The 54,620-nt window shown below is 69.7% G+C and carries 55 protein-coding genes and 1 tRNA gene (2 of these 56 only partly in view); 34 read left to right on the top strand and 22 right to left on the bottom strand.

Features of this window, described 5'->3' with window-relative positions; translation table 11 throughout:
• Together ACO057_RS03065 and ACO057_RS03060 are read right to left on the bottom strand one after the other, a co-directional pair.
• Nucleotides 1-589, bottom strand: the 5' portion of a protein-coding gene (locus ACO057_RS03065) for a cellulose synthase operon protein YhjQ/BcsQ (protein WP_421988878.1). It extends 221 nt beyond the left edge of the window; only the first 589 of its 810 coding nucleotides appear in the window; the start codon lies at nucleotides 587-589; the stop codon falls past the left edge of the window.
• A gap of 7 nt (nucleotides 590-596) precedes the next feature.
• Nucleotides 597-1,118: a hypothetical protein gene (locus tag ACO057_RS03060; RefSeq protein WP_421988877.1), complete on the bottom strand. Its 522-nt coding sequence runs from the start codon at nucleotides 1,116-1,118 to the stop codon at nucleotides 597-599.
• A gap of 191 nt (nucleotides 1,119-1,309) precedes the next feature.
• Between ACO057_RS03060 and ACO057_RS03055 the strand changes: the two genes are divergently transcribed.
• Both ACO057_RS03055 and ACO057_RS03050 read left to right on the top strand, forming a co-directional pair.
• Nucleotides 1,310-2,716, top strand: coding sequence for an alkaline phosphatase family protein (locus ACO057_RS03055; protein WP_421988876.1), 1,407 nt, complete (start codon nucleotides 1,310-1,312; stop codon nucleotides 2,714-2,716).
• A gap of 56 nt (nucleotides 2,717-2,772) precedes the next feature.
• A complete protein-coding gene (locus ACO057_RS03050) occupies nucleotides 2,773-3,657 on the top strand; it encodes a sulfurtransferase (RefSeq protein WP_421988875.1) in 885 nt (294 codons plus the stop codon).
• Between the two features lie 13 nt (nucleotides 3,658-3,670).
• On the opposite strand, the gene ACO057_RS03045 is transcribed toward ACO057_RS03050, so the two are convergent.
• A complete protein-coding gene (locus ACO057_RS03045) occupies nucleotides 3,671-4,849 on the bottom strand; it encodes an alpha/beta fold hydrolase (protein WP_421988874.1) in 1,179 nt (392 codons plus the stop codon).
• Between the two features lie 38 nt (nucleotides 4,850-4,887).
• Entirely contained in the window at nucleotides 4,888-5,832 is a 945-nt protein-coding gene (locus ACO057_RS03040) for a transglutaminase family protein (protein ID WP_421988873.1), read from the bottom strand.
• 99 nt (nucleotides 5,833-5,931) lie between these two features.
• Between ACO057_RS03040 and ACO057_RS03035 the strand changes: the two genes are divergently transcribed.
• The 4 genes from ACO057_RS03035 (at nucleotide 5,932) to ACO057_RS03020 (ending at nucleotide 10,335) form a co-directional block, all read left to right on the top strand.
• Nucleotides 5,932-6,621, top strand: a complete 690-nt coding sequence (locus ACO057_RS03035; RefSeq protein ID WP_421988872.1) for a winged helix-turn-helix domain-containing protein — start codon at nucleotides 5,932-5,934, stop codon at nucleotides 6,619-6,621.
• A 142-nt stretch (nucleotides 6,622-6,763) separates the two neighbouring features.
• Nucleotides 6,764-8,083, top strand: coding sequence for a sensor histidine kinase (locus ACO057_RS03030; RefSeq protein WP_421988871.1), 1,320 nt, complete (start codon nucleotides 6,764-6,766; stop codon nucleotides 8,081-8,083).
• 130 nt (nucleotides 8,084-8,213) lie between these two features.
• On the top strand, nucleotides 8,214-9,761 hold the full coding sequence (locus ACO057_RS03025; RefSeq protein ID WP_421988870.1) for a Do family serine endopeptidase: 1,548 nt from the start codon (nucleotides 8,214-8,216) through the stop codon (nucleotides 9,759-9,761).
• A gap of 157 nt (nucleotides 9,762-9,918) precedes the next feature.
• On the top strand, nucleotides 9,919-10,335 hold the full coding sequence (locus ACO057_RS03020; protein ID WP_421988869.1) for a MucR family transcriptional regulator: 417 nt from the start codon (nucleotides 9,919-9,921) through the stop codon (nucleotides 10,333-10,335).
• Between the two features lie 9 nt (nucleotides 10,336-10,344).
• On the opposite strand, the gene ACO057_RS03015 is transcribed toward ACO057_RS03020, so the two are convergent.
• Nucleotides 10,345-11,400 carry a hypothetical protein gene (locus ACO057_RS03015; RefSeq protein WP_421988868.1) on the bottom strand — a complete coding sequence of 352 codons (1,056 nt, stop codon included), beginning with the start codon at nucleotides 11,398-11,400 and terminating at the stop codon, nucleotides 10,345-10,347.
• 74 nt (nucleotides 11,401-11,474) lie between these two features.
• Nucleotides 11,475-13,256 (bottom strand): DEAD/DEAH box helicase, encoded by a 1,782-nt coding sequence (locus ACO057_RS03010; RefSeq protein ID WP_421988867.1) that lies wholly within the window; start codon nucleotides 13,254-13,256, stop codon nucleotides 11,475-11,477.
• Nucleotides 13,257-13,487: 231 nt separating this feature from the next.
• Between ACO057_RS03010 and ACO057_RS03005 the strand changes: the two genes are divergently transcribed.
• On the top strand, nucleotides 13,488-14,057 hold the full coding sequence (locus tag ACO057_RS03005; protein ID WP_421988866.1) for a manganese efflux pump MntP family protein: 570 nt from the start codon (nucleotides 13,488-13,490) through the stop codon (nucleotides 14,055-14,057).
• Between the two features lie 66 nt (nucleotides 14,058-14,123).
• Here ACO057_RS03005 and ACO057_RS03000 read toward each other — a convergent pair whose 3' ends face one another.
• The 3 genes from ACO057_RS03000 to ACO057_RS02990 are packed head-to-tail and all read right to left on the bottom strand — an operon-like array spanning nucleotide 14,124 to nucleotide 18,659.
• A complete protein-coding gene (locus ACO057_RS03000) occupies nucleotides 14,124-15,677 on the bottom strand; it encodes a hydantoinase B/oxoprolinase family protein (RefSeq protein ID WP_421988865.1) in 1,554 nt (517 codons plus the stop codon).
• Nucleotides 15,674-17,707: a hydantoinase/oxoprolinase family protein gene (locus ACO057_RS02995; protein ID WP_421988864.1), complete on the bottom strand. Its 2,034-nt coding sequence runs from the start codon at nucleotides 17,705-17,707 to the stop codon at nucleotides 15,674-15,676. Before ACO057_RS02995 ends, ACO057_RS03000 begins: the two co-directional genes overlap by 4 nt.
• Before the next feature lies 1 nt (nucleotide 17,708).
• Nucleotides 17,709-18,659, bottom strand: a complete 951-nt coding sequence (locus ACO057_RS02990; protein WP_421988863.1) for a Bug family tripartite tricarboxylate transporter substrate binding protein — start codon at nucleotides 18,657-18,659, stop codon at nucleotides 17,709-17,711.
• A gap of 39 nt (nucleotides 18,660-18,698) precedes the next feature.
• Between ACO057_RS02990 and ACO057_RS02985 the strand changes: the two genes are divergently transcribed.
• The 5 genes from ACO057_RS02985 to ACO057_RS02965 all read left to right on the top strand — a co-directional run bounded on the left by ACO057_RS02985 (nucleotide 18,699) and on the right by ACO057_RS02965 (nucleotide 21,583).
• Nucleotides 18,699-19,301: a helix-turn-helix domain-containing protein gene (locus tag ACO057_RS02985; protein WP_421988862.1), complete on the top strand. Its 603-nt coding sequence runs from the start codon at nucleotides 18,699-18,701 to the stop codon at nucleotides 19,299-19,301.
• Nucleotides 19,252-19,482: an IclR family transcriptional regulator domain-containing protein gene (locus tag ACO057_RS02980; protein ID WP_421988861.1), complete on the top strand. Its 231-nt coding sequence runs from the start codon at nucleotides 19,252-19,254 to the stop codon at nucleotides 19,480-19,482. The genes ACO057_RS02985 and ACO057_RS02980 overlap by 50 nt, the downstream gene beginning before the upstream one ends.
• Before the next feature lie 70 nt (nucleotides 19,483-19,552).
• Nucleotides 19,553-20,248: a glutathione S-transferase family protein gene (locus ACO057_RS02975; RefSeq protein ID WP_421988860.1), complete on the top strand. Its 696-nt coding sequence runs from the start codon at nucleotides 19,553-19,555 to the stop codon at nucleotides 20,246-20,248.
• Between the two features lie 65 nt (nucleotides 20,249-20,313).
• A complete protein-coding gene (locus ACO057_RS02970) occupies nucleotides 20,314-21,009 on the top strand; it encodes a DUF1223 domain-containing protein (RefSeq protein WP_421988859.1) in 696 nt (231 codons plus the stop codon).
• An 88-nt stretch (nucleotides 21,010-21,097) separates the two neighbouring features.
• Nucleotides 21,098-21,583, top strand: a complete 486-nt coding sequence (locus tag ACO057_RS02965) for a hypothetical protein (protein ID WP_421988858.1) — start codon at nucleotides 21,098-21,100, stop codon at nucleotides 21,581-21,583.
• Nucleotides 21,584-21,586: 3 nt separating this feature from the next.
• Here the strand turns inward: ACO057_RS02965 and ACO057_RS02960 are convergent, their stop codons facing one another.
• Nucleotides 21,587-21,982, bottom strand: coding sequence for an acyl-CoA thioesterase (locus ACO057_RS02960; RefSeq protein WP_421988857.1), 396 nt, complete (start codon nucleotides 21,980-21,982; stop codon nucleotides 21,587-21,589).
• 108 nt (nucleotides 21,983-22,090) lie between these two features.
• On the opposite strand from ACO057_RS02960, the gene ACO057_RS02955 reads away from it, so the two are divergent.
• From ACO057_RS02955 to ACO057_RS02935, 5 genes are read left to right on the top strand one after another with little or no spacing between them, the layout of a single operon-like run.
• Nucleotides 22,091-23,278 (top strand): M24 family metallopeptidase, encoded by a 1,188-nt coding sequence (locus ACO057_RS02955; RefSeq protein ID WP_421988856.1) that lies wholly within the window; start codon nucleotides 22,091-22,093, stop codon nucleotides 23,276-23,278.
• Nucleotides 23,275-23,763: a GAF domain-containing protein gene (locus ACO057_RS02950; protein ID WP_421988855.1), complete on the top strand. Its 489-nt coding sequence runs from the start codon at nucleotides 23,275-23,277 to the stop codon at nucleotides 23,761-23,763. Before ACO057_RS02955 ends, ACO057_RS02950 begins: the two co-directional genes overlap by 4 nt.
• Complete coding sequence (locus ACO057_RS02945; RefSeq protein ID WP_421988854.1) at nucleotides 23,760-24,722, top strand: Bug family tripartite tricarboxylate transporter substrate binding protein; 963 nt, start codon at nucleotides 23,760-23,762, stop codon at nucleotides 24,720-24,722. The genes ACO057_RS02950 and ACO057_RS02945 overlap by 4 nt, the downstream gene beginning before the upstream one ends.
• A gap of 8 nt (nucleotides 24,723-24,730) precedes the next feature.
• Entirely contained in the window at nucleotides 24,731-26,365 is a 1,635-nt protein-coding gene (gene ggt / locus ACO057_RS02940) for a gamma-glutamyltransferase (RefSeq protein ID WP_421988853.1), read from the top strand.
• Complete coding sequence (locus tag ACO057_RS02935) at nucleotides 26,365-27,336, top strand: Bug family tripartite tricarboxylate transporter substrate binding protein (RefSeq protein WP_421988852.1); 972 nt, start codon at nucleotides 26,365-26,367, stop codon at nucleotides 27,334-27,336. The genes ggt and ACO057_RS02935 overlap by 1 nt, the downstream gene beginning before the upstream one ends.
• A 27-nt stretch (nucleotides 27,337-27,363) precedes the next feature.
• On the opposite strand, the gene ACO057_RS02930 is transcribed toward ACO057_RS02935, so the two are convergent.
• The 6 genes from ACO057_RS02930 to ACO057_RS02905 form a co-directional block, all read right to left on the bottom strand.
• Nucleotides 27,364-29,457, bottom strand: coding sequence for an acetate--CoA ligase family protein (locus ACO057_RS02930; RefSeq protein ID WP_421988851.1), 2,094 nt, complete (start codon nucleotides 29,455-29,457; stop codon nucleotides 27,364-27,366).
• Between the two features lie 3 nt (nucleotides 29,458-29,460).
• Nucleotides 29,461-30,561 carry an acyl-CoA dehydrogenase family protein gene (locus tag ACO057_RS02925; protein WP_421988850.1) on the bottom strand — a complete coding sequence of 367 codons (1,101 nt, stop codon included), beginning with the start codon at nucleotides 30,559-30,561 and terminating at the stop codon, nucleotides 29,461-29,463.
• A 2-nt stretch (nucleotides 30,562-30,563) separates the two neighbouring features.
• The gene (locus ACO057_RS02920; protein ID WP_421988849.1) at nucleotides 30,564-31,745 is read right to left on the bottom strand and encodes an acyl-CoA dehydrogenase family protein; all 1,182 of its coding nucleotides are present in this window, start codon (nucleotides 31,743-31,745) and stop codon (nucleotides 30,564-30,566) included.
• A 3-nt stretch (nucleotides 31,746-31,748) separates the two neighbouring features.
• Entirely contained in the window at nucleotides 31,749-32,519 is a 771-nt protein-coding gene (locus tag ACO057_RS02915) for an enoyl-CoA hydratase/isomerase family protein (protein ID WP_421988848.1), read from the bottom strand.
• Between the two features lie 114 nt (nucleotides 32,520-32,633).
• Entirely contained in the window at nucleotides 32,634-33,281 is a 648-nt protein-coding gene (locus ACO057_RS02910; protein ID WP_421988847.1) for a TetR/AcrR family transcriptional regulator, read from the bottom strand.
• Nucleotides 33,282-33,334: 53 nt separating this feature from the next.
• On the bottom strand, nucleotides 33,335-34,369 hold the full coding sequence (locus ACO057_RS02905) for a Bug family tripartite tricarboxylate transporter substrate binding protein (protein ID WP_421988846.1): 1,035 nt from the start codon (nucleotides 34,367-34,369) through the stop codon (nucleotides 33,335-33,337).
• 244 nt (nucleotides 34,370-34,613) lie between these two features.
• On the opposite strand from ACO057_RS02905, the gene ACO057_RS02900 reads away from it, so the two are divergent.
• The 4 genes from ACO057_RS02900 (at nucleotide 34,614) to ACO057_RS02885 (ending at nucleotide 39,221) form a co-directional block, all read left to right on the top strand.
• The gene (locus ACO057_RS02900) at nucleotides 34,614-36,206 is read left to right on the top strand and encodes an ABC transporter substrate-binding protein (RefSeq protein WP_421988845.1); all 1,593 of its coding nucleotides are present in this window, start codon (nucleotides 34,614-34,616) and stop codon (nucleotides 36,204-36,206) included.
• A 119-nt stretch (nucleotides 36,207-36,325) separates the two neighbouring features.
• Nucleotides 36,326-37,126 (top strand): DUF72 domain-containing protein, encoded by an 801-nt coding sequence (locus ACO057_RS02895; protein WP_421988844.1) that lies wholly within the window; start codon nucleotides 36,326-36,328, stop codon nucleotides 37,124-37,126.
• Nucleotides 37,127-37,286: 160 nt separating this feature from the next.
• Nucleotides 37,287-38,282 (top strand): tripartite tricarboxylate transporter substrate binding protein, encoded by a 996-nt coding sequence (locus ACO057_RS02890; RefSeq protein ID WP_421988843.1) that lies wholly within the window; start codon nucleotides 37,287-37,289, stop codon nucleotides 38,280-38,282.
• Between the two features lie 75 nt (nucleotides 38,283-38,357).
• Nucleotides 38,358-39,221 carry an isocitrate lyase/PEP mutase family protein gene (locus ACO057_RS02885; RefSeq protein WP_421988842.1) on the top strand — a complete coding sequence of 288 codons (864 nt, stop codon included), beginning with the start codon at nucleotides 38,358-38,360 and terminating at the stop codon, nucleotides 39,219-39,221.
• A gap of 136 nt (nucleotides 39,222-39,357) precedes the next feature.
• Here the strand turns inward: ACO057_RS02885 and ACO057_RS02880 are convergent, their stop codons facing one another.
• On the bottom strand, nucleotides 39,358-39,804 hold the full coding sequence (locus ACO057_RS02880) for a hypothetical protein (protein WP_421988841.1): 447 nt from the start codon (nucleotides 39,802-39,804) through the stop codon (nucleotides 39,358-39,360).
• 79 nt (nucleotides 39,805-39,883) lie between these two features.
• Between ACO057_RS02880 and ACO057_RS02875 the strand changes: the two genes are divergently transcribed.
• From ACO057_RS02875 to ACO057_RS02865, 3 genes are all read left to right on the top strand, one after another.
• Nucleotides 39,884-40,537 carry a cytochrome b/b6 domain-containing protein gene (locus ACO057_RS02875; RefSeq protein WP_421988840.1) on the top strand — a complete coding sequence of 218 codons (654 nt, stop codon included), beginning with the start codon at nucleotides 39,884-39,886 and terminating at the stop codon, nucleotides 40,535-40,537.
• Nucleotides 40,534-41,322, top strand: coding sequence for a molybdopterin-dependent oxidoreductase (locus tag ACO057_RS02870; RefSeq protein WP_421988839.1), 789 nt, complete (start codon nucleotides 40,534-40,536; stop codon nucleotides 41,320-41,322). Before ACO057_RS02875 ends, ACO057_RS02870 begins: the two co-directional genes overlap by 4 nt.
• A gap of 312 nt (nucleotides 41,323-41,634) precedes the next feature.
• Entirely contained in the window at nucleotides 41,635-44,094 is a 2,460-nt protein-coding gene (locus tag ACO057_RS02865; protein WP_421988838.1) for a PepSY domain-containing protein, read from the top strand.
• Nucleotides 44,095-44,444: 350 nt separating this feature from the next.
• On the opposite strand, the gene ACO057_RS02860 is transcribed toward ACO057_RS02865, so the two are convergent.
• From ACO057_RS02860 to ACO057_RS02850, 3 genes are all read right to left on the bottom strand, one after another.
• Nucleotides 44,445-45,065 carry a hypothetical protein gene (locus ACO057_RS02860; RefSeq protein WP_421988837.1) on the bottom strand — a complete coding sequence of 207 codons (621 nt, stop codon included), beginning with the start codon at nucleotides 45,063-45,065 and terminating at the stop codon, nucleotides 44,445-44,447.
• A 361-nt stretch (nucleotides 45,066-45,426) separates the two neighbouring features.
• On the bottom strand, nucleotides 45,427-45,777 hold the full coding sequence (locus ACO057_RS02855; RefSeq protein WP_421988836.1) for a DUF6968 family protein: 351 nt from the start codon (nucleotides 45,775-45,777) through the stop codon (nucleotides 45,427-45,429).
• A gap of 319 nt (nucleotides 45,778-46,096) precedes the next feature.
• Nucleotides 46,097-46,186, bottom strand: a tRNA-Ser gene (locus ACO057_RS02850).
• Between the two features lie 233 nt (nucleotides 46,187-46,419).
• Here ACO057_RS02850 and rplU point away from each other — a divergent pair.
• The 5 genes from rplU to ACO057_RS02825 all read left to right on the top strand — a co-directional run bounded on the left by rplU (nucleotide 46,420) and on the right by ACO057_RS02825 (nucleotide 49,840).
• Nucleotides 46,420-46,734 carry a 50S ribosomal protein L21 gene (gene rplU / locus ACO057_RS02845; RefSeq protein ID WP_421988835.1) on the top strand — a complete coding sequence of 105 codons (315 nt, stop codon included), beginning with the start codon at nucleotides 46,420-46,422 and terminating at the stop codon, nucleotides 46,732-46,734.
• Between the two features lie 12 nt (nucleotides 46,735-46,746).
• On the top strand, nucleotides 46,747-47,016 hold the full coding sequence (gene rpmA, locus ACO057_RS02840) for a 50S ribosomal protein L27 (protein WP_421988834.1): 270 nt from the start codon (nucleotides 46,747-46,749) through the stop codon (nucleotides 47,014-47,016).
• Between the two features lie 69 nt (nucleotides 47,017-47,085).
• Complete coding sequence (gene obgE, locus ACO057_RS02835) at nucleotides 47,086-48,078, top strand: GTPase ObgE (RefSeq protein ID WP_421988833.1); 993 nt, start codon at nucleotides 47,086-47,088, stop codon at nucleotides 48,076-48,078.
• Nucleotides 48,079-48,194: 116 nt separating this feature from the next.
• On the top strand, nucleotides 48,195-48,875 hold the full coding sequence (locus ACO057_RS02830) for a polysaccharide deacetylase family protein (protein WP_421988832.1): 681 nt from the start codon (nucleotides 48,195-48,197) through the stop codon (nucleotides 48,873-48,875).
• On the top strand, nucleotides 48,872-49,840 hold the full coding sequence (locus ACO057_RS02825) for a Bug family tripartite tricarboxylate transporter substrate binding protein (protein WP_421988831.1): 969 nt from the start codon (nucleotides 48,872-48,874) through the stop codon (nucleotides 49,838-49,840). The genes ACO057_RS02830 and ACO057_RS02825 overlap by 4 nt, the downstream gene beginning before the upstream one ends.
• A gap of 21 nt (nucleotides 49,841-49,861) precedes the next feature.
• Here ACO057_RS02825 and pip read toward each other — a convergent pair whose 3' ends face one another.
• Nucleotides 49,862-50,809 carry a prolyl aminopeptidase gene (gene pip / locus ACO057_RS02820; protein WP_421988830.1) on the bottom strand — a complete coding sequence of 316 codons (948 nt, stop codon included), beginning with the start codon at nucleotides 50,807-50,809 and terminating at the stop codon, nucleotides 49,862-49,864.
• A 72-nt stretch (nucleotides 50,810-50,881) separates the two neighbouring features.
• Nucleotides 50,882-51,523, bottom strand: coding sequence for a class I SAM-dependent methyltransferase (locus ACO057_RS02815; RefSeq protein ID WP_421988829.1), 642 nt, complete (start codon nucleotides 51,521-51,523; stop codon nucleotides 50,882-50,884).
• A 151-nt stretch (nucleotides 51,524-51,674) separates the two neighbouring features.
• On the opposite strand from ACO057_RS02815, the gene ACO057_RS02810 reads away from it, so the two are divergent.
• The 5 genes in view from ACO057_RS02810 to ACO057_RS02790 are tightly spaced (at most 53 nt apart) and all read left to right on the top strand, a layout consistent with a single transcriptional unit that may run on beyond the window.
• Complete coding sequence (locus ACO057_RS02810; protein WP_421988828.1) at nucleotides 51,675-52,424, top strand: hypothetical protein; 750 nt, start codon at nucleotides 51,675-51,677, stop codon at nucleotides 52,422-52,424.
• 53 nt (nucleotides 52,425-52,477) lie between these two features.
• Nucleotides 52,478-53,362 carry a metal ABC transporter solute-binding protein, Zn/Mn family gene (locus ACO057_RS02805; protein ID WP_421988827.1) on the top strand — a complete coding sequence of 295 codons (885 nt, stop codon included), beginning with the start codon at nucleotides 52,478-52,480 and terminating at the stop codon, nucleotides 53,360-53,362.
• Nucleotides 53,349-54,020, top strand: coding sequence for a deoxyribonuclease V (nfi, locus tag ACO057_RS02800; RefSeq protein WP_421988826.1), 672 nt, complete (start codon nucleotides 53,349-53,351; stop codon nucleotides 54,018-54,020). The genes ACO057_RS02805 and nfi overlap by 14 nt, the downstream gene beginning before the upstream one ends.
• A gap of 10 nt (nucleotides 54,021-54,030) precedes the next feature.
• On the top strand, nucleotides 54,031-54,369 hold the full coding sequence (locus tag ACO057_RS02795) for a DUF423 domain-containing protein (RefSeq protein WP_421988825.1): 339 nt from the start codon (nucleotides 54,031-54,033) through the stop codon (nucleotides 54,367-54,369).
• On the top strand, nucleotides 54,366-54,620 hold the 5' portion of the coding sequence (locus tag ACO057_RS02790) for an SAM-dependent methyltransferase (RefSeq protein WP_421988824.1). 642 nt of this gene lie beyond the right edge of the window; 255 of the gene's 897 nt are visible here — the first part of the coding sequence; the start codon lies at nucleotides 54,366-54,368; the stop codon falls past the right edge of the window. The genes ACO057_RS02795 and ACO057_RS02790 overlap by 4 nt, the downstream gene beginning before the upstream one ends.

The raw sequence follows: 54,620 nt of genomic DNA, 5'->3' as shown, positions 1-54,620 counted from the left end.
TCACGGCCTCCGAAAGGGGCTCGGCCTCGTCCACCTGGTTGAGCACGAGCACGGCGCGGTCGGCCGAGCGGCTGGCCAGGGTGCCGCGCCCGAGGAAGCGGTTGCTCGCGATCTGCGGGATGATGGCGGCGCTCCCGCCATCGGCGAGCAGCACCAGCACCAGCAGATCGAGCATGGGGGTGATGGCGGTCAGCGCCGCATTGGGGCCGGGCGGGCTGTCCACGATCACGATCTGGTCGGGCGCCGAGAGCATGTCGCGCACCGGATCGGCCAGCAAAGCGGGGTCCTGCGTGAGGGCGACGGCGAGCTCGAGCGTGCGCAGGGGGTCCTGCGGGCCGAAGGGGAGAAGACGCACCCCCAGATCGGTCTCCATCACGCAATCCTGCCAGGCCGGACGGGCGGGCAGGTCGCAGACGAAGCGCCCCTCCTCGCGGATGGAGACGCCCAGATGCAGGCGCAGCGCGTTCTGCGGGTCGAGGTCGATGGCGATGACCTTGTAGCCGCGCCGCGCCAGGATCGCCGCGACATGGGCGGAGATCGTCGTCTTGCCGACACCTCCCTTGGGCGAGGCGAAGGCAATCAGCGGCATGAAGTGCTCATAGAAGATCTCCCGGCCGGCCGCGGCCGGTGCGGGCGCGCCGGGGGCGCATCTCGGTCTGGATGTCGTCGAGCAGCGCGAAGCGGCGCGGGCCCTCGGCCGGCCTGGGCGGGGGCGGCGGCGCGACGGCGGCGGCGGCCTCGGCGAGCATGCGAAGGCCCCCGGCGGGACGCGGTTCGGCCGAGGGTTGCGGTCGGGACCAGCTCGGCGGATCGGGGATGGGCGCGGGAACCGGGGCGGGCGGCATCGCGGCCAGGGGCGCCGTCATGGGGGGCGCCGCCGGCGGTGGCGCCGTCATCGCCACATGCGGCATCGGCGGCGGCAAGGCGGGCTCGGCCTCGGGCGGTGCGATCGTCGGGGCGATGTCCGGAGGCGCCTCGTCGGACAGGGCTTGCGGCGGGACAACGGCTTCCTGCCCGACGACGCGCGCCGACGCCTCGAAAACGACCGGCGGGAAGGCGACGTAGCGGAAATCCCGCAGGCCGGACACCTTCATGACGTTGGCGATTTCCCGCTCCAAGCTCGCTGGTCTCCTTTTGCGCGCCACGGCCCGAAGCCCCGGCGCCCGGATACACCAGCGACCGGAGCAGGCAGCATACCGCAGGAGAGTTGCAGCATGCCGATTGGATTCGCGCCAATCTTCCCCGTTCCGTCTCATGACGAAAGCGCGGCAAGGGAGCATCCTCGCCGCATTGGAAAAGGGTGACCGGGATGCGCTTCGTCATGATCGTGCTGGATGGGCTCAGACCCGATCTGGTCACGCCGGCCCGGATGCCGGCTCTTTCGGCGCTGATGGCGCGCGGCACGCGCTTCACCGAAGCGCGCAGCGTATTCCCGAGCGAAACGCGGGTGGCCACACCCTCGCTGGTCACCGGCTGCCGGCCCGCCTCGCACGGCATGGTGGGCAACACCGTCTTCGACGCGGCGCTCGCGCCCGATCGCCTGTTGCGCACGAAGGACCCGGCGGATTTCCTGACGCTCTCAGCCGGCCGGGAATCGCCGCTCCAGCGCCTGACCATGGGCGAACGCCTGGCCGCGGCGGGGCGCAGCTTCGCCATCGTCTCCGCCGGCACGCCGGGTCAGACGCTGGTGGCCGCGCCCGCCGCGCAAAGGCTCGGCCAGTTCCGCTGGAACGCGGCCGATCTGGACACGGAGGACGCGAAGGCCGCCGCCGAGCGGGTCGGCCCCACGCCGCCGGCCGCCGTGCCCAATCTCGCGCGCTCGCGCCATGCCTGCCGGGTGCTGACCGAATTCGTCCTGCCGGAGCTGAAGCCGGATGTGGCGCTGTTCTGGTGCCCCGAGCCGGACGTGTCCTTCCATTATCGCGGGCTTGACGGGTCGGACACGCGCCTGGCCATGGCCGAGGCCGATGCCTGCGTGGCGACCATCGTCGCCTGGCGCGACGCGCAGCCCGATGCCGGCGAGATCGGGCTGGTGGTGCTGTCCGATCACGGCCACGTCACGGGGCCGCGCAAGGTCTCGCTCGCCAAGCGCATGGCGGAAGCGGGCCTGCCGGCGAGCGACGGCGGAACGGACATCACCGTCGCTCCCGCCGGGGCGCCGGGCATCTGGCTGCGCGACAAATCCCTCGCGCCGCAGGTTGCGGACTGGCTGGCCCAGCAGGACTGGTTCGGCGCGCTGCTGGCCAATGATCCGTCCATCCTGCCCGGGCGCGTCGCGCCGCTGGCCCTGCTGGACGCCGGGCACGCCCGCTCGGCCGATCTCGTGGTGCTCTTCGCCGGCTCGGAAGGGCCCGACCGCTTCGGCCTTCCCGGCGAGGCCCCCTTCGACGCGGGCGACGTGCCGGAGGGCGGGGGCATGCATGGCGGGCTGCACCGGCGCGAGCTGGCGACGGTGCTGGGCTTCGAGGGCGGCCCCTTCCGCATCGGCGCGAAGGTCCGCGCCATGGCCGACCTGACCGACGTGGCCCCGACGCTGCTGCACCTGCTGGGCGTGTCGATCGAGGGCATGGACGGGCGCCCGCTCCGCCCGGCCTGGGACGCGGAGGCCGATTCCGTCGCCGATCCGGTGCGGATCGAGCTGCCGGGGGCCTATGTCCTCGACGGCGGGCGCCAGGACGGGCGCTTCTATCCGACGGCGCTGGTGCGGCGAAGCTGACGCCGCGGGAGAATATGGGCCAAGCTCCCGGCAACACCCATCCGGAGGTTCCGCCCATGTCGACCACCGCCCGCTTCGCCCATCCCGAGGCCATCGTCGGCACGCAGTGGCTCGAGGATCACCTGCGTGATCCCGCGCTGCGCATCTTCGACTGCACGACCTACCTGCTCTACGAGACGGGCACCGGCCGGCCCTATCGCGTCGAGAGCGGGCGCACGGACTACGAGGCCTCGCGCATTCCCGGCGCGGCCTTCCTCGACCTTCAGGGCGATCTCTCCGACCGCGCGAGCCCCTTCAACTTCACCATGCCCGCGCCGGAGGTCCTGGCGGCGAGCCTCGCGGCCAAGGGGATCGGGCGCGGGATGCGCGTCGTGCTCTATGCGCGCAAGAACATGCAATGGGCCACGCGCGTCTGGTGGATGCTGCGCGCCATCGGTTTCGACGATGCCGCCGTGCTCGATGGCGGCGTGGACAAGTGGCTGGCCGAAGGACGGCCGGTCGAGACGGGCAGCGTGGATTATCCGCCATCGAGGCTCGCCGCCCGGCCGCGCGAAGGCCTCTTCGTCGGCAAGGCGGAGGTGTCGGCGGCCATCGGCGACGGCGGCGTCTGCACCATCAACGCCCTCGCGCCCGATCTGCACAGCGGCGAGAACCCGCGATACGGGCGCGCGGGCCGCGTGCCCGGCAGCGTCAACGTACCGGTGGGCACGCTGGTGGACCCCGCCACCTTCGCCTTCCGCGCGCCGGAGGATGTGGCCAGGAGCTTCGCGGCCGTGGGCGCCGACCGCTCGAAGCGCATCATCCTCTATTGCGGCGGCGGCATCGCGGCGACGCTGGATGCCTTCCTTCTGCACCAGCTCGGCCATTCGCAGCTGGCCGTCTACGACGCCTCGATGAGCGAATGGGCCAAGGACGACGCCCTGCCCATCGAGCGCGATTGAGGGCGCGGGGCGCTCAGTCCGAGCGCCCCTCCCGCCTGCGCGCGGCGTCCTGCCCGCGCAGGAATTCGAGGACGAGTTCCACCGTGGCCTCGGGCTGTTCCTGCTGCACCCAATGCCCCGCGCCCGGCACCAGATGGCAGCCGCGCAGATCGGCGCAGGCCGTGCTCTGCATCGCCTCGAAATCCCCCGGCTTCTGGTACACGCCCCAGTCGCTGGCGCCGGCGATGTAGCAGGCCGGCACCTCGATCCGCTTGCCGCCGAAGAGCCGCATCTCCGCCCCCACCAGCCCGCTCGTGGTGCAGCGATAGGATTGCAGCCCGCCCTGGAACCCCGTGCGGCCATATTCCATCGCATAGACAGCGAGGTCGCGGTCCGGCAGCCAGGCATTCGCCGCGACCTCGGCCGCGCCCGGCATCTCGGCGGCGACCGTCTCCGCCATGCCGAGTTCGAGCGGCATGATGTAATAGGTCGGCATCTTCGCGAGCTCCGACGCCTCCCAGCCCGCCAGGCGATAGGGCTTGTTGGCCGTCCAGTCGGCGCTCTTGTGGTGGTAATAGGCGCGGATGAAATCCGGCAGGCCCTGTCGCGCGAGCCACATGTTCGCATTGGCCTCGCGCGTGGAATAATACCACTGATAGTGCTTGCGCGGCGGATCGAGCCGCGCAAGCGCCTCGTTCATCCCGCCCGAGGCCAGCCCCGCCGCGCCCTCGGGCTTCGCCTGCTCGCCCAGCGGCCAGGGGCGCGGGCCGCCATAGGGCGCGCTCATCAGCACCACCGAGCGGAAGACATCGGGCCGCGAGATCGCGCAATTGCCGGCGACGGGCGAGCCGAAGTCATGGCCGATCACGCCCGCGACCTGGCTGTGACCGAGCGCCGCGACCAGGGCCAGCGCATCGCGCACGTAGTTGAGCGGGCCGAAGCTCTGGATCTCGCCGTCGAATTCCGCGACCCATCCGGTGGTGCGCCCATAGCCGCGCTGGTCGGGGGCCACGACATGATAGCCGGCCTCGGCCAGCGGGAGCATGACGTGCCGCCAGGAGAAGGCGAGCTCGGGGAAACCGTGCAGCAGCAGAAGCAGCGGCCGCCCCGCCTCGCCCGCCTCCAGCACGTGCATGTGCAGCCCGTTCACATGGGGCACGAAGCGCGAGCGGATCCCCGTGGGCAGATGGGCGGCGTCGAGCGGTTCATTCATGGCGGATCCTCCGTTTGGCCGGAGAATAGGCCCGCCCGTCACAAGGACGGAAGCGCACCGGGATCGACGCGCCGGACCTCGACCGACACCTCCATGCCGAGGAAGTCTTCCGGCTGGCCGATGAAGCTGCCGCTGATCGGCGGCGCCTGGCGGATGTCGCGCACCGTGGCCACGCGGATGAGGTCGCTGCTGCCCATCAGGCCGTTGGTCGGATCGAAGGGAATCCATCCCGCGCCGGGCAGATAGACCTCGCACCAGGCGTGGGTGGAACCGGCGCCGAGCAATGCGCTCTCCTCCGGCTCGCGCAGATAGCCGCTGATGAGCCGCGCGCCGAAGCCCAAGGCGCGGCAGGTCTCGATCATCAGCACCGCGAAGTCGCGGCAGGTGCCCGAGCCGCCGTCGAGCGTCTCCAGTGGCGTCTGCGTGCCGGCCTCCTCGCGGGCGCGATAGGTGAAGCCGGCCTGGATGCTGGCATTGATGTCGCGCAGCAGGCCGAGCGTGGGCGTCGGATAGGCCGCCACGAAGCCCTGCCCCCAGCGCAGGACGCGCCCGCCGGGATCGGGATATTGCGCGATCATCATGTTGCCGAGATCCGCGCGATCGTCCGAGGAATAGAGGAAGGGCCAGTTGCGCGCCTCGGGCGCGATCTCGGCGGCGAAGTCGCGGCCGCGCTCGTCGCCGAAGCGCTCCACGACGAGGTCGCTGCGGATGACGAGCTCGCGCGTCGCGTCCTCGAACTCGGCCATGGCGATGCTGTTGCCGAAGACGTCGTGATACCAGCGCAGCTTTCCCACCGGCGACAAAGTGAGCGTGGCGGAGAGCAGCCGCATGTCGTGGCTGTCGTGCGGGCGCAGCATCAGCCGCTGCGGGCCGAGGGTGACCGGCACGGCATAGCGATAGGTGGTCGTGTGCGTGACGGCGAGGACGTCGCGCGTCTGGGTCGTCGCGGGGCTGTGGATCGCGGCGGGAGCGGGGTCGGCCATGGGGCTTCATAGCACTTCCGGCCGGCCGGAGGGCGCAACTCTCCCGCCAGGCCGCGATCCGTGGCAGGCTCGGCGGTCCATCAACCTGCGCGAGCGCCCATGCGGATCCTCCTGATCGAGGACGACGAGACCACAGCCAGCTACATCGCCAAGGGCCTGCGCGAGGAAGGCCATGTGGTCGATCACGCCAATAACGGCCGCGACGGCATGTTCCTGGCGATGAACGAGCCCTTCGACGTGATCGTGACGGACCGGATGCTGCCGGGGCCGGACGGCCTGTCCATCATCCGCGCCACGCGCCTCGCCGGCATCACCACCCCCGTGCTGATGCTGACGGCGCTCGGCGATGTGGAGAAGCGCGTGGAGGGGCTGGAGGCCGGGGCGGACGACTACCTCGCCAAGCCCTTCGCCTTCGCGGAGCTGCGCGCGCGCATCCGCGCCCTGGCCCGCCGCCCCTCGGGGCCGCCCGCGGAACAGTCGGTGCTGAGCCTGGGCGAACTGCGGATGGACCTGCTGCAGCGCACGGTCACACGCGGCGCGCGCAAGCTCGAACTGCTGCCGACGGAATGGCGCCTGCTGGAATTCCTGATGCGCCATCCGGGCGAGGTCATCACCCGCACCATGCTGCTGGAAAAGGTCTGGGACTTCTCCTTCGATCCCACGACGAATGTGGTGGACGTGCATGTCAGCCGCCTCCGCCGGAAGCTGGACCTGCCGGGCGAGGCACCGATGATCCGCACGGTGCGCGGCGCGGGCTACGCGCTCTCCGCCCCTGGCGCAGAGGGATGACCACCCAAGGTCGGTGCGGGCGACAGGAATCCGGCCGCACAGCGGCCGGCGCCGCCCCCTCCACCCTCTGGCCAGGCACTACCGCAGCGCGGCGAAGCCAAGCCGCCGGAGGGGGCGCCCGGCGTCTGAGGGCAAAAGAAAAATGAGAAAGCTTTCCAGCTTCGCGCTGCGGGCGGCGACGGCTTCGGCGGCCGTCATGCTCGTGCTTTCGCTGCTCGGCTCCTATTGGGGCTGGTGGCGCGCGGAGGGCGCGCTTCGCCAGCAGCTCGACCTCGCCATCGCCGCCGAGGCCGAGGGCTTCGTGCGCGAATTCGAGGAATCCGGCCTGCGCGGCCTGGCCATCTCGGTCGAGACCTATTCGCGCCGGCGCGGCCCGCTCTTCGTCGCGCTGCTGGCCCCCGACGGGCGGGTCATCGCCGGGCGCATGCCCCAGGCGCCGCCGCCCCTGCGCGGCTTCGCCAACCTCCCTGGCACGGGCGAGCGGCCGAGCCTTCGCGTGCTGGGCGGCACCCTGCCGGGCGGAGGCACGCTGCTCGTCGCGGCGGATCTCACCCCCGTGGACAACGCCGCCATGGCCCTGGCCTGGACCCCGCCCATGGCCGGCGGCGCGGCGGCGCTGCTGGCGCTGATCCTGGGCTTCGTGGCGGCGGGGCGGATGGCGCGGCGCCTGGCCTCGGCCTCCGCCGCCGCGCGCGACGTGATGGAGGGCGACCTCACCCGCCGCCTGCCCCTTAGCGGGCGCGACGACGAATTCGACCAGCTGACCGAGACCTTCAACGTCCTGCTGGGGCGGATTGAGACGCTGATGATCGCCCAGCGCCAGGTGACGGACGACATCGCCCACGACCTGCGCAGCCCCCTCTCCCGCCTGCGGCAATTGCTGGAGGGCGCGCTGGCCGGCCCGCGCGACCCGGCCGGCGACGCGGAGGTGCTGGAGCGCGCAATGGCCGAGCTGGACGGCGTCCTGGCAAGCTTCTCCGCCCTGCTGCGCATCGCGCGCGCCGAGAGCGGCGTGCTGCGGCAGGGCTTTTCCGTCCTGGACCTCTCGGCGCTGGTCGAGGGCTGCGCGGAGATCTACGCGCCCGTCGCGGAGGATGCCGGCAAGGCGCTGCACACGCAGATCGCCCCCGGCGTCACGCTCATGGGCGATGCGGCGCTGCTGCGCCAGGCCGTGGTGAACCTCATCGAGAATGCGGTGAACCACGGCGGAACGCGCCTCACCCTGCGGCTGCTCGCCGAGCGGATCATCGAGGTCGAGGATGACGGCCCCGGCATTCCCGCCGATGAGCGCGAGGCGGCGATGCGCCGCTTCCACCGGCTGGACCGCAGCCGCTCCACCCCGGGCACGGGCCTTGGCCTCGCCCTCGTCGCGGCGGCGGCGCGGGCGCATGGCGGCGCGCTGACGCTGGAGGACGGCGCCGATGGGACGGGGCTCAAGGCGCGGCTGAAGCTCGCCCCCTGAGGCCACGGCTCGCGGAGAAGTCTGACAAAGCTGTCATGGTCGGTCCCGCTCTCCTCCAGCGTCCAGGGTCCAAGGTCCGCTTCGTCAAAACGGGCTGGGTCCCGCAAACCGACGAATTGGAGACGCTCTCATGACCACCACCACCTCCCGCCGCCGTCGCGCCGGTTTCGCCGCGATCCTCATGGCCGGCACCGCGCTGGGCAGCCTCGCCTTCTGGGAAGGCTCGGCCGGCGCGCAGAGCGTCCAGCCGATCAACCCGGCCCCCATCACCCGCGCGCCCGCCGTGGCGCTGCCCGGCTTCGCCGACCTGGTGGACCGCGTCCGCCCCGCCGTCGTGACCATCACCGCCACCGAGCGCGTGGCCAATGCCTCCGCCCGCTCGCCCTTCCCCGAGGGCAGCGAGCAGGACCAGATGTTCCGCCGCTTCTTCGGCGACCAGGCCCCGCAGCGCGGCCAGGGTGGCCCGGGCGGCGAGCAGCGCCAGCGCGGCGGCCGTGCCCTCGGCTCGGGCTTCGTGGTGAAGGCCGACGGCATCATCGTCACCAACAACCACGTCGTCCGTGACGCCGGCACCGTGACCGTGACGCTGGAGGACGGCCGCGAGCTGCCCGCCCGCATCATCGGCCGCGACGCCCGCACCGACATCGCGGTGCTGAAGGTCGATGCCGGCGCGCCCCTGCCCTTCCTCGAGCTCGGCGACAGCGCCCGGGCCCGCGTGGGCGACTGGGTGGTGGCCGTGGGCAATCCCTTCGGCCTCGGCGGCACCGTGACCACGGGCGTCGTCTCGGCGCGGGGCCGCAACATCGGCCAGGGTCCTTATGACGACTTCCTGCAGATCGACGCCTCGATCAACAGCGGCAATTCGGGCGGCCCGCTCTTCGCCCTCGACGGCTCGGTCATCGGCGTGAACACGGCGATCTTCTCGCCGACGGGCGGCTCGGTCGGCATCGGCTTCGCCATCCCGTCGAACATGGTCCGCCAGGTCGTGGAGCAGATCGAGACCAACGGCCATGTGGAGCGCGGCTTCCTCGGCGCCACCACGCAGACCCTGACGCCGGCGCTCGCCACCGCCATGCGCCTGCCGCGCCCCGAGGGTGCGCTGGTCGGCGACATCCAGGCCGAAAGCCCCGCAGCCCGCGGCGGCCTGCGCCCCGGCGACGTCGTGACCAAGGTCGGTGACACCGCCGTCACCAATCCGCGGGACCTGGCCCGCCTGATCGGCGACAGCCGCCCGGGCAGCACGGTCCAGCTGACCGTGCAGCGCGACGGCCAGAGCCGCGACCTCAGCGTGACGCTCGTCGCGCTGCAGGACGGCGAGGGCAGCCCCGCCCGCGACGGCAAGCCGGGTCAGCGCGGCGAGCGCGAGCAGCAGCGCGGCGGCCCGGTGGGCGTCGCACTGGCCCCGATCGACGCGCAGGCGCGCCAGGCCCTGAACCTGCCTGACGGCGCCCGCGGCGCGGTGGTCGCGAGCGTGCGCCCCGAAAGCCCGGCCGCCGAGGCCGGACTGCGCGAGGGCGACGTGATCGTGGGTGTCGGCAGCCGCGACGTGGCCGATGTGAATGCCGTCGCCACGGCGATCCGCGAGGCCGGCCGCACGCCGGGTGCCGCGGTCGCGCTGCGGATCATCCGCGAGGGCCAGAGTGCTTTCGTGGCGGTGCAGATCCCCGCGCGGGGCTGAGCCGAGCCGTCCCGGGCCCCTCCCCCTCTCTCCGGGGGCCCGGGCCACTGCGCCACGCAGGCCGCCCCCCGGCCTGCGTGGCCTTTTCTTTGTGAGGACTCCGTACCAACATGGCTATCATTGGTCGCAATTAACAAAACAAAAGGCCTAAAGCTTCATGTCCGATAGTAAGACTGCCGAGGATCTGCTCGGAATCACCGCCGGCATCGTCGCGGCGCATGTATCCCGTAATACCGTTTCAACAAATGATCTGGCCCGATTGATCGCCGAGGTGCATCGCACGCTCGCGACGCTGGCAACGCCGACGCCCCCGCCCGTGGCCGTCGAGCCTTTGGTGCCGGCGGTGTCGGTGCGGAAATCCATTACGCCCGAATATCTGATCTGCCTCGAGGACGGAAAGAAGCTGAAGATGCTCAAGCGGCACCTTCACGCCGCCTATGGCATGACGCCCGATGTCTATCGCGCGAAATGGGGCCTGCCGGCCGAATACCCGATGGTCGCGCCGAACTACGCTTCCCGCCGCTCGGAGCTCGCCAAGGGCTTTGGCCTGGGCCGGAAAAAAGCCGCCGACTGAGAGCCCGCCTCAGCCCAGAAGGGCGCGGCAGTCGAGATCCCGCGCGGCCATGTGGACGCGCTCGAGATTGTTCCACCAGATCACCGGCGGAATTCCGAACGAGTGCTGCTGGATCGGCGTCGTGATCTGCCAGAGCACGGAGAGGCGGTAATCGTCCTGCAGCGCGCGGCGGTCATAGCCGTGCACGCCCCTGGCCAGCAGCTCGGCGTGATAGACGTCCAACAGATGGCTTTCGCGCTCGCGGCGCAGCTCCGGATACCAGTGCAGCGCCATCATATAGGCGAGGTCGATCGTCGCGACATTGGCCGACCAGCTGTCCCAGTCGAAGAGCATCGCCCCGCCGCCCGCCTGCTTCGGCAGGAAACAGTTCCAGACATGCGAATCACCCTGGATGACGGTCATGTGGGCATGGCTGTGATAGCGGCCGAGCAGCCGCGGCGCCGCCTCCAGCAAACGGGCGTAGAGGTCGCGCTGCGCGCCGGAAAGCCCATCCCCCGCCTCCTCGGCGAAGCGGGCGTATTTCTCGGCAAGGCCCTGGAGCCACTGCTCCATCCCGGCCTCGTCCAGCCATTCGCCCACCCCCGCGCCCAGGCGCGGATGATTCCACCAGGCGGCGTGAAAGCCCGCCCGCGCGCGAACGATCGCCTCCGCGTCGGCGAGCTCCGGCGGCAACGGCCAGGGCGTCGCGATGCGATGGCTCTCGGTCAGATCCTCCAGCAGGAGGCGCCAGGCGCCGGTCCGCGGATCCCAATGCGAGTCGTAGCAGCGCGGGATGAGGCCTGACGGCGTCGCCGCGGCGACCGTAGCGTAGAAGGCCACCTCATGCCGGCCGCCCATCCAGGGTCCGCCGGCGCGTTCGGGCAGGCCCGCCTTCAGCAACAGGGTCTCGGGAAGGCCGGCCGCATCGCCCTCGTAGTCGAGGCGCAGGCGGAAGATGTGGGAGAGAATTGTGGGAAAGGCCCGCAGGACCGAGACGTCCCGGACCCGGCCCGGCAGGCCGGACCGGCGCAGCGCCGCCGTGAGAAATGCGGTGTCGACCCCATCGGGAAGGGCTTGTGTCGTCATAGACAGGCGCTTTGCGAAGGCGGCCCGCATCTGACCCGGTTCCTTGCCAAATCACAAGGAACCGGGTGGGCGCCTCAGGAACGCGGGGCGGACGGACGCCGCTTCGGCCCGTCGGCCCGCGGCTTGCCCGCATAGGCCGGGCGCGGCGACTTGCCGGCATAGGCCGGACGCGCACCGGCCGGCGCGCGATCGGCCGGACCGGCGGAAGCCGCGGATTCGACGCGGATATGCGCGTCGTCCTGGCCGGGCTTGGCCGCGGCGATGGCGAAGCGCTCGGCCATATGGGCCGCCACCTCGAAGCGGGTCTCACGGTCGAGGATGCGGATCTGGCCGATAGCCTCGCGCGTCACATGGCCGCGATGGCACAGGAAGGGCAGGATCCACTTCGGGTCGGCCTGGTTGCTGCGGCCCACATTCATGCGGAACCACACGCCTTCGGCCACGCTGGGCGACTGGGCCTGGAAGTCCCGCGGCTCGCGGTGCTCCCGCGGCACCTGGCTGCGCTGCTGATAGTCGCGCGGCGCATTGGCATTGTAGGTCACCGGGCCGGCCAGTTCCTCGGGCGCGGGCAGATGCGCGCGCAGCATCTTCGCCAGCGCGGCCGCCAGGGCCTCGGGGTTGCGGCCTTCCAGCAGGCGACGGCCGAGGGCCAGGTCGGCCTCCTCGGGCAGCTGGTCGAGCATGGCCACCGCCGTCTCGGCGAGACGCTCGGTATCCTTGGCGTGGATGTCCTCGGCGGAGGGAGCGGGCGACCACTCGGCCTTCACCTTGGCGCCCATGAGCAGGCGCTCGGCGATGCGGCGGCGGTTGTGCGGCACGACGAGGGCGCTGATGCCCTTCTTGCCGGCACGGCCGGTGCGGCCCGAACGGTGCAGCAGGGTCTCGGGATCGTTCGGCAGGTCGGCATGGATGACCAGCGCGAGGTCGGGCAGATCGAGGCCACGGGCGGCCACGTCGGTCGCGACGCAGACGCGCGCACGGCCGTCGCGCAGGCCCTGCATGGCGCGGGTGCGCTCGGCCTGGGACAGCTCGCCCGACAGCGCCACGGCCGAGAAGCCGCGCTCCACCAGGTTGCCGTGCAGGCGGTTCACCGCCGCGCGGGTCGTGCAGAAGACGATGGCCGTGCGCGGGTCGAGGAAGCGCAGCGTGTTCACCACCGCGCGCTCCATCTCGCCGGGGGCGACGGAGAGGGCGCGGTATTCGATGTCGGTGTGCTGGCCGCCCTCGCCGGCGGCGGCGATGCGCAGCGCGTCCTTCTGGAAGCTCTTCGCGAGCTGGGCGATCGGGCGGGGAACCGTGGCCGAGAAGAGCAGCGTGCGGCGCTCGGGCGGCAGGGATTCGAGGATGGCCTCGAGGTCCTCGCGGAAGCCGAGGTCGAGCATCTCGTCGGCCTCGTCCAGCACGACGGCGCGCATGGACTGCGGGCGAAGGTTGCCACGCTCGATATGGTCGCGCAGACGGCCCGGCGTGCCGACGACGATATGCGCGCCCTGGGCGAGCTGGCGGCGCTCGGTCATGGGGTCCATGCCGCCGACGCAGGAGATGACCCGGCCGCCGGCGCGGGCATAGAGCCAGTTCAGCTCGGTCTGGACCTGGAGGGCGAGTTCGCGCGTGGGGGCGACGACGAGGGCGAGCGGCAGGCCGGCATGCGGCAGGCGCTCCTCCTCGCCGAGGAGGTCACGGGAGATGGCCAGGCCATAGGCAACGGTCTTGCCGGAGCCGGTCTGGGCGGAAACGAGGAGGTCGCGGCCAAAGGTTTCGGCCTCGAGCACCGCCGCCTGGACGGCGGTCGGTTCGGCGTAACCGCGTTCGGCGAGGGCGACCGCGATGGGCGCGGCGAGCGTGGGGAAGGGCATTCAAATCGTCCTGATGGGCGCAAGGCCACATTTCGGGCGTCGCGTGCCTGCAGGAGATAGGGCGGGCACGCCGCGCCGCAAAGCGCGGATCGCACATCGCCGCAATGCGTTAGAGGCCGGGACCCGGATTTGCCCAGATTCGCGCGGCAAAAATACAAACAGATGTTCATATGTTGACATGTTCATAGAATAATCCTACCCGCTCGGAGCCACCCTGCCGGGAAGAACGCCATGTCGCCTGCCTCCATCGCCATGCTTTCGATCAGCATGTCCGCGGACGCCTTCACCGCCTCGCTGGCGCAAGGCGCGTCCCTCGAAAGGCCTCGCTTCCGCGAAGCGGTGCGCACCGGGCTCGTCTTCGGGCTCATCGAGGCCATCACGCCGGTCATCGGCTGGGCCGCGGGGCTGGCGGCAAGCGCCTATATCGCCGCCATCGACCACTGGATCGCCTTCGCGCTCCTGAGCATCATCGGCTGCCGCATGCTCACCCCCACGGTCCCGATGCCGGATGCGGAGACGGCCACCAGGCCAAGCCGGCAGCGCCTGTCGATCCTGGTGGCTACGGCAGTCGGGACCAGCATCGACGCGCTCGCGGCCGGCGTGGCGCTCGCCTTCATCGACGTGCACATCCTGGTGGTGGCAGGCGCCATCGGCTTCGCCACCTTCGTGCTGGCGACAGCCGGGATCCTGCTCGGCCGGCATATCAGCCCGCGCTTCGGGCGAGTGGCGGAGGCGCTCGGCGGCCTCTTCCTGATCGGGACCGGGTTCACGATCCTTCTTCAACACCTCTTCCTCAGCTGATGGCGGAGGACCCCGAGCCCAAGGGCCAGGACGATCCTCCCACCCCTCAGGCTCGGGACATCGCCCTCATTCCTTGGCGAACATGCCGCCGCCGCCCGGCATCTCGACCACAAGACGGTCGCCGGCCGGAATGACCTGGAAGCCCTTGGCCTTCAGCACCGTCCCCGAGCCCAGCTTCACCACGCCCTTCGCGCCATCCGCGCCGCCGTGGCGGCCGCGCGCCGGATAGGTCACGCGCTCGAAGGTCGCGAAGATGCCGAAGGCCTCGCCGTGGCGATGCGCGACCTCCATGATCTGGCCGTCGCCGCCGCGATACCGGCCCGCGCCGCCGGAATCGTCGCGCAGGTCCTTCCGCCAGACGACGAGCGGCGCCACGGTCTCCGTCACCTCCACCGGCACGTTCTTCACGCCGGAGGGATAGGGCGTGGCGGAGAGCCCATCCTGGGCCGGGCGCGCACCCGCGCCGCCGGAATGGAACATCGTCACCATGAAGGGGAGGTCCGTGGCCCCGGTGAGCGCCTGCCCCGCCCCGAGCTTCAGGTTCCACAGGTTGGAGGTACCCTCGGCCGGGACGCGCCCGGGCAGCGCCTGGTCGAGCGCGCCGAAGACCACGTCGGGCATCATGTGGCCCATGGTGCTGCGGGCATTCACCGCCGCGGGGAAGAGCGCGTTGACGATGCTGCCCTCGGGCGCGGTGACGTGGATCAGGTCCAGCGAGCCCGCATTGTTGGGAACCTCCGCGCCGATGATGCAGCGGATGCCGAAGGCCGTGTAGGCGTCGGTGTAGCAGAGCGGGCAGTTGATACCGAAGCTGCTCTGCGCCGAGGTGCCGGCATAATCCACCGCGATATGGTCCTCGGCGATGGTGACAGTCGCGTGCAGGTCGATCGGCGCCTCCATGCCGTCGATCCGCATGTGGTTCTTCCACGTGCCCTTCGGCAGGGCCGCGATCTCCTTCAGCATCGCCTCGCGCGAGCGGGCGATGATATGCGCGCCCAGCACTTCCAGATCGTCCAGCCCGTTCTCGCCCAGCATGGCGGAGAGGCGGCGCTCGCCCGTCTCGTTGCAGGCCATGAGGGCGTAGATGTCGCCCTCCACCTGCACCGGCTCGCGGACATTGGCGCGGATGAGGTCGACCAGCCACTGATCCACGACCCCTTCCCGCGCGAGCGGCATGATCGGGATGCGCACGCCCTCGTGGAACACCTGGCGACCATCCGGCGAGAGGCCGATGCCGCCGATGTCCACGACATGCACCGTGCAGGAGAAGAGCCCGACCATCTTGCCCTTGTGGAAGGCAGGCGAGGTCACGACGATGTCGTAGAGATGCCCCGTCCCGAGCCAGGGATCGTTGGTGACGTAGTGGTCGCCCTCCTTCATCTCCGAGGCCGGAATCTTCGCGAGGAAATGCTTCACGCTCCGGGCCATCGAATTGATGTGGCCGGGCGTGCCGGTCACGGCCTGGGCGAGCATGCGGCCCTCCACGTCGAAGACGCCGGCGGAGATGTCGCCGGCCTCGCGCGCGGAGGTGGAGAAGGCGGTGCGGACCAGCGTCTTGGCCTGCTCCTCCACCACGGAGAGCAGGCGGTTCCACATGACCTGGAGGCGGATGTCGTTCATGGCGTGAACTCCAGCACGATCTGCTCGGCGGCATTGATGGTGGCGGACCAGCCGGCAGGAACGACGGTGGTGGTCTCGTTCTCGATGATGAGCGCGGGGCCGCGCAGGGCCGCGCCGGGCGGCAGGCCGTCGCGGTGATGGATCGCGGCGTCCTGGGTGAGGCCCGTCGCCGGGTCGGTGAGCGCGCGCCGGTGCGAGGGCGCAGGCGTCGCGGCCGGCGCGGGCGCGACCAGCACGGCAGGATCGGCGACGGGGCGCGAGAGGGAAAGCGCCCAGGTCATGATCTCGGGCTGGAGGCCAGGAATGGCGCGGCCGAAGATGCCGCGATAGGCCGTGACGAAGGCGTCGTGCAGCGCGGCCGCGCCGATGCCTTGGGTGACGGGCACCGCGATCTCATGGCCTTGGCCGCGATAGCGCATGAAGGCGGTGCGGGTCTCGACCAAGCCGTCGCGCGTCGCGGCCTGGAGGACGACACCCTCCGCCTCCGCGCGCATCTCGGCGAACATGGCTTCGAGCGCGGTCTCGTCCATCGTGTCCAGGCGGGTGTAGCGCGTGCGCACCACCTCGAAGCCGATGGGCGCCTGGAGGAAGCCATGCGCCGAGCCCACCCCCGCGCCGCGCGGCACCAGCACCCTCTCGATGCCGAGCTTCTGGGCGAGGCGCGCGGCATGCAGGGGCGCCGCGCCGCCGAAGGCGATCATGGTGCGCCCGGCAGTGTCCTCTCCATTCTCGACGGCGTGGACGCGCGCGGCGCTGGCCATCGTCTCGTCCACGATCTCCGCCACGCCGACCGGCGCCTCCGCGCCCATCGCGGTGAAGGCCACCTGCGAGGCCGCCATGTCCAGCTTCATCGTCCCGCCCGCGAAGAGCTCGGGATCCAGGCGGCCCAGCAGCAGATCCGCATCGGTGACGGTCGGCGAGGTGCCGCCGAGGCCGTAGCAGGCCGGGCCCGGCGCGCTGCCCGCGCTGTCGGGGCCGATCTGGATGCGACCCAGGGCGTCGTGCCGCGCGATGGAGCCGCCGCCGGCGCCGATCTCGACCAGCTCGATCACCGGGATGCGGATCGGCAGGCCGCTGCCCTGCACGAAGCGATAGGCGCGCGCGACCTCGAAGCTGCGGGCCATGTGGAATTTTCCGCCGTCGATCAGCGTCAGCTTCGCGGTGGTTCCGCCCATATCGAAAGCGAGCACGCGCGGCAGCGCGTTCTGCGCGGCCACATAGCGCGCGAGGATGGCGCCGCCTGCCGGGCCGCTCTCGACCAGGCGCACGGGGAATTGCCGCGCCGCGCCCACGGTGCAGAGGCCACCGGAGGACATCATCATCAGCACGGGCGCGGCGACGCCCAGCGCGCGCAGTCCCTCCTCGATGCCGGCGAGGTAGCCGTCCATCAGCGGGCGCACATAGGCATTGGCGATGGTGGTGCTGGCGCGATCGTATTCGCGCACCTCCGGGCAGACCTCGCAGGACAGCGAGAGCGACACGCCCGGCAGCATCTCCGCGACGATCCCGGCCGCGCGGCGCTCATGCGCGTCATTGGTGAAAGAGTGCAGGAAGCAGATGGCGATGGCCGTCACGCCGTCGGTCTTCGCCTGCGCGCAGACCGCGCGCAGGGCGGCCTCGTCCAGCGCCAGCAGCACGCCGCCATCGGCCGCGATCCGCTCGGGCACCGTGTAGCGCAGCGCGCGCGGCACCAGCGGCGCGGGGCGCTCCATGGTCAGGTCGTATTGCGCGAAACGGTGCTCATAGGCGATCTCGATGCTGTCGCGGAAACCCTCCGTTGTGATCAGCGCCGTCTTCGCGCCCTTGCGCTCGATGAGCGCATTGGTCGCCAGCGTCGTGCCGTGCAGGACGAGCGCGATGGAGGAGGCCGCCACGCCGGCCGAGGCCAGCAGCAGGCGCGCGCCCTCGATCACCGCGCGCTCGGGCGCATCGGGCGTGGTCAGCAGTTTGTGGGAGAAACTCCGCCCCGGCGCTTCGAGCACGAGGTCGGTGAAGGTGCCGCCGATATCGACGGCCAGGCGATGCTGCATCTCAGTCGTTGATCCTGATGTTGCCGGCGCGCACGACGCGCCCCCAGATTTCGGTGTCCGCGCGCAGGAAGGCCACATATTCAGCGCGCGGCATGGGCGCGGGGGTCAGCCCCGCCTCGTCGAAGCGCCGCTTCCAGGCGGGGTCCGCGAAGACGCGCAGAACCTCCGCATGGATGCGGTCCTGGATCGCCTCGGGCGTGCCGGCGGGGGCGACGAGGCCGTACCAGTTCTCCGAGGCGAAGCCGGGCACGGCCTCAGCGACGGCCGGCACGTCCGGCAGCAGCGGCCAGCGCTCCGGCGAGGTCACCGCCATGGCCCGCGCCTGGCCGCCATTGATGAGCGTCAGCGTCGCGGGATCGCCGTAATAGGCATCGACCACCTTGGCCGCGAGGTCGTTCAGCGCGGGGCCGGTGCCGCGATAGGGCACGTGCTCGATGCGCACGCCGGCCGACTGGTTGAAGAGCTCGCCGGTCAGGTGCTGGCTGGTGCCCGCCCCGCCGCTCGCATAGCGAAGCCGCCCCTGCCGCGCGAGGGCGATGAACTCCGGCAGCGTGCGCGCCGGAAGATCGGTGCGCACGGCCAGGATGAACGGCATCCGCACCAGCCGCGTGATGTTCGCCAGGCCCATCGGATCATAGGGAAGCGGGCGCAGATGCGGCCCGACGGTCAGCGTGCCCGCCCCCGTCAGCGAAAGCGTGTAGCCATCCGGCGCGGCATGCGACATCGCTTCCACGCCGATCACCCCGCCGGCCCCACCGCGGTTCTCCACCACCACGGATTGCCCGAGGTTGCGGCCCAGCGGCTCGGCCAGGAGCCGCCCCGTGAGATCCACGCCGCCACCCGGCGGAAAGGGCACGATCAGCCGGATGGGGCGGTTCGGCCAGGACTGCGCGGAGGCGATCGAAGGAGCGGCGAGAAGGCCGAGAGCAGCGCGTCGGGCGATACACGTCATAAGCTTGCTTTCTCCGTCCGGGATCCGCATTTTCAAACCATGGAACAGTGTTCCGAAACCGGCAATGCCCCTCGTGGCGAGAGCCTCTCGCTCCAGCGCGGCCTCGAAATCCTGGCGCGCCTGGGCCTGGAAGCGCCGCTGGGCGTGCGCGACCTCGCGCGCCGCTGCGATCTCGCTCCGGCCACGGTCCAGCGGCTGGTGAACACCCTCGCCCAGGGCGGCTGGATCGAGCAGGACGCGGCAACCCTGCGCTACCGCCTCGGCGGCGCGCTGCTGGCCATGGCCGACCGGGTGGACCTCACCGACCGCATGGCGGAGGCCGCGCGCCTCGCCCTCGCACCGCTCGCGGAGCGCGGGTTGAACGGTTATCTCGGCGTGCTGCGCGGATCGCAGGCGCTGTATCTGGTGTCGGTGCAATCGACCGGGCCGGTGGCGATCCGCTCGCGGCCGGGCGATCTCGCGAAGCTGCACACGACGGCCATGGGCAAAACCCTGCTCGCCGGCCTCACCGACGCACAGGCAATGCTGCTGCTCGGCGGCGGCCCCCCTCGAAGCCTGCACCGCGCAGACCCTCACCGATCCGGCCGCGGTCGTGGCGCAGCTGGAGGACATCCGGCGCGAGGGCGTTTCGGTCGCGGATAACGAGAACATCCCCGGCGTGCTCTCCCTCGGCGCGCCGGTGCGGGATGCGCAGGGGCGGATCGTGGCCTCGGTCTCGGTGGCCTATCTGCCCTCCGCCGCGCCGGGCGAGAGCCGCGCGAAGGTCAGCCAGGATGTGCGCGAGGCCGCGCGGAAAATCTCGGCCGCGATCGGCGGGGCGTGACGCCGGCGGCCGATCTTGCCCTCCCCGTCCCTGGCTCCTAGCGTCGGCGCGAATATCGAGGATCGGCGCCATGGCTGAACGGAAGCTTTTCGAACTCTGCGGCACCGATCCGGCGCGCCGCTTCAGCCCCTATTGCTGGCGCATCCGCATGGCGCTCGCGCATAAGGGCCTCGACGCCGAGACCGTGCCCTGGCGCTTCACGGAGGGCGCGGCCATCGCCTTCGCCCAGTCCAAGACCGTCCCCGTACTGATCGACGGCGACCAGACGGTGGCCGACAGCTGGGCCATCGCGGAATATCTGGAGCGCGCCTACCCGGATCGCCCGGCCCTCTTCCCCGGCAACCCGGCCAGCCTGCGCTTCGCCGCCTCCTGGGCCGATCGGGTGCTGAATGCGGGGCTGGTGAAGCTCATCGTCTCCGACATCCCCGCGCTGCTGGGCGAGGCCGAGCGCGCCTATTTCGTGGAGAGTCGCGAGAAGCGCTTCGGCATGACGCTGGCGCAGGTGACCGCCGATCGCGAGGCCAAGCTGCCTGAGTTCCGCGCCAGCCTGCAGCCGCTGCGCGCCGTGCTGATGCAGCAGCCCCATGTCGCCGGCGAGGCCCCCGATTACGCCGACTACATCATGTTCGGCGGCTTCATGTGGGCCCGCGTGGTGAGCCCGCTGCGGATCCTCGAGGAGAGCGATCCCCTCCATGCCTGGATGGAGCGCATGCTGGACCTCTTCGGCGGCCTGGCCCGCGGCGTGCCGGCCCGCACCACGGGCTAACCATCCCCCCTCCCTGGGCGTATACTCCATGACAGCGCCTGTTCCGGCGCTGCTGGAGGGTCTTCATGAACCGCCGCCATTTCCTCGCCGCGCCCACTTTGCTCGCCGGTCTTCCTTTCGCCGCCCGCGCCGCCGAACAGCCGGTGGTGATCGAACTCTTCACCTCGCAATCCTGCAGCTCCTGCCCGCCGGCCGACGCCCTCCTCGGCGAGCTGGCGCGCGAGCGGCCGGACGTGCTCGCCCTCTCCTTCCACGTCACCTATTGGGACCGCAACGGCTGGCGTGATCCCTTCTCGCTGCGTGAGGCCACCGAACGACAGCGGCGCTATTCCTCGACGCTGGTGAACTCGCGCTATCGCGGCCAGGTCTACACGCCGCAGCTCGTCGTGCAGGGCCAGGCCGAGGCCATCGGCTCCGACCGGCCGGCCGTGCTGGCGGCGATCGAGGCGGCGCGCAACGCGCCGCGCATCCCGCTCACGGTCACGCCCAACACGACCTCGGTGACGATGCGCGTGGGCGCGGGCAGCGGCGTTGGGACAGTCTGGCTGATCGGCTATGACCCGCTCCACGAAACCGAGGTGCGCGGCGGCGAGAATGGCGGCCGTAAGCTCACCGAGGCGAATGTGGTGCGCAGCATCGCCCAGGTCGGCGCCTGGATCGGACAGCCGCTACGCGTGGACGAGCCGAAGCCGCAGGGCGAGCGCATCGCGGTGCTTCTGCAGGCGGCGGGTGGGGGCATTCTGGGCGCGGCAGCGGCGTAGAATGGGCCGAACCGCAACTAGTTGTGGAAATTCCCTCCAAAGTCGGAATGATGGGCCAAGTTGCGGGACGTCCAAGGGAGATCCCAGCATGGCCTTCAGCCTAGTGACTATCCACACGGCCCTCAGCTTCATCGCCATCGCGGCAGGAGTGGTCGTGGTCTTCGACCTGCTGAAAGCGGTAGCCTCGCCCTTCTGGACGCTGCTCTTCCTCGCGACCGCCATCCTGACGAGCGCGACGGGTTATCTCTTCCCCTTCAGCGGAGTGCTGCCCTCGCATATCGTGGGGGGCATCGCGCTGGTGGTGCTCGCGGTGGTACTGGCCGCGCGCTACGGCTTCGGCCTGCGCGGCGGCTGGCGGAAGGTGGACGCCATCGGCATGGTGGCGAGCCTCTACTTCCTGGTCTTCGTGCTGGTGGCCCAAGCCTTCCTGAAGATTCCCTCGCTGCACGTCCTGGCGCCGATCGGGTCCGAACCAGCCTTCGCCATCGCTCAGGTGGTGGCGCTGATCGTCTTCGTCTGCCTCGGCTTCGCCGTGACGCGCACGGCGGGCCGCGTCACGCGCGCACTGGCCTGAAGGTCATCCTGTCGCCTGCGGTGGTACCGGCCGTGGCCGGCCCTGCTCGTCCACGGCCACGAAGGTGAATTCCGCCTGGGTGACCTTCAGCCGGTCCCCGATGCGCTGACGCAGCACCCAGGCCTCGACGTCGAGGGTGATGGACGTCCGCCCGACCCGCTTCAGCGCCGTGTAGACGCAGACCACGTCACCCACCTTCACCGGCTGGATGAAGACCATGGTGGAGGCCGCGACCGTCACGATGCGCCCCTGGGCGATGCCCGCCGCCGCGATGCCGCCGGCCGCGTCCATCTGGGCCATGACCCAGCCGCCGAAAATATCGCCCGCGGGATTGGTGTCGGCCGGCATGGCGAGCAGGCGGATCTGCAACTCGCCGCGCGGGGATGGGGTCTCGTCCATGTCGGGCTCCTGCTGTCCGCCGCATCATAACGGCAAGGGCGGCATGACGCATGCCTCGCGCCGTGCCATCGTCCGCGGGAATCTATCCGAACCCGTGAGAATCGTTCCATGACCCTCAGTACCGCCGTCCGCGACCATCGCTTCACGCTCATGCGGGAGCTGATGGACCGCGAAGGCCATGACGCGCTCGCCTTCACCGGCGCCGATTTCTTCCAGTTCGCCACCAATTTCGCGACCGACGTGCAGCCCTGGGAACGGCCGATCGTCTGCATCGTGCCGCGCAATGGCGAGCCCTTCGCGGTGCTCTGCGAGCTGTCCACCAATCATTGGCGCTTCGGGGCCGAGGCCGGGAAGCTCTGGCTGACGGATGTGGAATTCTACGCCGAGCACCCGCGCCTGACGAACCGCCTTCCCCTGGTCACCGAATGGCCGCAGCTGGTCGCCGACCGGCTGCGCCGCGCGGGCCTGGCCAAGGCGCGGGTCGGCGCGGATGCCGCCGGCGGCATGCTGGCCCGCGCCACCGCGCTGCTGCCCCACCTCAAGCTGGAAGGCGCCACCGCCGGCTGCCGCCAGCTGCGCTGGGTCAAGCATCCCGAGGAGCTGCAGCTGCTGCGCGAGATCGCGGGCCTCACCGACTGGGTGCAGGAGCAGTACCGCGAGAACATCCGCCCCGGCCGCCTCGTGCAGGAGCTGGACATGGCGATGGCTGCGAAGCTCGCCGAGGAATCCGCGATCCGCTTCCCCGGCCAGCACCTCGAGATCATGCGCTGCTGGACGCTGTCGGGCCCCGCGAGCTGCGCGCCGCATGGCGACGGGCGCTCGTCGGGCCAGCGCATCGAGAAGGGCGACGGCCTGGTGAACATCGTCATTCCGCGCGTGAACGGCCTGGTCGTCGAGAACGAGCGCACCTGGTTCTGCGGCAAGCCCACCGAGCGGCAGGCCTATCTCTTCGAAACCGCGCGCGAAGCCAATGAGGCGGCCTGCGCGGCGGCCATCACCGGCCGGCCCGTCAGCGGCATCGACGCGGCGGCCCAGGCGGTGATCGAGAAGGCCGGCGTGGCCGACCTCATCCTGCACCGCACCGGCCACGGCATGGGCACCATGGGCCATGAATTCCCCGAGGACATGGCCTTCAACCACCGCCCGCTGCTGGAGAACGAGGTCTATTCGGCCGAGCCCGGCCTGTACCAGTGGGGCCTCGGCGGCTTCCGCCATGACGACACTGTGATCGTGGGCGCCACGCCCGAGGTCATCACCCATTTCCCCAAGACCCTTGCCTCGCAGGTGATCCTTTGAGCTACGACACTCTCGCTCAGGCGCTGACCCGGCCCGGCCAGCCCGAGACGGCCCTCAAGGCGATCCAGGACGCCTGCCAGGAGCTCATCGGCCACAAGCTCTTCACCGTGCTCGTGCTGGACCACGCGCGCGGCCTCAACAGCCGTTTCTATACGAGCCATCCGGTGGAATATCCGGTCGGCGGCTTCAAGCCGATCGACCCGACGCGCGAGTTCTACGAGATCGTGGTGAACCAGGGCGAGCCGCGCTTCCTGCGCGACCGCGAGACCATCATCAGCACCTTCCCCGACCATGCGGCGATCCTCGGCCTCGGCTGCGAGTCCGGGGTGAACATGCCGGTGCGGTGGAACGGGCGCACGCTCGGCTCGATCAACCTTCTCCATGAGGCGGGCTATTACGGGCCGCAGCACCGTCCGGTGCTGAATGTCCTGGCGGCCCTCTCCATCGCGCCTTTCCTGCGCATCATTGAAAGCCAGTCTGTATGATTACGCGTATTTCGCGCCGCTCGGCCGCCCTGCTTCTCGCCACGCCCGCCCTCGCGCGCGCGCAGGACAACCAGCCGCTGCGCGTCATCATCCCGCAGCCCCCGGGCGGCGCGACCGACATCCTGGCGCGGCTGCTGCAGGAGCCGCTCATGCGCGAGCTCGGCCGCAACGTGGTCATCGACAACCGCCCCGGCGCCAACGGCATCGTCTCCATCAACGCGCTGAAGCAGTCGCGCCCGGACGGCAACACCGTGCTGCTCGGCGGCGTGTCGATCTTCAGCTTCAATCCGAACCTCTTCCCCAATCTGCCGTACGATCCCTGGCGCGACTTCTCCTGGGTCGCCCCGATCGCCGACACGCCCTTCGTGATTATCGTGGGCCAGCAGACGGGCATCACGACGATGCAGCAATTCGCCGAGCGTGCGCGCGCCGAGCCCGAGCGCTTCACCTATGGCAGCGCGGGCATCGGCAATTCGACGCATCTGGGCATGGAGATGGTGGCCGAGAAGGCCGGCATCCGCCTCACCCACGCGCCCTTCGCCGGCTCCGCCCCCGCGCTGACGGCCATCATCGCAGGCGACATCACCGGGATGTTCTCGCCGCTCGGCAGCACCCTGCCCGCAGTCGAGGCCGGCCGCGTCGTGCCGCTGGTGACGATGGGGCGCGAGCGCTCGCCCGCGCTGCCGAATGTGCCGACGCTGCGCGAGGCCGGCTTCGGCGACATCACCTTGCCCGGCTGGTACGCCTTCGTGGGCCCGGCGGGCATGCCGCCGGCCATCATCGAGCGGCTGAACGTCGCCACGCGCGCCGTGGTGGACAGCCCGGCCGTGACGCAGAAGCTGCGCGAGGCGATCCTCGAACCGCTCTCCGGCACGGCGCAGTCCATCCAGGATCGCGCGAAGATGGAAAGCACCGAGATCGGCGCCTTCATCCGCCGTCGCGGTATCCGAGTGGAATAGGAAACCAGATGGCCCGTCCCGAACGCCGCATCCCCGCCCCCCGCGCCATGATCACCGCGCCTCAGCCCGAGGCGGTGGAGGCGGGCACGGCCATGCTCTCGGCCGGGGGCAACGCCCTCGACGCGGCGCTGGCCTGCGCCCTGACCCAGGGCGTGGTGGATCCGATGATGAGCGGCGTCGGCGGGTTGGGGGTCTTGCAGATCCTCGACCCGAAGACGGGCGATCACCTGGTTCTGAACGGACTCTCCACCTGCCCCGGCGCCTGCACCGAGACCATGTGGACCGATGCCTTCGAGCGCGAGTGCTCGGACGGCTACGGCTATGTGCTCAAGGGAAATGTGAACGAGCTCGGCCATCGCTCGGTGACGACGCCGGGCATCCTGCGCGTCTTCGCCGAGGCGCATCGCCGCTGGGGCAGCAAGCCCTGGGCCGATCTCTTCGCGCCGGCCATCGCGGCGGCGACCGAGGGCTGGCTGGTGCGCCCGCATGTCGCGACCATGTTTGCACTGGACGAAGCCGGTTACGGCCGCCTGCCCTACCGCGCGAAGCTCGCCTTCACGGAAGAGGGCAAGCAACTCTACCTGCGACCCGACGGCACGCCCAAGCGCGTGGGCGACAGCGTGCGCAATCCCAACCTCGCCACGACCTTGGCGACACTGGCGCGCGAGGGTGCCGAGGATTTCTACACGGGCAGCCTCGCGCGGCGCATCATCGCGGATATGGAGGCCCATGGCGGGCTGCTCTCCGCCGCCGATCTCGCGGGCATGGCGCCCGAGATCTCGCCGCCGCTCCGCATCGATTATCGCGGGCGCACCATCGCCGTGCCGGCCCCGCCGGCGGGCGGCATCATGGTCGCGGAGATGCTGCGCATCCTGGAGCGCTTCGACCTGCCGGCGCTCGGCCACAACAGCGCCGAATATATCCGCGTCCTCGCGGAGGCGATGAAGGTCGCCGGGCGCGACAAGGATCTCCATATCGGCGATCCGCGCTTCATCCCGCCGCCGCTCGATCGCCTGCTCTCGGACGCCTATGCCGATGAGCGCGCGGCCGCGATCCGCACGGGGGAAAAGTACCATCTGCCGCGCACGGAAGCGGATTCCAAGCACACCACCACCATCTCCTGCGTGGACGGCGACGGCATGGTCGTCTCGCTCACGCATACCCTGGGCGTGCCTTCGGGCGTCATCGTGCCGGGCACGGGCTTCATGCTGAACGGCGCGATGAACTGGTGCGATCCCCGGCCGGGCCGCGCCGGTTCCATCGGGCCAGGCAAGCGGCGCTTCTCGTCCATGACGCCGAGCATCGTGCTGGAAGGCCAGCAGGCCGTCGCTACGCTGGGCGCGCCGGGCGGGGCCTGGATTCCCATCGCGATCGCGCAGGTGCTGGTGAACCTGCTGGACTTCGGCATGGGCATGCAGGAGGCCATCCAGGCGCCGCGCTTCAGCGCCACCAGCGACGCCATCGATATCGGCAACCGCATCCCGCGCGCGGTGCAACGGGAAGTGGAGGCCATGGGCTACGAGGTGAAGCGCACGGCCGCGACCTTCCCCTTCGCCGGCGTGCATGGAATCACGATGTGGGACGGCCGCCTCGAAGGCGGGGCAGACCCGCAGCGCGACGGCCTCGCGGCGGGAGTGGCGTGATGTTGAAGCGCCGCAGCCTCGGGCTGCTGCCCACCGTCCTCGCCGCGCCCGCGCTGGCCCAGGCGTCCTGGCCGGCGGCCGGGCCCATCCGCTTCGTGGTGCCCTTCGCGCCAGGCGGGACGACCGACATCATCGCCCGCATCGTGACCGCCGAGATGTCGCGCCGCATCGGGCAGACCATCCTGGTCGAGAACCGGCCCGGTGCGGGCGCCATGCTCGGCACCGGCCAGGTCGCCCGTGCCGCGCCGGACGGCTACACGCTGGTGCTCTCGGTCATCAGCTCGATGATCGTGGGCAAGGTGCTGCAGGGCGACCGCGTGGGCTGGGATCCGGACCGCGACTTCGCGCATATCGCGATGGTGATGAGCACGCCCTACCTCATCATGGTGCGGCCCGACCTGCCGATCCGCAGCGTCGCCGAGCTGGTCGAGGCGGCGAAGCGCGAGCCGGATCGCTACTCCTATGGCAGCTCGGGCATCGGCTCGATGCCGCATCTGGTGATGGTGCGCTTCCTTCAGGCCGCCGGCGTCCAGATGACGCATGTGCCCTATCGCGGCTCCGCGCAGATCGTGACGGATATCGCGGGCGGCGTGCTGCCCATGATGGTCGACAGCCTGACGGCGGCGAGCGCCAATATCCGCAACGGCGCGCTGCGACCGCTGGCGCATAGCTGGCCGGAGCGGGTGCCGAGCTTCCCGGATATCCCGACCTTCAAGGAGCTGGGATTCCCGACGCTGGTCGTGGACGGATGGTCGGGCATCGCGGCGCCCGCGCGCACGCCCCGGCCGATCCTGGAGCGGCTGGCGGCGGCGGCGAGGGAATCGCTGGAATCGCCCGATCTGCTGCGGCGCTACGCGGAATCCGCGACGGCGCCGGGGCGGGTGTTTCTCGATGAGGCGCAGCAGTTCGTGCGCGATGAGCTGGCGGCCTGGACGCCGATCATCCGGGCGTCCGGCGCTTCGATAGACTGAGGGGGCAGCGCCCCCTCGCCTCAGCGATCAGTGGCTGGCGGCTTCCCCACGCAGCGCCACCAGGGCATCGAGCGCATATGCCCCTTCCTGCCGCACCAGGAAGGGATTGATCTCGACGCTCTCGATCACGTCCTCCTGCGTGACGGCCAGTTCGGAGACGGCCACGAGGGCCTTCACCAACGCGGCCTTGTCCATCGGCGGGCGGCCACGGAAGCTGTCGAGCAACTTCGCACCCTTCACGCTGGCGATGAGCTTCTCCGCGCGCTCGGGCGTGAGCGGCGCGGTGGCGAAGGCCACGTCGTTGAACAGCTCCACCGAGATGCCGCCCAGGCCGAACATGACCATCGGGCCGAAGACCGGATCGCGCTGCACGCCGATGATGGTCTCGACGCCGCCCGAGACCATCGGCGCGACAAGCACGCCGTCGAGCTTCGCCTGCGGCTTCTTCTCCGTCGCGCGACGAATCAGCTCGGCGAAGCCCGCCGCGACGGCCGCCGCATCGGCGACGTTCAGCAGCACGCCGCCGACCTCCGTCTTGTGCGGAATGTCGTCGGAGAGGATCTTCATCACCACCGGGAAGCCCATCGCGGTCGCCGCGGTAGCCGCCTCGGCGGAGGTGGCGCAGGCCTTCTCCGGCAGCACGGGCACGCCCGACTTCGCCAGTAATTCCTTCGCCGCCGCCTCGTTCTTCGAGGCCAGCGCAATCGGCGCGCCTTTGGCGAGCACCGGCGCCGCCACGGCAGCCGCCTGCAACTCCCGCACGAAGGTCGCGCCCGCGATGGCGCGGATGGCGCGCGAGGGGTCCTCGAAGACGGGAATGCCGGCGGCTTCCAGCTTCACCCGGATCTCGTCGATATGCGTCATCACCGCGACGACAAGGCGATCCGGCGCCGCTTTGCGCAGTTCCGTCAGCGCCTTCTCCAGCGGCGGGAAGCGCTCGATGTTGCGGCCGAGATGCGCCAGGTAGAAGACGAAGGAGCCGAGATCGGCGCCGCCCATCATCGCCTGGCTGATGGTCTCGAAGATATGCATGCGGCCGTTGAGCTGCGCCGTCGTGTCGATCGGGTTGTGGCCGCCCGCCGTGGGTTGCATCTCACGGATCTGCGCCAGCACCTGGTCCGACATGGCCGGGACCTTGAGGCCGGCATGGATGCCGCCATCCGCCATCAGCACGCCGAGCCCGCCCGAGACGCTCAGGATGCCCACGCCGCGCGAGGGCGGCAGCGGCGCGATCGAGCAGACATAGGCGATGTCGATCATCTCCTCGATCGACTGCGCGCGAATGGCGCCGCACTCACGGAAGACCGTATCGATGATGCGGTCCTCGCCCGCCAGCGAGCCGGTATGGGTCGCCGCGGCGGCCGCGCCCTCCTCGGTGCTGCCGACCTTCATGATGATGACCGGCTTCTTCGCGGCGGCCGCCTTGAGCAGCGCGCGGCGGAGTCCGGCACCGTCCTTGCAGCCCTCCAGCGAGGCGCAGATGACGGTCGTGCCGGGATCCTCGGCCAGGTAGTCGATGCAGGCCGCGACGTCGATATCGGCCTCGTTGCCCGTCGCGATCGCGCGGCTGATACCCACGCCGCGAAAGCCGGCCACGGCGTAGATATGCGAGCCATAGGCGCCGCTCTGCGTGGCCACGCCGACCGTGCCCGGACCAGGACGCGCGGTGGCGAGCAGACTCGAGAAGGTGCCGAAGAACTGGTCGGGCGGGCTGATGCTGCCGAGCGCGTTCGGTCCCGTGATGCGCATGCCATGGCGCTTCACGATCTCGACAAGCTTCGCCTGCATGGCGACGCCCTCGCCACCCTCCTCCGCGAAGCCGGAGGACAGCACCTGCACGAGCTTGATGCCCTTCTGCGCGCATTCCTCGAGCGACTTGGCCACGAGCTTCGCGGGCAGGACCATCAGCGCCATGTCCGGCGTCTCGGGCAGGTCGAGCACGCTTGGATAGGCGGGCAGGCCCTGCACTTCCCTGGCCGTCACGTTGATCGGGTAGATCTTCCCCTGGAAGCCGAGCTCCTTGATGTGCCAGAGCGCACGGCCGCCCAGCTTCTCGGGATCGCCCGAGGCGCCGATCACGGCGACCGAGCGCGGCCGGAACATCTTGTCGAGTGCGTGCATGGTTCAGGCTTCCTGGGCAGCGAGCAGGCGAGCGGCGTCCTGCTCCGCGAGCAGGCGAGACGCATAGTACACGCGGTTGCCGTATTCGAACTCGGCCATCATGAGCCGCTTGCAGAGCCGGTTGGCTGGAAGCTCCTCCGTCATGCCCATGCCGCCATGGCATTGGATCGCGGATTCCGCGACGGCGCGCCCGGCCTCGCCCAGCCGCAGCTTGGCGAAGGCGATGGCCTGCCAGGCGTCGTCGCCAGACTGCGCGGCTCGCAGCGCGCGGGCCACGATGCCGCGCAGCGTCTCGTATTCGACATACATCTCGGCGACGCGGTGGCGCAGCGCCTGGTAGGTGGCGAGCGGCTGGCCGAACTGCACGCGGTTGAGCAGGTACTCGATCGTGTGCTCGACCAGCGCGCCGACGGCGGAAACGCATTCGATACAGGTGAGCAGCGCGCCAATGTCGCGTGCCGCATCGGCGCGTCGCAGCACGTCTGGGCCGCGCGCCACGATCCATCCGGGCGCGATCGCAACGTGGCCGAAGTGGAAATCGGCGGCGAGGCGCCAGTCGATGCGCAGATAGGTCGCGGTCTGGATACCGGCCGCGTCCACCGGAACCAGCAGCAGCATGGGCTCGTCGCCCGTGACGACCACGGCCAGATGCGTCGGGTTTGGCGGCGTCTCCACGCCCACCGCATCGCCGTGCAGCGTCGCGCCGCCGGTCAGCGCCTTGCCGTCCGCGTCGCGCGAGGCGCCGGGCAGGATGGCCGCCACGCGCGCCGCGCCGCTCGCGACATCGGCGAGGATGGGATGGCCCGCCAGCAGTACAGGCACCACGCCGCAGCTGGAGGCCAGAGGAAGCGCCAGAGCCGCGCGGCCCGCCCCCGCGGCCAACGCCGCGAGATCGGAGAGATCCCCCCCCGCGCCACCGGCCTCCTCGGGAATGGCGGTCGCCATCCAGCCGAGTTCGGCGATGCTGTTCCAGTGCTTGCCGATGCAAGTGGCCTGGGCGGAAGCCTCGGCGATGGCGGCCAGTTCCTCACTGGCCGCCGTAGCGAAGCGGGAGGCCATCTCATAGGTCTCGCCCGAGATGATCGGCTTGGTCTCGAAGCCCATTTTCAGATCCCGAACAGCTGCTTGGCGATGACGTTCTTCTGCACCTCGCTGCTGCCGCCGTAGATCGTGCGGACGCGGGCGTACATGTAGTTCTGCACCCATTCGATGCCCGGGGCCTCGGCGTTCGGGCCTTCGCCGTCGATGCGCTTGAACCGCGGGGCCAGGCGTTCGCCCACCGCATCCAGCGCGATCTGGCTGATGGTCTGCATGGTCACGCTGGTGCAGAGCTTGATGACGGCCGGCAGCATGCCGAGCGACTTGCCGTCGATGGCCGCCTCGATGGATTCACGACCGAGCTCGGAAGCGCCGAGCAGTTCCGCCTCGGCAAGCAGAAGTCGATGCGCGAGCAGATCGCGCTCGGCGCGGCGACCTTCGCCGGACAGCTCCTTGCCGACCATCTCGCGCACGCGCTCCAGCGCCATGCGATGCGGGGCGATATTCGCGCCGCCGAGCCGCTCGCGCTCCAGCAGGAATTTGCCATAGGTCCAGCCCTGCCCTTCCTCGCCGATGCGGTTGGCGACGGGCACGCGCACGTTGTCGAGGAAGACCTCGTTCACGTGGTGCCAGCCGTCGATCGTACGGATCGGGCGGATGGTGATGCCGGGCGAGTTGAGCGGAATGAGCAACAGGCTGATGCCCTGCTGCTTCTTCGGCTCCTTAGAGGTACGGACCAGCGTGTACATCCAGTCCGCTTCCTGGGCGTGAGAGGTCCAGGTCTTCTGGCCATCCACGATATACTCGTCGCCCTCACGCCGGCCCGTCGTACGCAGCGAGGCGAGGTCGGAGCCCGCGCCGGGCTCGGAATAGCCCTGGCACCACCAATCCGTGCCGTTCAGGATGCCCGGCAGGAAGCGCTCCTGCTGCTCCTTCGTGCCGAATTCGATGATGACGGGGCCAAGGTGCCGCAACCCGTGGTGGTATTGCGGCGGGCAGTCGCATTCGGCCATCACCTCGTCGAAGATCACGCGCTGGCGCATGTCCCAGCCGGTGCCGCCGAACTCCTTCGGCCAGGACGGCGCGCCCCAGCCATGCTCGAAGAGAATCTTCTGCCAGGGATACCAGATCTTCCGCGAAAGCTTGCGGTAGGAGGCCACCACCGCGCGAATCTCCGGCGGGCAGTTCGTCAGCGCGAACGCCCGCAATTCCTCGCGGAATGCCTCGTAGTCGACGGTGGCGGCATCCATGATTCAGCGGCCCTTGAAGTTCGGCTTGCGCTTCTCGAGCTGCGCCGTGCGGGCTTCCTTCGCGTCTTCGGTCTTGGAAAGCTCGAAGGTGAAGTTCTGCTCGAAGCGATAGGCGTCCTTGGGCGACATCAGCTCGACCAGGTTGCAGCTGTTCTTCGCGTATTTGATGCCGAGCGGGCTCTTGGAGGCGATGCGGGCGGCCATCTTCAGGGCCTCCGGCAGCAGCTGGTCCTGCGGCCAGATGCTGTCGATGATGCCCTGACGGTAGAGCTCGGAGGACGGGATGCGGTCGCCGGTGAACATCAGGCGGCGCGTCCAGGACTTGCCGAACATCTCGCGGATCATCGCCGCGCCACCGGCCAGGCCGACATCGATCTCGGGCATGCCGAAGGTCGCGTTCTCGGAGGCCATCATGATGTCGCAGGCGGCCATCAGGCCGAAGCCCGCGCCCAGCGCCGTGCCGTTGATCGCGGCGATGACGGGCTTGGCGCATTCCTTGATGGAATTGCCCAGCTCGCGCGTGGTTCGGTTGTGGCCCCAATACTGGCCAGGAACCTTCGGATCCGGGCGCTGCTTGAGATCGGCGCCGGCGCAGAAGATGTTGCCCTGGGCGGTCAGCACGACGACGCGGACGTCCTCGCGATCGGTCATCGAGTCGAAGATCTCGATGAGGCGGTCCTTCATCTCCGCATTCACCGCGTTCACCGGCGGGCGGTTCAGCGTCACGACGGCAATATAGTCGGACACTTCCAGTTTCACGACGTCTGATGACATGACTTTTCGTTCCCTCCGCCAGCGAGTGGCTCGATGATCGGCGCTCTACCGACCGTTCGGTCGGGAAGCTAGAAACATCCGGGGCGGCGCGCAAGCCACCCCGCACTCCTTATATCAACGCTTTCGCGTCGCGGTCTTCGGCGCCGGCATTCGGATACCATCCACGATCATGTCGCAGAACTGATCCGCCACCTGAGCGGCCGTCAGCGGACCGTCAGGGTCGTACCACCGCGCCATCCAGTTGACGCTGCCGAGCACGAAGCGACCGGCCAGGCGCACATCCGCCACCTTGATCTCACCGCTGTCGATTCCCGCCTGCAGGATATCGCGCAGAAGCTGCTCATAGCGGTCGCGCCAGCCGATGCGCTCCTTGCGCGCGCGGGCCTTGGGATCGCTCCAGAAGGCCGTCGATCCGGCGATCCAGGCCCAACGGAACTTCTCGAAGAAGTTCGCTGTCTCGATGAGGAAGACGCGCAGGCGCTCCAGCGGCGGCTTTTCCGGATCGTCATGCTTGGAGACGTGAACGAAGATCGACTTGGTCGTTCCCATCGCCAGCGGGCGCAGGATCGAATCCTTGTCCGGAAAGTAGTGATAGAGCGTGGCCTTGGAGATGCCGCACTCGGCCGCGATGTCGCGCATGGACACGCCGTCGAAGCCTCTCTGGGCGAAGAGGCGGCAGGCCACCTGGAAGATCTGCACGATCCTCCCCTGCAGCGGGTTTCCGGTACTGTCGAGTTCGAGAATGTCAGCAAGGTCGTCCATGCCCCGCGATGACACGCCTCCCGCCCGATCCGCAAGCTTCTCCACGCGACGGATCACCCAGCCGAAAGCCCGGCCTGACGGATGACCGGCCCCCACTTCTCCACCTCGGAGCGCAGGATGTCGCCCAGGCCTTCCGGCGTACTGGAAAGCGGCGGGCTGCTGCCGGCCTCCTTCATGCGCCGCGCCAGGCCGGGATCGCCGAGGACCTTCACCAAAGCCGCATTGAGACGCTCGATCATCGGACGGGGCGTGCCGGAGCGCACGCAGATGTAGTTCACGACGCCCACCTCGAATCCCGGGATCGTCTCGCCGATGGTCGGCACGTCGGGCAATTCGGGATAGCGCTGCGGGCTCGTCACGGCGATGGGGCGCAGGTTCCCCGCCTGGAGATTCGGGATCATCACGGCATAGGTGTCGATCGACATGGTGACCCGGCCGGCCGCCACGTCCTGCACCGCCTGAGACGTGCCGCGATAGGGCACATGCGTCATGCGGACGCCGGCCTGCATGCAGAGCAGCTCACCCGCAAGATGGCTGCCGGCGCCGGTGCCCGCGCTGGCATAGGTCAGCTCGCCGGGCCGCGAACGCGCCAGGGCAATGAGCTCCGCCATGTTGCGCGCCGGCACATCCTTATGGACGGCAAGGAGATAGGCGCCGCGCGTCAGCAGGCTGACGGGCGAGAAATCGCGGTCGGAATCATAGGGCAGGTTGGGCATCAGGAAGCGGTTGGTGATGAGCGGGCCCGGCGTGCCGTAGAGCAGGGTATAGCCATCGGCCGGCGAGGTCGCGACGGCGGCCGTGCCGATGGTGCCTCCGGCGCCGCCGCGATTCTCGATCACGATGGGCTGGCCCAGCGCGGCCCCCAAAGGCTCGGCGATGAAACGCGCCGTGATGTCGGCGCCGCCGCCGGGCACGAAGGGGACGATCATGCGGATCGGGCGGTTCGGATAGCCGTCCTGGGCGCGGGCGGCCGAGGCCAGGAGCGCGGGCGCGGCCAGCCCACCCCATATTGCGCTGCGGCGTGACAGGGCGCTGCCGGTCGGCAAGGATGAGGGACGTGCGGTCGTTCCGCGGATGCGTGACGTCATGGTTTCGTTCCCTTGGCGGCCATCCGTCTGCGCGGGCGGCGGTAGAACCCGAGAGACTGACCGGACGGTCGGTCGGGTTCCGACATCGACCATATGTCGGGCCGTTCCTTTCCGCAATCGGCTATCTGCGCCTTGCGGACGAAGCCGACCCAGCCTAGTTTCCGCCCTCTCAACCGATCGGTCGGTCGGTTTTCAATTGCATATAATCAATACGCCGAAGGGCGTCGTTCGGGAGGGAATATCGATGCGGAACCTCATGGGCAGGTCCTTCATCCGGCGGGCACTGCTCGCCACCGTTGCGGGCCTGGGTTGCGCGGCCGGCGCCGTGGCGCAGACACTGACCATGGGCGTGGGCTCCCCGATCTCCTCGCTCGACCCGCATTATCACCAACTGCGTTCCAACGGCGAGATCGCCCAGAGCATCTTCGACACGTTGGTGGTCACCGATGCGCATGCCCGCCTCCATGCCGGAATGGCCGAGAGCTGGCGCGCCCTCGGCGCCGAGGGCTGGGAATTCCGGCTGCGCGAGGGCATCCGCTTCCATGACGGCACGCCCTTCACCGCCGACGATATCGCCTTCACGCTGGAGCGGATCCCCACCGTCACCGGACCCGGCGCCTCCTATTCGGCGCTCATCCGGCCGGTGAATCGCGTGGAGGTCGTGGATGACCGGACCATCCGCCTCTACACGAGCGGCCCCTCCCCGCTGCTGCCGACCTATCTCACCCAGGTGGTGATGCTCAGCCGCAAGATTCACGCCGGCGCCACCACGGCCGATTTCAACAGCGGCCGCGTCGCCATCGGAACCGGGCCCTTCCGCCTCACCTCCTATTCGAACAACGACCGCATCGTGCTCGCGCGCAACGACCAGTATTGGGGCGAGAAGCCGCATTGGGCCGAGGTGAACTACCGCATCCTCACCAACGACACGGCGCGCACCGCCGCGCTGCTGGCCGGCGACGTGGATTTCATCGACCAGGTGCCGACCAGCGACATCGAGCGCATGCGCCGCGACAGCCGCTTCCGCGTGGCCCAGACCACGAGCCTGCGCACCATGTATCTCACCATCGACGGCACGCGCGCGGCCCCGGTGCCGGGGCTGGCCTCGAGCGCGGGCGCGGCAATGGACCGCAACCCGCTGGCCGATCTGCGCGTGCGGCGCGCGCTGTCGCTGGCCATCGACCGGCGGATGATCCAGGAGCGGGTGATGGAGGGTTCGGCGCTGGCCACCGGCCAGTTCATGCCGCCGGACAGCTTCAGCTACATCCCCGACTTCCCCGTGCCGGCCGCCGATCCCGAGGCCGCGCGGCGCCTGCTGGCCGAGGCGGGCTATCCGCAGGGCTTCCAGATCACCCTGGCGGGCTCCAGCGACCGCTACATCAACGACGCCCGGGTGGTGCAGGCGGTGGGCCAGATGTGGACGCGCATCGGGGTCCGCACGACCATCGAGGCGCAGCCTTATGCGAGCTTCATCGGCCGTGCGACGCGGCGCGAGGCGCCGGCCAATCTGCTGAGCTGGGGCAATTCCACGGGCGAGGTCTCGGTCCTGCTGAACTCGGTGCTGCGCACGGTCAATCGCGAGCGCGGCCACGGCTCCTCGAACCGTATCCAGTACTCCAATCCGGAGCTGGACCGGATGATCGGCGAGGCGGAGGTGGAGCTGGATGCCGAGAAGCGCGAGGCGCTGCTGCAACGCGCGACGCGGACGGCGCTGGAGGATTATCCGATCATGCCGCTGTACCTCCAGAACGCGATCTGGGCGATGCGGTCGAGCCTGACCTATGAGGCGCGGTCGGATGAGCGGAACGATCCCGCGACCGTGCAGCCGGCACGTTGAGGCACGCGGCAGCTTGTTCAACGCCGTGGCCACCACACATCCTCAAGGTCGCTTCATCGGCAGCAGGGAGCTAAGTCGCAGGCGGGGCCTTCCCTGAGCTGCGACCATCGGAGGAATGCATGGCCCAGGGCAGGATCTATATCGGCATCGGCGGCTGGACCTTCGAGCCCTGGCGCGGCGTCTTCTACCCGGAGGGCCTGGCGCAGAAGCGCGAGCTGGAATACGCGGCCAGCAAGCTCACTTCCATCGAGATCAACGGCACTTTCTACGGATCGCAGAAGCCCGCGAGTTTCCAGAAATGGCATGACGAGACGCCGGATGACTTCATCTTCTCGCTGAAGGGAACGCGCTACACCACGAACCGGCGCATCCTGGCCGAGGCGGGGGAATCGATCGCGCGCTTCCTGGGCAGCGGGCTGCTGGAACTGAAGGGCAAGCTCGGCCCCATCAACTGGCAGATGGCCGCGACCAAGCAGTTCGATGCGCAGGATTTCGAGGCCTTCCTGAAGCTGCTCCCGCATGAATTCGAGGGCCATGCCCTGCGACATGCCGTCGAGGTCCGGCACCCCAGTTTCCAGACACCCGACTTCGTCGCGATGATGCGCGAGCACGGCGTCGCGATCGTCACGGCCGGCGATTCCGAATTTCCGCAGATCGCCGATGTCACCGCGGATTTCGCCTATGCGCGGATCATGGGCACCCAAGAGGAGGAGCCTCTCGGCTATCCCTCCAAGACCCTCGCGACATGGGTCGCGCGCGCCAGGGAGTGGGCGGCGGGCAAGGCTCCGAAGGGGCTGGAGACCTTCGGCACGCACAAGCCCGACGGAAAGGCGCGCGACGTCTTCCTCTACGTCATCAGCGGCCACAAGGTCCGCAATCCCGCCGCCGCCATGGCGATGATCGGTCAACTCACCGGATAGCGAACAGCGACCGTCCTCTCCCCCGACCAAGGCGGGCGGTAGCGCGTCACCATGCTTGCAGCGCAGGGAACGCCTCGTCACACTGGCGCCAACCGCTGACCGGCATCCCCTCGCGACTTGCGACGGGCCGCCGGGACAAGCAAAAATCGGGGAGACCTCTGTGACGTCGCACCATTCAGCCCTGCCGGCTCTGTCCCGCCGCGCGACCCTTGGCCTCGGACTGGCGGCCGGAACCGCCGTCGCGGCCCGCGCGGCCGATTACCCGACCCGCCCCATCCGAATCATCGTGCCCTACACGCCCGGCGGTTTCACCGACCTTTCCGCCCGCCTCGTCGCGGAGCCGCTCGCGCGGGCGCTGCGCCAGCCCGTGGTGGTCGAGAACCGGCCGGGGGCCAACAGCATCCTCGGCGCCGGCGTGGCGGCCGCGAGCCCGGCGGATGGCTATACGCTGGTGATGGTCCTGCCCGCGCATGCGGCCAATGCCACGCTCCAGGCGGGCAAGATGCCCTTCGATCCCGTGACGAGCTTCGCGCCGATCACGGTGGTGGCGACGTCGCCGGTGGTGATGGCGAGCGGCAAGCACCTGCCCGCGCGGAACTGGCCCGAATTCCTCGCCTATGCCCGGGCGCGTCCGGGCGCGATCACCTATGGATCGAGCGGGATCGGCTCGACGGCGCATCTGGCGATGGAGCTGCTGCAGATCCGCACGGGGCTGCGCATGGTGCATGCGCCCTATCGCGGCACGCAGCCGGCGCTGCAGGATCTCATCGGCGGCAATATCGGCGCGATGTTCGACGTCGATTCAGCGCTGCGCCCGCAACTCCAGGCAGGCAATATCCATCCCATCGGGGTCGCGGCCGCCCGGCGCGCACCCTTCGCCCCGGATATGCCGACCTTCGAGGAGCAGGGCATCGCCGATTTCACCGTCACCACTTGGTCCATGCTGCTGGCGCCCGCGGGAACGCCGGCCGACATCGTGGAGCGCATCTCGAGCGAGGTCGCGAAGATCGTGCGTGAGCCGGCGATGACCGCGCGCCTTCTGGAGATGGGGCTGATCGCGGAAGGGCGCAGCCCTGCCCAGACGGCCGGCTTCCTGCGCTCGGAGGTGGAGCGCTGGGCCGGCGTCATCCGCACGGCGAATGTGACCGTCGAATAGACGCGGAAGCACCGGCTTGGTGAAGGCGGGGTTCGGCGATAGCGTCCTCATAAGGAACACCTCTGAGGAATCGCCATGACCGCCCCCGAACGTATGCGCGCCCTGTTGGCCAAGCCCGATTTCGTCACCATGCCCGCCGTCTGGGACGGCCTTACCGCCAAGCTCACCGCCGAAGCCGGCTTCGCGACCGCCTTCCTCTCCGGCTCCTGCGTGGCGGCCAGCCGCCTCGGCGGGCCCGACCTCGACCTCATCTCCTTCGGCGAGATGTTCGACAGCTTCAACATGGTGCGCGGCGCCGCGCCCGACCTGCTGGTGCTCGCCGACGGCGATCATGGCTACGGCAATGCGATGAACGTGCAGCGCACGGTGCGCGCCTATGGCCGCGCGGGCGCCGCCGCGATCCTCATCGAGGACAAGATCACCCCGCGCGAGCTCACCGCCGCCGGCAAGCCCTGCCTGTCGCGCGAAGAGGCGCGCATGAAGGTCCGCGCCGCCATCGAGGCCGCGAAGGATTCGGGCATCCTGGTCATGGCGCGCACCGATTGCCGCCCCACCCAGGGCATCGACGAGGCCGAGGCGCGCATCCGCATGTTCGTCGAGGAGGGCGCGGATATCCTCTTCCTCGACAGCCCCGCCGATAACGACGAGTTCCGCCGCGCGGTCATCGCGGCGCAGGGGCGGCCCTCCTTCGCCGTACTCTCGCCGGGACCGGGCCGCGCCATCCCCAATCGCGAGGAGGCGATCGAGATCGGCATCAAGATTGGCACCTATCCGACGGGCATGCTCTCGCCCGCGACCGCCGGCCTGAAGGCGGGCCTGGCGGCCCTCGCCGCCGGCGCCGCGGAATCGCCGATGGCCCTGCCCCCGGCCGAACTGCGAACGACGCTGGGCTATGGCGATTACGACACCGCGGCGAAGGCCTTCCTCCTCAAGGGCTGACCCGGCGGACCGGGGTGGGGCTCGACCCCCGCCCCGTTTGGCGGCGATCACGATCCAACACGCTTAGGCGCCTTCGGCGTGAGGAACCGCGCTTAACCGCGATGGAGTTAACGCGCGTCGAGCGCGATCCCGGCGATCAATTGCGCGCGAGGCCCATACGCACGAGCGTGTCCGCGGGCAGCAGTTCCAGCTGCGCGGGGGCGTCGGGCAAAGCGCGGAGTTGCGCCGGCCCCAGATCTTTCACGACGACCAATCGGCCGAGCAGAGCCATCGCCTCCATCGGCACCACGATCCGGCGGGTACCCAAGCCCAGGAAGCCGCCGTGCTCCAGGAGAATGCCCAGCTTGCCGTCCGCGCCGCGCGTCGTGGCGACGACATGGCCGAGCACCGCCTGTTGCTGCGTGTCCTCGATGACGGTGCGGCCCACGAGATCGCCCACGCGGACCGGTTGCGGAAAGCGCGCCTGCGCTGCCTCGCTGCGCAGGCGCTCGGCCGGCGCGCCACCCGCGACATGCGCGCCTTGCGCCACCGCAAGGCCCGGCAGGATCGTGGCCATGGCCACGAGCACAAGGTTACGCCGCATCGATGAGCCTCCCATGTAATCCTCTTCGCTGGCGGATGGCATCGTGTAACCATGGCCTCATTGCCATCGAAGAATAAACATGGCCCACGAACCGGCGGCATATCGAACGACTGGCCGCGGCACGCGCCGCCTGCACCCCTGGCCCGTGCGGATCATGCACTGGACGAATGCCGCAGCGATGATCGTGATGATCCTCTCGGGCATCGGCATCTATAATGACGAGGCCATTCTCGGTTGGGTCTTCTTCCCGCACTGGCTGCTGCTCGGCAGCTGGGCGGCGGAGCACCTGCTCTGGCACTTTGCCGCCATGTGGGTGCTGGTCTTCAACGGCCTCGCCTATCTGCTCTATGGCCTGATCACCGGGCGTTTCCGCCGCAAGCTGCTGCCGATCAGCGCCCATGAGGCGGTGAACGACGTGCGCGACGCGCTGCGCTTCAAGCTCGCCCATGAGGATCTGACCGCCTACAATTCGGTGCAGAAGCTGCTCTATATCGGCGTCATCCTGGCCGCGATCGTGCAGGTCCTGTCCGGCGTCGCGATCTGGAAGCCGGTTCAGTTCTCCGGGCTGACGGCGCTGTTCGGCGGCTTCCAGGGCGCGCGGCTCGCGCATTTCCTGGGCATGGCCGGCATCGTCGGATTTCTCTTCGTGCATGTCGCCCTCGCACTGCTGGTGCCGCGCACGCTGGCGGCCATGGTGACGGGCGGTCCCGTGGTTCCGGAGGAACGCGCATGACCAGGCCCCTCTCCAAGTCGCGCTTCCGTCCCGGCAACGCGCCCGACGCCACCATCCTGCAGGAGCACGCCCCGCTGCTGCGCGACATCGAGCGGCGCGGCGTGCTGCGCGGCAGCCTCTCGCTCGGCGCGCTGGCCATGCTCGGCGGCTGCAGCCCCAAGGATTCGGAGACGATCCAGGCCACGCTGCGGGCCGTCTCGCGTTTCAACGATCGCGTGCAGGCCTGGCTCTTCGACCCCACGAAGCTCGCGCCCACCTATCCGGAGTCGATGGTGCTCAAGCCGCCGCGCTTCAACGCCTTCTACGAGGTCGGGGACGTGAACCCGGTGGACGCCGCTACCTGGAAGCTGGAGCTGGCCGGCCGCATCGCCGAGCGCCAGCCCTGGACGGTGCCGCAGATCATGGCGCTGCCGGAGCAGGAGATCATCATCCGCCACATCTGCGTGGAGGGCTGGGACTATATCGGCCAGTGGTCGGGCGTGTCGCTGCGGCTCTTCCTCGAGCGCGTGGGCGCGGATCTCTCCTGCCGCTACGTCGCCTTCCGCTGCGCCGACGGCTACTGGGGCAGCATCGACATGGCCAGCGCGCTGCATCCGCAGACGTTGCTCGCCACGAAATACGCGCGCGAGGCGATCGCCGACCCCTTCGGCTATCCGCTGCGGCTGCGGACGGCGGTGAAGCTCGGCTTCAAGAATCCGAAATGGATCACCTCCATCGAAGTCACCAACGATTATCCCGGTGGCTATTGGGAGGATCGGGGATTCAACTGGTTCAGCGGCCTGTAGGCCGCTGGAAAACGACGTCGCTCACGTCCGGCCCTGGCCCCCGCCACGAGGGTGGTCCGCCTTGCCGATCCACAGAATCCCAGCGGATTTCGCGCGCCGCGCCGCGCGATCGAGGCACTGCGACGCCAATTGCTGATTGCTTCATGCGACCGATGAAATGTCCTGGACGGTTCGCGTTAATGCGATGCGCTTCGGGCGTCAGCAACGATCGGCCAGCGAGCGACCACAACGCTTGCTGCACTGCACATGTGCAATTAAGAACCATTCTTAACAGATGCGGTCGCCCGCCGTCATCGCCTGCCCGTGTGTGCCATGATCCGTTCCTTCCTCTTCACGCTGCACTGGTTCATCGGCATCACCGCCGGCACGGTGCTCATGGTCGTCGGCATCACCGGTGCCATGATGTCCTTCGAGGACGAGCTCTTGCTGGCGCTCAATCGCGGGGTCATGACCGTCGAGGCCAGGGCCGAGCCCGTGCTGGCCCCCGAGGCGCTGGTCGCGGCGCTGGCGCCGCAGAGGCCGGGCCGCGTCACTTTCCTGGTCCTCCAGGCGGAGCCGGGCCGCGCGGTGCGGGCTTCGGTGGTGCCGCCGGTCGCGGAGGGCACCACGCAGCGCGGGACCGCCGTCTGGCTCGACCCCTATGACGGCCGTATCCTGGGCGCCGGCCGCGGCGAGGCCACCTTCCGCTTCATCCGCGAGATCCACCGCTGGCTGGCCTGGGGCGACATCGGCCGGAGCATCACGGGCATCTCGGCCATCTGCCTCGTCGTTCTCGCGGCGAGCGGGCTCTATCTCCGCTGGCCGCGCCGGCCGCTGGACTGGCGCAACTGGTTCGCGCTGCGCTTCGCCCTGCGCGGACGCACGCTCTTCTGGGAGCTGCATTCGGTGCTCGGCACCTGGGTGCTGCCGCTCTACCTGCTCGCCGCGCTGACGGGGCTCACCTGGTCCTACACCTGGTATCGCGACGCCGTCTGGACACTGGCCGGCGTGCCGATTCCGCAGCGGGCCGGGGCGGCTGCCGACGGCGGTGGCGGTGGTGGCAGGGCGCGGCCGCAAGGCCAGGCGCTCGACCTGGGCGCCGTGTGGGCGGCCTTCGGCACCGCGGTACCGGGCGGCTATAGCCGCGTCATCCTGCGGATGCCGGCGCAGCCCGGCCAGCCGCTGCGGGTCACCTATCTCGACCCCGCCCCGCCCAACAGCCGCGCGACCAACACGATCACCCTCGCCCCCGACGGGCGCGTGCGCGAGCATACGCGCTACGACGCGATGCCCCTCGGCCACCAGCTCGTGACCGCGCGGCTGGCGCTGCACACAGGCGAGTATTTCGGCCTGGGTGGACGCATCGCGATGGCGGTCGCCGCTCTGCTCATGCCGCTCTTCGGCGTGACGGGCTGGCTGCTCTACCTCGGCCGGCGACGGCAGAAGCGGGCGGCGAAGGCACTGGCGAAGCAGTTCCCCGTCCTGGCCGACGCGACCGCGCCACCGCTGCTGATCGCCTTCGCCAGTCAGGGCGGCACCGCCCATGCCATGGCATGGCAGACCGCCGCCTCGCTGCGCGCCGCCGGCGTGCCGGTACAGGTGGCTTCGGTGGCGACCCTGGGCACGTCCGACCTCGTGGCGGCCGGGCGCGTGCTCTTCGTCGCCAGCACCTTCGGCGAGGGCGAGCCGCCGGATGCCGCCCGGGCCTTCGCGCGCGGGATGGCGGCGCAGGACAGGGCGCTGGAGGGCGTCGAGTACGGCATGCTCAGCCTGGGCGACCGCAGCTACGCGCGGTTCTGCGGCTTCGGCCGCGCGCTGGAGGCCGCCCTGGGCCGACGCGGGGCCACGCCGCTCTTCGCCACGGTGGAAGCCGCGCGCGAGGACGCGCCGGCCCTCGCCCGCTGGCAGGACGCGCTGGGCACGCTCGGCGCCGCGCGCGAGGCGGCGCTGGCCTGGACGGCGGCGAGGCCCGAGGCCTGGCGCCTTGCGGCGCGGCGGCACCTCAATCCCGGCAGCGCCGGCTGGCCGGTCTATCACCTGGAATTCGCGCCGGAACCCGGCACGGCGGCGCAATGGCAGGCCGGCGACATCGCCGAATTCCATGTGCCGGCGGAAGCCGTGTCAGCGCAGGAGCGGGCGGCGGAGGCCGAGGGCGGTACCGATCTCGCGACGCGCTCCCGCGTCTCCGGCCTGGCGCCGCGCGACTACTCCATCGCCTCCGTCCAGGAGGACGGCCGCATGCACCTGCTGATACGCGAAATGCGCCATCCGGACGGGCGGACGGGGCTGGCCTCGGGCTGGCTGGGCGGAGGGGCGGCGATCGGCGACCGGCTCGATTTCCGCATCCGCGGCAATCCCGGCTTCCATGGGCCGGAGGACGACCGGCCGCTGATCCTGATCGGCAACGGCACCGGCCTCGCCGGGCTGCGCGCGCACCTGCGCCGGCGCGCCCGGCTCGGGCACCGGCTGAACTGGCTCGTCTACGGCGAGCGCAACGCGGCGCAGGACTTCCATCATCGCGCCGAGGTCGAGGCCTGGCGAGCCGAGGGCCTGCTGGAACGGCTGGACCTCGCCTTCTCGCGCGACCAGGCGTCGCGCCTCTACGTCCAGCACCGGCTGCGCGAGGCCCTGCCGGCGCTGCGCGCCTGGGTGGAGGAGGGTGCCGCCATCCTCGTCTGCGGCAGCGCCGAGGGGATGGCGCCGGCCGTCCATGCCGTGCTGGCGGAGGCTGTCGGCGCCGAGCGCCTCGATATGCTCGTCGCGGAGGGTCGATACCGCCGGGATATCTACTGATCCGGCGTACTCGTTAGCCTCTTAGCTACCTGTCTTCGACGTGACCGGCCTGCCGGCGGCAACCATCATAGGCGAGCTGCCCGTGGCCTCCGGGCGCGGTTCGAATTCCGATGAATCCGAGCGCCTTATCGTTACCCGCGGACAACTTCGCGGATCGTCGCGAACACGAAGCCCGGCTTGTCCTTCTAGCCGGCCGGTAGGGCCTTTGAGCTATCATGTCGGCGATGAGCCTGGGGACTGCCTCCTCCTACATGGAGCCGAGCGCCGGAATGGCCGTGGGGGAGGAGCGCCGGAAATTGGTCGTTTGGAACCGGTTTCGCACCCCTGCCTGCCTGCTCCGTCATGCCGTGTTACCCCAGAACCGAATGGACGATGAACTGGTCCATCTCGCCTTCGGGCAAATAGGGGGTTTGCCGCAAGGACACGGTACGTCCCTGGAAGCGCTCGTCGGCCTCATCCAGTGCGCGCACGCCGGCAACCCGGTCGGTGACGCAGACCCCCTCCACCGAAATGGCCAGCTTGTCGAACGCCGCCCCTGTGTTGGCGTAGCGCCCGGGGCCGCCATTCAGCCGTTCCAGCAGCACCAGAGCCTCCAGCGCACTGAGCGAAAGCATGTCCTTGCCATCAAGAAGAAGCGGGCGCTGCTTTTTGGCCGGCATGATCTCGACAAGACGGTCAGCCACGTAGCCCAGAACGAGGCCCGGATTGCCACGCGTTTCGGTCACGCTGTCAGCAGAAGGGCCACTTTCCGCATACACGGCGATTAGGGTCTGTTTCTCCTCTTCGCTCATCGCACCGCCGAATTTCTCCAGCGTATCGCGCAGAATATCGTCGGGAGCACGATTGTTCCCTCGCCCCGTCACGGCGCCATATGTATCGGACAGCGCGTCCACCTGCGCCGGAGACATACCAAATTTGAGCTTTCCCAGCCCCTTGCAGGGGAAAACCGTCCAGTCATCTGCTGCCGCCATCGTCGTGCTTCCTTATCTCCTAACGTAGGATGCCATACCTTTTGAGGCAGCTCGTATGGGCCGTAGCCTGGGCCATTGGCCCGTCATATTGGGGCGCCAGCACGCCCACCAAGCCTTACTTGCGTCCTCACGAGTTGCCGGTTCAAGGCCGGCCTCATGCAGGGAAGCAGGAAGGCTCCCGCTGAACCAGAAACAACACCGGGAATGGCGGAGTGTGGTATGGTGGGGAACGGATTGTCCGCTTCAATTGCGCTGCGCCGGCCCATCGCGCTGGACCAAGATAAATCGGGGCTGAAGCGTGGAAGCGGCAGTTCGCTATGCTGTCTGGAGACGCAGGGGATGCCCAACAGACATCGATTGATCACTTCGGCTCGCTGACCCCACGCGCGGAACGTATCGGTGGTGAGGGCAACCCGAAATCCTCCGTGTCGCCTAACCAAGACAATCTCCCCTGTCCGTTCTCCGCGGAAATCTCCACGTCGACGGAAGCGCAATAGAGTGCATTTACGAGCGCCTGCATGGCATCCTCACCGCCAAATCGCCCCTTCCAGTTCGTAAGCGGGCCGACAATCTCGTATGCGCAGAACCAGCAGTCGCCTTCGGGCGCAAGCGCTGGACGACCAATCCTGAGATGGAACACTGGCTTGCCGTCGACCTCCATAACCCTGGAGGCGATGACGTCGATGGGTTCATCACTTGGGGAATTGGGCATCTTGAACTACCTCCCTAGCGATCCGCCTCGCGGCCCTCGGCCAGGGAGACACCGACATCGTCGTGCTCCTCTCGCGGAGAATCAATACGCGTATGGGCTCAGACGGATACAGATCTGCCGTCTACCAAACTAAACAATTACCGGTTGGGGCGGCCCAGAGCGGTCGCCATGCAAGAAAATCGCCGCAGTGGACCCAATGAGCGGCGGAGGTGCGCTCAGATGGATTCCATTGTGCAGGGTTTCGCTCGCTTCGCTTGAGTACAGAAGGGCTGCGCAAATCAGAGCGAAAAGCGGCGTAGAGGAGTGAAATTCCGCGAACTGGCGGACAGGGTGGGATTCGAACCCACGGTAGGCTTGCACCTACTCCGGTTTTCGAGACCGGCGCGATCGACCACTCCGCCACCTGTCCTGGCCGCGCCGCCGTATAGGGCGGCCTGCGCCTCCATGCAACGGGGGGCCTGCGAGCCAAGTCACGAGGGCGACTTGACTCAAGCCCCTCCTCCCCCCTAAACGGCCCCTCCCGGTCGGCGCTTTCGTGTCGCCCGAGGTCGTTCATGGGGGATCCCTCTCCCGGCAGGCGGCCGAACTTTTTCAAGTTTCACGGGCTGTTCGCTTCTGCGGATGGCCCCAAGGACGCGTGTGATGACCTTCGCAGTGATCCGTACCGGCGGAAAACAGTACCGGGTGACGCCGAATGCGGTGCTCGTCGTTGAGAAGCTCGAGGCCGAGCCTGGCTCGACCGTGACCTTCCACGAAGTGCTCGCCCTGAGCAGCGAGGCTGGCCTTCAGCTCGGCGCCCCGACCGTGCCTGGTGCGTCCGTCACCGCGACGGTGATCGACCAGAACCGTGGCGACAAGGTGCTGATCCTCAAGAAGCGCCGTCGCAAGAACAGCCGCCGCAAGCGCGGCCACAAGCAGATGCAGACCGTGCTCCGCATCTCCGCTATCGCAGCGTAAGGAGCGACAGAGATGGCACATAAAAAGGCAGGCGGCTCCTCTCGCAACGGGCGTGACTCGCCCGGCCAGAGGCTTGGCGTGAAGAAGTTCGGCGGCGAGCACGTGCTGGCCGGCAACATCCTCGTCAAGCAGCGCGGCACCAAGATGAAGCCGGGCCGCAATGTCGGCCTGGGCCGCGACCACACGATCTTCTCGCTGGTCGAAGGCCATGTGAAGTTCGAGCGGAAGGCCGAGGACCGCGTCCACGTCTCCGTCGAGCCCATGAAGATGGCCGCCGAGTAATTCTGCGCTTCCCTCGAAGTGCGGCAACGGGGGCCCATCGTGGCCCCCGTTTGCGTTTGAAGGCCCATCATGAAATTTCTCGACGAAGCCAAGGTGTTCATCAAGTCGGGAGACGGCGGCGACGGCGTCATCGCCTTCCGGCGTGAGCGCTTCATCGAGTTCGGCGGCCCCGACGGCGGCAATGGCGGCCGCGGCGGCCATGTCTATGCCGAGGCGGTGGACGGGCTGAACACCCTCATCGACTACCGCTATGCCCAGCATTTCAAGGCCCGCAAGGGCGGCAACGGCGCGGGCAGCGACCGCACGGGCGCCGGCGCCGACGACGTGATCATGAAGGTCCCCGTGGGGACGCAGATCCTCGACGAGGACCGCGAGACGCTGATTGCCGACCTCGACGAGCCGGGCAAGCGCTTCATGCTCGCCCAGGGCGGCGATGGCGGCTTCGGCAATGCGAACTTCAAGAGCTCGACCAATCGCGCCCCCCGCCGCGCCGACAAGGGCTGGCCGGGCGAGGAGAAGTGGGTCTGGCTGCGGCTGAAGCTCATCGCCGATGCCGGGCTGGTCGGGCTGCCGAATGCCGGCAAGTCGACGCTGCTGGCCGCCTCCTCCGCGGCGCGGCCGAAGATCGCCGACTACCCCTTCACCACCCTGCACCCCCAGCTCGGCGTCGTGCGGCTGAACGCCACCGAGGAATTCGTGCTGGCCGACATCCCCGGCCTGATCGAGGGCGCCAGCGAGGGCGCGGGCCTCGGCACGCGCTTCCTGGGCCATGTCGAGCGCTGCCGCGTGCTGCTGCATCTGATCGACGGCAGCCAGGGCGACCCGGCCGGCGCCTATCGCATGATCCGCAACGAGCTCGCGGAATATGGCGGCGGCCTGGACGAGAAGCCGGAGATCGTCGTGCTGAACAAGGTCGATGCGATGACGCCGCAGGGCAAGGCCTCGCGCGTCAAGGCGCTCGAGAAGGCCTGCGGGACCAAGGTCATGCTCGCCGCCGGCGCCACCGGCGAGGGCGTGCCGGCCGTGCTGCGCGCCATCATGGACCGCGTTCGCGCGAAATAGGCGCGCGGCGGCGCCATGGAGCCCCGCCGCGACACCTTGCACCGCGGGCCGCTCTACGCTCCTGTCTCCGTCCAATCAGGGGGGCGGGTCTTGAGACATCTGAAGCTGGCGGACCGGTGAGCGATTCGCCTGGATTCACCGTCATGCCGCCGATCTGCCTGACCTTCGACAACGGTCCCGAGCCGGAGGTGACGCCCGGCGTGCTGGACGTGCTGGCGCGCCGCGGGCTGGCCGCGACTTTTTTCGTCATCGGGAAGAAACTTCGCGCGCCCGCTGCCTTCGCCCTCGCCGAAAGGGCCCGGGCCGAAGGGCACCGAATCGGCAATCACACCTTCACCCACGGCGAATCGCTCGGGCGCCGCAGCGCGGCCGAGGCGGTGGCCGAGATCGCGCAGACCGACGCGCTCATGGGCGCGCTGCATGGGCCAGAGCGCCTGTTCCGGCCGAATGGCGGCGGCGGCGCGATCGGACCGCATCTGCTGAACGCGGCCGCGCTGCGCCATCTCGAAGCCCAGCGGCATACGGTCGTGCTGTGGAATGCCGTGCCCGGCGATTTCCGCGACCCCGAAGGCTGGCCCGGCACCGCGCGCGCCATGCTCGATTCGGCCCGCGAGCCGGTACTGCTCGTGCTGCACGACCTGCCGAACGGCGCCATGCGCCATCTCGACCGCTTTCTCGGCACCCTGCTCGATGCCGGCGTCGTCTTCACGCAAGAGCCGCCGCCCGCCTGCGTGCCGCTGCGCCGCGGCCTCGATGAGGGCGATATCGCCCGCTACGTCACGGAGGAAACCACATGAACAACCTGCCCCGCCGCGGCCTGCTGAGCGCAGCGGCCCTCTTGCCCATGGCCGCCGCCGCGCAGCCCGCCGCCTGGCCCGACCGTCCGGTGCGGCTGGTCGTGCCCTTCCCGCCGGGAACGACGACCGACACGCTCGGCCGGCTGCTGGGGAATTTCCTCTCGCCGCGCCTCGGCCAGCCCGTCGTGGTGGAGAATCGCTCCGGCGCGGGCGGCGGCGTGGGCGCGGCCTCGGTGGCGCGATCGGCGCCCGATGGACTGACCCTCCTCCTCGGCACCATCGGCACCCAGGCGGTGAATCCGAACCTGGTTCGCGACATCGGTTATGATCCGCTGCGCGATTTCGCGCCGATCTCGACCTATGTGCAGACGCCGGTCGTGCTCGGCGTACGGCCCGCGCTCGGCGTTTCGACCGTGAGCGAGCTGGTGGCGCTCGGGAAGCAGCGCAACCTGACCTTCGCCTCCGCCGGCATCGGCACCACCGGGCATCTGTCCCAGGCGCTGTTCAGCCTGCGGGGCGACGTCGCGACCACCCATGTGCCCTATCGCGATGGCGGGCGGGCAGTGACGGACCTCATCTCGGGCCAGGTGGATGCCATGTTCTACCACCCGCTCGGCTTCCTGCCGCATATCCAGGCCGGCACGATTCGCCCGCTGGCGGCGACCGGACATGCGCGCAGCCCGGTCCTGCCCCAGGTGCCGACCATGGCGCAGGCCGGCCTCGCCGACTTCGTGGTGGAGGGCTGGTGGGCGATCTATGCCGCGGCCGGCACGCCGGCGCCGGTCGTCGCGCGGCTGAACACGCTGGTGAATGCGGCGCTGGTCGATCCCGACACGGCCGAGGCGCTGCGCCGCCAGGGCGTGCAGACCATGGGCGGCACGTCCGAGGCGCTGGCGGAGCTCACGCGGAGCGAGGTGACGAATTGGCGCGAGGTGATCCGCGCGGCCGGCATCACCGCCGACTGATGGGCGACGCCCGGCGGCGGGCTACCGCCGCCGGAAGCGCTCGACCGCGCTGACCAGCGCGGTCCGGATTCCCGGCTCGAGCGCCGAATGCCCGGCATCCGGCACCACGGTCAGCCGCGCGCGCGGCCAGTTCAGCGCCAGCTCGAAGGCCGTCTCGGCCGGGCAGACCATGTCATAGCGGCCCTGGATGATCTCGGCCGGGATCTGCGCGATGGAATCCATCCCCGCCAGCAGCCCGCCCTCGCGCAGGAAGAGCTTGTGCTCGAAATAATGCGCCTCGATGCGCGCGAGGCCGAGCGCCGTGCGGTCCTGCGCGAAGCTCGCCACGGTTTCGGGGCTGGGCAGCAAGGTGGAGCAGCTGCCCTCGTAATGGCTCCAGGCGCGGGCGGCCTGCAGGTGCACGGCCGGGTCGGGATCGGTGAGGCGGCGCAGATAGGCGCCCAGCAGGTCATGCCGCTCGGCCGCGGGGATATGCTCGGCGAAGGCGGCCCAGGCATCGGGGAAGAAGCGGCGAAGGCCGTGGAGGAACCAGTCCACCTCCTCGTCGCGCCCGAGGAAGACGCCGCGCAGCACGCAGCCGGTCACGCAGGCGGGATGCGCCTGGGCATAGGCCAGCGCCAGGGTCGAGCCCCAGGACCCGCCGAAGAGCAGCCACTTCTCGACGCCGAGGAAGCGCCGCAGCGTCTCGATGTCCTCGACCAGATGCGGCGTGGTGTTGGACTTCAGCTCGCCAAGCGGGCGGGAGCGGCCGGCCCCGCGCTGATCGAAGACGATCAGCCGCCAATGGGCGGGATCGAAGAAGCGGCGATGCACCGCCCCCGCGCCCGCGCCGGGGCCTCCATGAAGGAAGAGCACGGGCTGGCCGCGCGGATTGCCGACCTGCTCCCAATACATGACGTGGCCGTCGCCCAAGGGCAGCAGGCCGGTCTCGAAGGGGGCTATGTCGGGGAAGAGGTCGCCGCGCGGCATGGGAATCCGGTTCAGGGGCCGAAGTTAAGCGAAGTCAATCTAGGTCAGACGAGGCCCCGCCTCCAGACCCAATTACGAAAGCTTGCGTTCCAGAAGTAACAACCCGTCGAGCTCGGGCGCCTGGGGCCAATCCAGGGTTCGGCTTCCCAGGATTCCAAAGCCCAGGCGGTCCGCGACATGCAGGAAGACGTCGAGGCTGCCGAAGTTCCGCCAATGCGTGTTCTGATGGTAGAAGCCGCCGGGATTCTGCCGGTTGTTCGAGACATGCAGCAAGGCCCGCCCGCCCGGCCGAAGCACGCGATGCGTCTGTCGCAGGTATTCGATCACGTCCAGCAGCTCGAAATGCACCATGGCGTCGTAGCAGAAGAGGGCGCTGTAGCCGCCATCCTCGCAGCCCGGCAGGTCGTTGCCGGCATTGACGATGTATTTCACCTTGTCCTGGCTGGCGAAGCGCTCCCGGCAGGCGGCGATGTTGCGGGGCTCGAAATCGACGAGGGTGATCTCGCCCACCTGGTCCAGGATCTGCTCGGCATGCCGGCCGTGCCCGCAGGCCAGCTCGATCACCCGCGTCAGGTCGAGCTCACGGAAGAAGGGCAGGAACTTGCTGTTGGGCGCCCAGAAGGTGCCGAGCCATCCTTCGGCATCGCTGTAATAGCGCGCCTCCACCCAATCCATGGCGATGGCGTTGCGAATTTCGGCATTGCGGTCGGCCATGGAAAAGAGCGGCTCCTCGCCCAAAGAGGCTCAAACTAGGCGCGGCCGCTCCGCACTGGAACCCGGCCGTTCCGGATCGATGGAAATTGATCGCCTGCGCCGCGCATTTGCCCCTTTCGTCCCTTGCCCTCCCTCCCCTAATTTAGGCGCAATGTCACAACCGCGACCTGCCAACAGCTCTGCCTCCGTCGCCTCGCGCGACGCCGTTTGCGGCGTGTGCGGAACGGAGAGCCGCCAGAGCGCCTTCCGGCCCGGCGCGCCCGAGCAGGCGCCCGATCTCGACCTGCGGCCCGGCCAGCCCGTGCGCGCGACGATGCCGCGCTGGCTGCAGCAGTGCCCCCATTGCGGCTATGCGGCGCCCGACATCACCCAGGCGCATCCGGCCGCCGCCCAGGCCGTGGGCGCGGCCAATTTCCGCGCGCTGCTGAACGACGCCTCGCACCCGCCGCTCGCCCGGCGCTTCCTCGCCTGGGCGCTTGTGCTGGAGGAGACTGGCGCGCTGCATGCCGCCGCCGAGGCCACGCTGCATGCGGCCTGGACGGCCGACGATCTGGGCAAGGCGGATCTGGCGCGGTCCTGGCGGATGGAGGCGGTGGCGATGTGGCGCAGCGGCCCGCCGCTGGACGCCGAGCAGAAGGTCCGCGTGGTGGATGCCCTGCGCCGCGCCGAGGAGTGGACCGACGCGGCCCATACCGCCCGCACCCTGCTGCGCGAGGACCCGCCCGAGGCGGTCGCGCAGGTCCTGCTGCTGGAGCTGCGGCTGATCGAGGCGGAGGACACCACCCGCCACAGCGTGGCGACCGCCCTGCCCCCACCGCTGCGCCTGCCGCGGCCACCGCAGCGAAGCATCAAGCGCGGCGAAGGCCTGCGCGGCTGGATCAAGCGCCTGCTCGGGCGTTGACCTTTGGGCCAGATCGGCCGATAGGTTATAAAGTAACACTCATCGGACGTTCCATGCACCGCCGTCTCCTTTTGGCCGCCGGCGCGGCCCTTCCCGTCGCCGCGCGCGCGCAATCCGCCGTCCCGGCCATGGCCTCCTTCTCCATCCTCGGCGACCTGCTGCGCGAGGTCGGCGGGGAGCGCGTGGCCGCGGGGGTGATCGCGGGGCCGGACACCGACACGCATCATTTCCAGCCCCGCCCCTCCCACGCCGAGGCGCTGCGCGGCGCGCGGATCGCGATCCGCAACGGGGCGGGCTTCGACGCCTGGTTCGACCGGCTGCTCGCCTCCACGCGCTTCGCCGGCGTGACGGTGACGGCGACCGAGGGCCTGGCGCTGCGTCCCGCCACGGGGCACAGCCATGGTGGGAAGGACCCGCATGCCTGGCAGGATGTCCGCCTCGCGATCGGCTATGTCCGCAATATCGAGGCCGGCCTGCTCCGGGCCGATCCGGCCGGCGCCGAGGTCTATCGCGCCCGCGCCGCCGATTATGCGCGCCGGCTGGAGGCGCTGGACGGCTGGATCCGCGCCCAGGTCGCCACGGTACCCGAGGCGCGTCGCGTCGTGGTCACCAGCCATGACGCCTTCGGCTATTTCGGCGCGGCCTATGGCGTGCGCTTCCTCGCCCCGCAGGGCATGTCGGCCGATGCGGAGCCCTCGGCCCAGCAGGTGGCGGCGCTGATCCGGATGATCCGCGCCCAGGGGGTCACGGCGGTCTTCCTGGAGAATATCGGCAATCCCGCGACCCTGCGGCGGCTTGCCCAGGAAGCGGGGGTGCGGGTGCGCGGGCGGCTCTATGCCGATGCGCTCTCCGCGCCCGACGGCCCTGCCGCGAGCTACGAGGCCATGATGCGCGCCAATGTCGGGCTGCTGGTGCCCGCGATGCGTGGCGAGGGCTGACCTCGCGGCCCTGCGGGCGCAGCAGCTCGCCCTCGCCGCGAGGGTGATCCGGGAGGATGCGCTGCCGACCGCGCCGCGCTTCATCGGCGGCGTGGACGTCTCCTGCTCGCGCTTCGATCCGACGCAGCGGGTCTATGCGGCCATCGTCGTGCTGGAATGGCCCGGCCTCGCCGTGGTGGACCAGGCCGGCGTCGCCGCCGCGCCGGACCTTCCCTATCTCACCGGCTTCCTCGGATTCCGCGAGGTGCCCGCGGCCATGGAGGCCTTCGCGCGACTGCGCGTGAAGCCGGAACTGCTGATGGTGGACGGCCAGGGCATCGCCCATCCGCGCCGCTTCGGCATCGCATCCCATCTCGGCGTGATGCTGGACCTGCCCGCCATCGGCGTGGGCAAGTCGCGGCTGGTGGGCGTGCCCGAAGCCCCTCTGGCCGAGGAAGCCGGCAGCGAGGCCCGCCTGCGCGATCGCGGCGAGGAGGTCGGCGCGCTGCTGCGCACGCGGGCGCGCGCCAATCCGCTCTGGATCTCCATCGGCCATCGCGTCTCGCTGCCCACGGCGCTGCGCTGGGTGCGCGCGACGGGCACGGGGCGCCGACTCCCCGAGCCGACGCGACTCGCCCATGAGGCAGCCGGCATGGTGCGCCGCGCCGCGGGCGGGTAGTTTCCGGCCCATGCAACGTTTCTGCTTCAGTCTTGCGGGGGTCTTCGGGCTGCTCGCCGTCGGCCTCGCCGCGATCGGCGCCCATGCCGCGCTGGATTCGCGCGAGATGGTGCAGAGCGTGGCCCTCCTGCTCGGCTGGCACGCGCCGGCGCTGATCGGCTTCGGCCTGTGGAACCGCAGGCACGGCTTTCTCACCGCGGGCATGCTCGTGCTGGGGATGATCCTCTTCGCCGGGGCGGTGCTGTACCGCGCCTTCACCGGGATCTCGCTGGGGCCGGTCGCGCCGACGGGCGGGACGATCCTGATGCTCGGCTGGGCGCTGCTCGCCGTGACCGCGTGGCGCAAATGATCGCCGCCGCCTACCTCGCCGACGAGGGCCTGGAGCAGCCGCTGGCCGAGGAACTGGAGCGCTCCGGCCGCACCATCTCCTCCTGGCATGGACGCCTGGCGCTCTCGCCCGAACCGGCGGCCCCCGCCGCCTGGGCGCTCGATATCTGGGATGCGCCGCGCCTCATCGAAGCACCCTCCGTGAAGCTCGCCGCCGACGGTCTGCGCGCCATCCAGCGCAACTGGTCGCTGGTGCCGGGCGAGGCGCATCAC

This window comes from Roseococcus sp. (assembly GCF_965227005.1).
In the GTDB taxonomy this organism is placed as follows: domain Bacteria; phylum Pseudomonadota; class Alphaproteobacteria; order Acetobacterales; family Acetobacteraceae; genus Roseococcus.
The sequence above is the reverse complement of the archived record's forward strand: the minus strand, read 5'-3'. Positions and strand labels throughout refer to the sequence as shown.

Bases quoted from the DNA above. Each gene is read 5' to 3' on its own strand.
- ACO057_RS03055 (WP_421988876.1), top strand. From the start codon at position 1,310: ATGCGCTTCGTCATGATCGTGCTGGATGGGCTCAGACCCGATCTGGTC.
- ACO057_RS03050 (WP_421988875.1), top strand. From the start codon at position 2,773: ATGTCGACCACCGCCCGCTTCGCCCATCCCGAGGCCATCGTCGGCACG.
- ACO057_RS03045 (WP_421988874.1), bottom strand. From the start codon at position 4,849: ATGAATGAACCGCTCGACGCCGCCCATCTGCCCACGGGGATCCGCTCG.
- ACO057_RS03040 (WP_421988873.1), bottom strand. From the start codon at position 5,832: ATGGCCGACCCCGCTCCCGCCGCGATCCACAGCCCCGCGACGACCCAG.
- ACO057_RS03035 (WP_421988872.1), top strand. From the start codon at position 5,932: ATGCGGATCCTCCTGATCGAGGACGACGAGACCACAGCCAGCTACATC.
- ACO057_RS03030 (WP_421988871.1), top strand. From the start codon at position 6,764: ATGAGAAAGCTTTCCAGCTTCGCGCTGCGGGCGGCGACGGCTTCGGCG.
- ACO057_RS03025 (WP_421988870.1), top strand. From the start codon at position 8,214: ATGACCACCACCACCTCCCGCCGCCGTCGCGCCGGTTTCGCCGCGATC.
- ACO057_RS03020 (WP_421988869.1), top strand. From the start codon at position 9,919: ATGTCCGATAGTAAGACTGCCGAGGATCTGCTCGGAATCACCGCCGGC.
- ACO057_RS03015 (WP_421988868.1), bottom strand. From the start codon at position 11,400: ATGACGACACAAGCCCTTCCCGATGGGGTCGACACCGCATTTCTCACG.
- ACO057_RS03010 (WP_421988867.1), bottom strand. From the start codon at position 13,256: ATGCCCTTCCCCACGCTCGCCGCGCCCATCGCGGTCGCCCTCGCCGAA.
- ACO057_RS03005 (WP_421988866.1), top strand. From the start codon at position 13,488: ATGTCGCCTGCCTCCATCGCCATGCTTTCGATCAGCATGTCCGCGGAC.
- ACO057_RS03000 (WP_421988865.1), bottom strand. From the start codon at position 15,677: ATGAACGACATCCGCCTCCAGGTCATGTGGAACCGCCTGCTCTCCGTG.
- ACO057_RS02995 (WP_421988864.1), bottom strand. From the start codon at position 17,707: ATGCAGCATCGCCTGGCCGTCGATATCGGCGGCACCTTCACCGACCTC.
- ACO057_RS02990 (WP_421988863.1), bottom strand. From the start codon at position 18,659: ATGACGTGTATCGCCCGACGCGCTGCTCTCGGCCTTCTCGCCGCTCCT.
- ACO057_RS02985 (WP_421988862.1), top strand. From the start codon at position 18,699: ATGGAACAGTGTTCCGAAACCGGCAATGCCCCTCGTGGCGAGAGCCTC.
- ACO057_RS02975 (WP_421988860.1), top strand. From the start codon at position 19,553: ATGGCTGAACGGAAGCTTTTCGAACTCTGCGGCACCGATCCGGCGCGC.
- ACO057_RS02970 (WP_421988859.1), top strand. From the start codon at position 20,314: ATGAACCGCCGCCATTTCCTCGCCGCGCCCACTTTGCTCGCCGGTCTT.
- ACO057_RS02965 (WP_421988858.1), top strand. From the start codon at position 21,098: ATGGCCTTCAGCCTAGTGACTATCCACACGGCCCTCAGCTTCATCGCC.
- ACO057_RS02960 (WP_421988857.1), bottom strand. From the start codon at position 21,982: ATGGACGAGACCCCATCCCCGCGCGGCGAGTTGCAGATCCGCCTGCTC.
- ACO057_RS02955 (WP_421988856.1), top strand. From the start codon at position 22,091: ATGACCCTCAGTACCGCCGTCCGCGACCATCGCTTCACGCTCATGCGG.
- ACO057_RS02945 (WP_421988854.1), top strand. From the start codon at position 23,760: ATGATTACGCGTATTTCGCGCCGCTCGGCCGCCCTGCTTCTCGCCACG.
- ggt (WP_421988853.1), top strand. From the start codon at position 24,731: ATGGCCCGTCCCGAACGCCGCATCCCCGCCCCCCGCGCCATGATCACC.
- ACO057_RS02935 (WP_421988852.1), top strand. From the start codon at position 26,365: ATGTTGAAGCGCCGCAGCCTCGGGCTGCTGCCCACCGTCCTCGCCGCG.
- ACO057_RS02930 (WP_421988851.1), bottom strand. From the start codon at position 29,457: ATGCACGCACTCGACAAGATGTTCCGGCCGCGCTCGGTCGCCGTGATC.
- ACO057_RS02925 (WP_421988850.1), bottom strand. From the start codon at position 30,561: ATGGGCTTCGAGACCAAGCCGATCATCTCGGGCGAGACCTATGAGATG.
- ACO057_RS02920 (WP_421988849.1), bottom strand. From the start codon at position 31,745: ATGGATGCCGCCACCGTCGACTACGAGGCATTCCGCGAGGAATTGCGG.
- ACO057_RS02915 (WP_421988848.1), bottom strand. From the start codon at position 32,519: ATGTCATCAGACGTCGTGAAACTGGAAGTGTCCGACTATATTGCCGTC.
- ACO057_RS02910 (WP_421988847.1), bottom strand. From the start codon at position 33,281: ATGGACGACCTTGCTGACATTCTCGAACTCGACAGTACCGGAAACCCG.
- ACO057_RS02905 (WP_421988846.1), bottom strand. From the start codon at position 34,369: ATGACGTCACGCATCCGCGGAACGACCGCACGTCCCTCATCCTTGCCG.
- ACO057_RS02900 (WP_421988845.1), top strand. From the start codon at position 34,614: ATGCGGAACCTCATGGGCAGGTCCTTCATCCGGCGGGCACTGCTCGCC.
- ACO057_RS02895 (WP_421988844.1), top strand. From the start codon at position 36,326: ATGGCCCAGGGCAGGATCTATATCGGCATCGGCGGCTGGACCTTCGAG.
- ACO057_RS02885 (WP_421988842.1), top strand. From the start codon at position 38,358: ATGACCGCCCCCGAACGTATGCGCGCCCTGTTGGCCAAGCCCGATTTC.
- ACO057_RS02880 (WP_421988841.1), bottom strand. From the start codon at position 39,804: ATGCGGCGTAACCTTGTGCTCGTGGCCATGGCCACGATCCTGCCGGGC.
- ACO057_RS02875 (WP_421988840.1), top strand. From the start codon at position 39,884: ATGGCCCACGAACCGGCGGCATATCGAACGACTGGCCGCGGCACGCGC.
- ACO057_RS02870 (WP_421988839.1), top strand. From the start codon at position 40,534: ATGACCAGGCCCCTCTCCAAGTCGCGCTTCCGTCCCGGCAACGCGCCC.
- ACO057_RS02865 (WP_421988838.1), top strand. From the start codon at position 41,635: ATGATCCGTTCCTTCCTCTTCACGCTGCACTGGTTCATCGGCATCACC.
- ACO057_RS02860 (WP_421988837.1), bottom strand. From the start codon at position 45,065: ATGGCGGCAGCAGATGACTGGACGGTTTTCCCCTGCAAGGGGCTGGGA.
- ACO057_RS02855 (WP_421988836.1), bottom strand. From the start codon at position 45,777: ATGCCCAATTCCCCAAGTGATGAACCCATCGACGTCATCGCCTCCAGG.
- rplU (WP_421988835.1), top strand. From the start codon at position 46,420: ATGACCTTCGCAGTGATCCGTACCGGCGGAAAACAGTACCGGGTGACG.
- rpmA (WP_421988834.1), top strand. From the start codon at position 46,747: ATGGCACATAAAAAGGCAGGCGGCTCCTCTCGCAACGGGCGTGACTCG.
- obgE (WP_421988833.1), top strand. From the start codon at position 47,086: ATGAAATTTCTCGACGAAGCCAAGGTGTTCATCAAGTCGGGAGACGGC.
- ACO057_RS02825 (WP_421988831.1), top strand. From the start codon at position 48,872: ATGAACAACCTGCCCCGCCGCGGCCTGCTGAGCGCAGCGGCCCTCTTG.
- pip (WP_421988830.1), bottom strand. From the start codon at position 50,809: ATGCCGCGCGGCGACCTCTTCCCCGACATAGCCCCCTTCGAGACCGGC.
- ACO057_RS02815 (WP_421988829.1), bottom strand. From the start codon at position 51,523: ATGGCCGACCGCAATGCCGAAATTCGCAACGCCATCGCCATGGATTGG.
- ACO057_RS02810 (WP_421988828.1), top strand. From the start codon at position 51,675: ATGTCACAACCGCGACCTGCCAACAGCTCTGCCTCCGTCGCCTCGCGC.
- ACO057_RS02805 (WP_421988827.1), top strand. From the start codon at position 52,478: ATGCACCGCCGTCTCCTTTTGGCCGCCGGCGCGGCCCTTCCCGTCGCC.
- ACO057_RS02795 (WP_421988825.1), top strand. From the start codon at position 54,031: ATGCAACGTTTCTGCTTCAGTCTTGCGGGGGTCTTCGGGCTGCTCGCC.